A 57,671-nucleotide genomic window follows, 5' to 3' on the forward strand; every position below is an offset into this window, starting at 1 on the left:
CATTAACGCCCACCATGATCTGGCGGGCGTTTTTTTGCGCAGGAACGCTGAGCGAGGCTTAGACCACCACGGTCTGCGCTTCGCCTTGCTTGCTCTCGCGCACCACGCCGATCTTCCACACCTGCTCGCCCGCCGCGGCCAGGAGCGACGCGGCGGCGTCGGCCTGATCGGCCGCCACGACCACGGCCATGCCGATGCCGCAGTTGAACACGCGGTGCATTTCCGCGTCGGCCACGCCGCCGTGCTTCTGCAGCCACGTAAACAGCGGCGGCAGCGGCCATGCCTTGTGGTCCAGCTCGGCCGTCAGGCCTTCGCGCAGCACGCGCGGAATGTTTTCGACGAGCCCGCCGCCCGTGATGTGCGCCATGCCCTTCACCGTGATGGTTTCCATCAGCTTGAGCAGCGGCTTCACGTAGATGCGCGTGGGCGCCATCAGCGCGTCGGCGAGCGAGCGGCCGTCGAAGTCGGCGGCGAGGTCCGGCTGCGCGCGCTCGATGATCTTGCGCACGAGCGAGAAGCCGTTCGAGTGGATGCCGCTAGATGCGAGGCCCAGCACCACGTCGCCCGGGGCGATCGTGCTGCCGTCGATGATCTTGCTCTTCTCGACCGCGCCCACCGCGAAGCCCGCGAGGTCGTATTCGCCGTCGGGGTACATGCCCGGCATTTCGGCGGTCTCGCCGCCGATCAGCGCGCAGCCCGAGAGCTCGCAGCCGTGCGCGATGCCCTTCACGACCGTGGCCGCCGTGTCCACGTCAAGCTTGCCGCACGCGAAGTAGTCGAGGAAGAACAGCGGCTCGGCGCCCTGCACGAGGATGTCGTTCACGCTCATCGCGACGAGGTCCTGGCCGACCGTGTCGTGTTTGTTCAGATGAAACGCGAGACGCAGCTTGGTGCCCACGCCGTCGGTGCCCGAAACCAGCACGGGTTCCTTGTACTTTTTCGGCACTTCGAAAAGCGCGCCGAATCCGCCGATGCCGCCCATCACGCCGTCGCGCAGGGTCTTCTTCGCAAAGGGCTTGATGCGATCGACGAGCGCGTCACCCGCATCGATGTCCACGCCTGCGTCGCGGTATGAAAGGCCTTGGTCCTGCGATTGGTCCTGATTAGCGGGGCCGGATTTCGGTTGATTCATGGGGAAGCGCCAGAAGGTCGGTAAAATGCGATTTTAACCGATTGACGGCGCCCCGCCGCCGCTCCCGCAGCGAGATTTGGCACGTACGCCGCCCGTCCCCCCAACCGGAAACCGAGTTTTGCCGCAGAACACATCGCTCTTCCCGCCCTGCCCGCGCCGGCCCTCGACGCGGGCCTTTGCCTCGCCCGGGATCGCGCTCGCCCTCGGCAACGCGCGGCGGCGGCGGCCCAGTGATCTCCGCAGCGATTTCGAGAGCACGCTTTACCCGAACTGAATTCCGTCCAGACAGACCGTGCAGCGACAGTTAACGCTCGATCTCGGCACCCCGCCGCCATCGACCTTCGACAACTTCCATATCGGCGCCAATGCCGAGCTGGTCGCGCGCCTGCGCGGCCTGGACGCGGCGCTGATGGCAGGCCCGATCGCCGATCGCACGTTTTATGTCTGGGGCGAGCCGGGCAATGGGCGCAGCCACCTGCTGCAGGCGCTCGCTTACGAAGCCCCGCCGGGCCACGTGCGCTATCTCGGTCCGCAAAGCGCGCTGGCCGCGTTCACGTTCGATCCGCGCGTGACGATCTATGCGGTGGACGACTGCGATTCGCTCTCGGGCGCCCAGCAGATCGCGCTCTTCAACCTGTTCAACGAGGTGCGCTCCTGGCCGGGCTGCGCGCTCGTCGCCACGGGCAATGCGCCGCCGATGGGGCTCACCGTGCGCGAGGACTTGCGCACGCGCCTCGGCTGGGGCCTCGTCTTCCATCTCGCCCCGCTCTCCGACGAAGGCAAGGCCGCCATACTCAAGCTGGCGGCGCGCGAGCGCGGCATCGTCCTCGCCGACGACGTGCCCGCCTACCTCCTCACGCACTTCAGGCGCGACATGCCGAGCCTCATGGGCTTGCTCGACGCGCTCGACCGCTTCTCGCTGGAGCAGAAGCGCGCGGTGACGCTACCCTTGTTGCGCACGATGCTCGCGACGGGCGTCGACGAACTCGTGATCGCGGCGAGTGCAGCGCCGGCGGACGTGGCGAACGAAGCGCAGCGCGCCGAAGACCCGACGACAACGGCCGACGACGACAAATCCAGCGCGCCGGCCAGCGCGGAAAAAGACCGGAGAGGCAGCGACGCCGCGCAAGCTCAGCCCGGGGAAGAGGATGAAAGGCCATTCGCGTCGGTCCCAGCCGCCGGTTTGCCCGCAGCCCCCGCGGCCGAGCCAAACGCCACCCAGCCCTACGAGGCGCCGAAAGCGCCCGCCTTGCAGTCGCGCGCGCCGCTCCCCGTGCCGTTCAAGAAGCCGACCGATAACGTCGAAGGCGAACTGGGTGCCAAATACCGCCATGTGGTCCACAAGGAACTGGGCACCGAGCTCAAGGGCGAGGTCGAAGCCGACGTGAGCAACGAGATGACCGGCGAGTTGCGCGGCGATCTCGATCCGCCGGCCGGCACGACCGCCGGGCCTGGCGAGACGGCTGGCGAGACGCCCGCCAACGCGCCGGCAGCGACCGAGGCAGACGCGCCCCCCGCGGCTCAACCACCCGCCGCCGTTGCCCCGAGCGCGACAGCCACGGAAAACGACCCGCGCCCCGCGCCGGACACCGCGCCCCGTGCACCGAGCCCGAGCGCACCCGAATCCCCTGCGGACCCCGCCGCGCCGAAGCCGTCAGCGGGCGGCGGCAACGGCGAGCCGCGCTTCAAGTAAAATGAGCGCCCATGGCTAACCTTGCACTTTTCGATCTCGATCACACGTTGATCCCCACCGACAGCGACCACGAATGGGGCCGCTTCATGGTGAAGCTCGGCATCGTCGACGGCGAGCGCTTCGCGCAGCAGAACGACCGCTTCTACGCCGACTACAAGGCCGGCAAGCTCGACATCCAAGCGTACCTCGTCGCCATGCTCACGCCGCTCGCGAAGTATTCGCGCGCGCAGCTCAAGGCGTGGCACGACCAGTACATGCACGAAGTGATCAAGCCGACCATACTGCCGAGCGCGGTCGAGCTCGTGAAGAAGCACAAGGAAGCGGGCGACCTCTGCTGCGTGGTCACGGCCACCAACGAATTCATCACGGCGCCCATCGCCGAGGTATTCGGCGTGGACAAGCTGATCGCATGCGAAGTCGAAACCGTGGACGGCCATCCGGCATCGGCGTTCACCGGCCGCCCGACGGGCACGCCGAGCTACCGCGAAGGCAAGATCGTGCGCGTCGAGCAGTGGCTCGCCTCGCTCGGCAAGAACTGGTCGGACTTCGAGCGCAGCTACTTCTATAGCGACTCGCACAACGACATTCCGCTGCTCGAAAAAGTCTCCGATCCGATCGCCACCAACCCCGACGACACCCTGCGCGCTCACGCGCAACAAGCGGGCTGGCGCATTCTCGATTTGTTCCAAGCCCAGTGATCAAGAAATTCATCCGCAAGCTGTTCGGCCAGGACGACGCCGCAGCGGCGCAAGACACCGAAGCCCCCGCCGACGCACAACAGACGGCCGCGCGTGAAGGCGCCGGCGGCACCGGCACCGCGCGAGCGCGCCGCAAGCCGGCGAGCGCGCAAAAGACGTCCAAAGCGCGCGCCGATAAGGGCCCACGCGACCCGGCCACGCCCGTCATCCTCCCGGCCGACGTCCACGGCATCAACCCCGCACTCATCTCGCGCAACGCCGTGCGCGTGACCGAAGGCCTCCAGGAGGCGGGCTTCCGGGCGTTCATCGTGGGCGGCGCGGTGCGCGACCTGCTGCTCGGCGTCGCGCCCAAGGACTTCGACGTCGCGACCGACGCCACGCCCGACCAGGTGCAGAAGCTGTTCCGGCGCGCGCGCATCATCGGCCGGCGCTTCCAGATCGTGCACGTGCAGTTCGGCCAGGAAATCATCGAGGTCTCGACGTTCCGCGCGCTGATGGATGCACCGGCCGCCGAGGCCGTGCCCGCCGCAGCGCCCGCAAAGCGCATGCGCCGCGACGAACTCGACCGCAAGACGCACCACGTCGATGCGAGCGGCCGCGTGCTGCGCGACAACGTCTGGGGCGAGCAGCACGAAGACGCCACGCGCCGCGACTTCACGATCAACGCGATGTACTACGACCCGGCCACGCAGACGGTGCTCGACTACCACAACGGGATGGCCGACATGCGCGAGCGTCTGCTGCGCATGATCGGCGACCCGGCCACGCGTTACCGCGAAGACCCGGTGCGCATGATGCGCGTGGTGCGTTTCGCGGCGAAGCTCGGCTTCGAGATCGAGGAGCACACGCGCGAGCCGATCAGCAAGCTCGCGGACCTCATCAACAACGTGCCGGCCGCGCGTCTTTTCGACGAGATGCTCAAGCTGCTGCTCTCGGGCCACGCGCTCGATTGCCTGAAGTGGCTGCGCAAAGAAGGCCTGCACCACGGCCTGCTGCCGCTGCTCGACGTGATTCTCGAACAGCCGCAGGGCGAGCGTTTCATCACGCTTGCGCTCTCGAACACCGACGCGCGCGTGCGCGCGGGCAAGCCGGTCTCGCCGGGCTTCCTGTTCGCCACGCTGCTGTGGCACGACGTGCAGCAGCGCTGGCAGCAGTACACGGCCGAAGGCGAGATCCCGGTGCCGGCGCTGCACCGCGCGATGGACGACGTGATCGATGCGCAAACGGAGAAGCTCGCGATCCATCGCCGCTACTCGTCGGACATGCGCGAGATCTGGGGCATGCAGTTGCGCCTCGAAAAGCGGGGCCGCGGCGCGATCAAGCTGCTGGAACACCAAAGATTTAGAGCGGCGTATGATTTCCTCCTGCTGCGCTGCGAGTCGGGCGAGCTCGACGCCGCAATCGGCCAGTGGTGGACGGACTTCATCGATGGCGACAGCCCGGCCCGCGAGGCCCTGCTCTCGCAGGGCGGCAGCAAGGAACGCTCGCCGCGCAAGCGCCGCCGCCGCGGCGGCGCGCGGAGCCGCAAAACGGGCGAGGGTGCGTCGGACGGCGCGTCGGAAAGCGGCGAAGCCGGTGAAGTGCACGAAGCAAGCAGTGCAGACTATGACGGCCACGCCGGTCCGCACGAGGACTGACGACGTGGGGAGCCGCGGCAAGCCGCGGCGCGCACGTGTCGAACCGCAACACAAGTCGCAGGAAGTGAAGCCATGACGGTTGCCTGGCTGGGAATCGGCGCGAATCTGGGGGATGCGCGCCAGACCCTCAAAGACGCGGTGGTGTGCCTCGCACAGCAGCACACCCTCACCGTCGTCGCCAAATCGAGTCTCTACCGCACCGCGCCCATCGACGCGGGCGGCGACGACTATTACAACTGCGTCGTGAAGCTCGAGACCGGTCTCGACGTCCGCGCGCTGCTCGCGCTTTGCCAGCGCGTCGAGCATCACTTCGGCCGGGAGCGTCCCTTTCGCAACGCGCCCCGCACGCTCGACATCGACATCCTGCTGTATGGCGAGGCCATCATCGACGAACCCGATCTCGTCGTGCCGCATCCGCGCATGACGGGCCGCGCGTTCGCGCTCGTGCCGCTCGTCGAGATCGATCCCGAACTCGTGATTCCGGGCGTGGGCCCCGCCAGCGCGTTCCTGGCCGCCGTGGCCGGCCAGCGCATCGAGAAGGTCAAGCCGTTGTGCCAGTGCCTAGGCATCGCGCCCGCGCCCGACGCCCCGCCTTCCGGCGGCTGCCGATGAGCTCGACGCCCCTGCCCGTCGTCAGCGCGCGCGCCTCGCGGCCCGCCACGTTGCAATACATCGTGATCGAAGGGCCGATCGGCGCGGGCAAGACCGCGCTCGCCACGCGGCTCGCCGAGCGCTGGTCGATGCAAACGCTGTTCGAATCGAACGCGGACAATCCGTTTCTCGAACGCATGTATCGCGACTCCGCGCCCTCGTCGCACGCGCTCGCGGCGCAACTGCATATCGCATTGCAACGCGAGCAGCTCTCGCGCGAGGTGGCGGCGCGCCGCGCAGCGGGCGTGCCGCTCGTGACGAACTTCCTCGCGGAGCGCAACGACCTGTTCGCGCGCCTCACGCTCGCGGAGGACGAACTGCCGCTCTACCGCGCGTTCGCCGCGCGCCTGGAATGCGCGGCGCCCGCGCCCGACCTGGTCGTCTATCTGCAGGCGAGCCCCGAGGCGCTCTATGCACGCATCCAGAAGCGCGCCGTGCCGCGCGAGCTGCATATCTCGAGCGCGTTCCTGCGGGCGCTCTGCGACAGCTATAACGATTTTTTCTATCATTACGACCATGCGCCGGTGCTCACCGTTGGCGCCGAGCATCTGAATCTGCCCGACTCCGACGCGGACCTCGCGCTCGTCGCCGAACGTATCGAGACGATGCGCGGCCGCAAGGAATCCTTCGTCAAGGGCACGTCGCTGTAGTCGTCGCCCTCACGCGAAACGGCGGCCCAGCCCCTCTTCGTTTTCCCTTTCCCAACGGATTTCCCCATGACTTACCTGCAGGAAACGAGCCGCAGCGCGGTCACCGTGCCCAAACTCCAGGCCATGCGCGACGCAGGCGAGCGCATTGCGATGCTGACCTGCTATGACGCGAGCTTCTCCGCGCTGTGCGAGCGCGCGGGCGTGGATACGGTGCTGATCGGCGACTCGCTCGGCAACGTGCTCCAGGGCCACACGACGACGCTGCCCGTCACCATCGACGACATCGCCTATCACACCGCTTGCGTGGCGCGCGCGCAGACGAAGGCGCTGATCGTCGCCGACCTGCCGTTCGGCACCTTCGGCACGCCCGAGGACGCCTTCGCGAACTCGGTGAAGCTCATGCGCGCGGGGGCGCAGATGGTGAAGATCGAGGGCGGCGAATGGCTCGCGCCCACGGTGAAGATGCTCGTGGAGCGCGCGGTGCCCGTGTGCGCGCACATCGGCCTCACGCCGCAATCGGTGCACGCGTTCGGCGGCTTCAAGGTACAGGGCAAGAGCGACACGGCCGCCACCCAGCTGATTCGCGATGCGCTCGCGCTTCAGGAGGCGGGCGCGCAACTCGTGGTGATCGAGGCCGTGCCCGCTGCGCTAGGCGCGGAAGTCACGAGGCAATTGCGCATTCCGACCATCGGCATTGGCGCGGGTGTGGACTGCTCGGGCCAGGTGCTCGTGCTGCACGACATGCTCGGTATTTTCCCCGGCAAGCGCCCGCGTTTCGTGAAGGATTTCATGGCGGGCCAGCCCGATATCGAATCGGCCGTGCGCGCGTATGTGCAAGCCGTGAAGGAAGGCACGTTCCCCGGGCCCGAGCACGTGTTCTGAGGGCGCTGCACGGTCCCGGTCGCGCAATGAAAAGGCGCGCTCCTAGCGGTGCGCGCTTTTCTTGGTTCTTCGCGGCATTCCGGGGTAGGTCTCTGTTCGACCCTAAGGCGGCCCCGAGCGCGTCAAGGTAGTTGCCGCCTCATTCATGCAGCAAGAGGCTGTGTATTAACGGCAGTCGACGTCATCTGAACAACGGCGTCGCGCTCCGGGTTCAGCGTCACGGCGCCGACTGGGGTCCCGCTGCGCGTGTTGGCCGACCATCGAGCAGGATTGGATGCACACGCCTGCGCGATAGTGCGTGCACGCGCCGTCAAATGAGTACGCGCACCACCAGCACCACGAGAACGCCGAGCGCCGCGGCAAACAGGACTGCGCCGAGTGCTATCCACTGCCTTGGGCTCATAAAATAGCGAGAATTGAGGGAGCTTCGATGGTGCGGCGGTGCTGTGTCATCAAATACGGCTTTCCAGCCGGGCAATGTGTGCGGGCGCACGCTGCGAATCACTCTTCTTGCATTGGCGACGCCCCTCGCGGGCATGCCCTCAAACTGTGACTGCTCCCGTGGCATCGACCGGCTGATGTTGGCCGTCCACTGCCAATGCGGTCGGCGGCAGGAATCCACGCCGATGGCCGCCTGTGTGCTACCGAACGTAAGCGTCACGCAATTCGCGGTAATGTCGACGCCTTCCTACTGCTGGAATCCAGTCGTGCACACATCGCCTACGCAATACAAGAACAAAGTCATCGTCCGGTTCGCTTCATTGTCCAATCATGGATACGCTGCGCACGTATTCATTGCCGACCCAGCCGGGCAGCGACGAGGGTTCACATGCTTGGGCTACTTCGCGTCAGAGCGGGCTGCCTGTTGCTACGCCGTCTCCTACGCGAAGGCTCATATCGACGAGGGGCCTCCCCGAAAGCCGCCATTCACAAGCCAGATTTCCCAATAGTCGACTGGGTCGACCTATGCGGCCGTCAATCTCTGACTGAGTGGCCGCTTGGCGTTCGTCAGCCTCCGCCCGAACGGCACGCGATTCATTCCCTCGACTGACTCATGATGGCCGGCCCCGGCTGCTGCGTTTCCCGCGTACCCGATGAACGAAAAAACGCCCGCTTGCGCGGGCGGTATAAGGAGACTCGTTATGCACGGTGGGGCGACGTAGCTCAGCTGATACTGCGCGCGTCTCGCGTCAGTTGTAACTATCCCCGTTGAAAGGGGCCCCCACCGTCACTGCCAGCACGATGTACTTGATTGATGTCGCATTCCGAAGAATCAGTTACCCATAAGGAAATTTGTCCTCGATCTCGTCGAGCCCCACCTCTAGCACCCTCGTGTCACGAGAGACTGGACTGACGCGAAAGCCCTCTGATTCAGGGAATCGCGTGGCAAGCGCCTTGAACGCCTCGGCGAACCGGTCGAAATCGGACGTCCATTCGGTACAAAAAAAGTCCTTGCCGGATGCACGGCTCTGTTGCACGTCGCTCGCGACAATGGCGCGATACTCAAAGAATTCCATTCAGTGTCCCCTGTAGTTACGACGGCGAGGAGTTCGCCTCGTGCGCTGGTCAGAATTTAGTGCTGGTTTTTGGGTAGATCTGTGCGCTGTCGAACGACGGAAGGCGATTGGCTTTCGGAGATCGGGCAGATTCTTTGAGTGGAAGCTGGCCGACTACAGCCTGTCCACAATCGGTCACCCGGAAATCCGTTAAGAACCTTTTTCGCGGCTGTGCTTTCGCCACGACTATGGCTGCTTCATCGCATCAAGCGCGCCGGTACCGCGCCGCGCAGCGCATTGGTGAGCATCAAGGCTTCGGCTTCGAGCACGTCGTCGCGCGTGAGAACGCGCTCCCTCGCACCAAACGACGCGTCGTCGAGCAGCACGCCGCGCATGACGCCCGGCAGTACGCCCGACGCGAGCGGCGGCGTGTACCACTTGCCGTCGAGCTTCACGAACACGTTGGAGCGGCCGCCTTCGGTCAGCTCGCCACGCTCGTTGAAGAACAGCATGTCGAAGCCACCCAGCGCTTCGGCCTCGCGCCACGCCCGATCGAATTCGGCGCGGCGCGTGGTCTTGCGCAACAGGAGCGCATCGGCGGATTCGACCGGCGCGTAGCCGTGGTCCGGCGCGAGCAGCACGCCCACGGTGTCGTGCGCGAGCGCGGCGAGCGGCGCGCTGGTGAGCGTCGCCGCCCCGCTCTTGCCGAGCGCGAGCCGCATGCGATGCGGCGCATCGTCGTCCGCAAACGTGGCGCACGTTTCGTTCAAGCGTGCGCGCAACGCTTCGACGTCGCATGGAAAACCGAGCCACGCCGCGCTCGCCGCGAGCCGGGCGAGATGGCGCTCCGCGTGGCGCACGCCGCCAGCACGCGTCGCGTACATCGTTTCGAAGCATTCGAGGCCCGGGTCGGCATCGGTCAGGAAACGGGCTTTCAAGCGACACTCCTCGTATTCGTCGGCGGCCACGCTGTCGAGCACGATGCCCGCCCCCACGCCCATTTCGCCGTGCCGAATTGCTCCTCGGCCCTTTGCCGGCGCATCGAGCGTGAGCGTGCGGATCACGACCGAGAGGCAAAAATCGCCGCAAGTCTCGCCTTCCTTCGAGGCGTCGAGCCAGCCTATCGTGCCCGTGTACAGCCCGCGCGGCGCATGCTCCAGCGCTTCGATCAGCTCCATCGTCCGGTGCTTGGGCGCACCCGTGATCGAGCCGCAAGGAAAGAGCGCGCGCATCGCGTCGGCGAACGTCGTGCCTTCGCGCAGCGAAGCTTCCACCGTCGACGTCATCTGCCAGACGGACGCATACGGCTCCACGCTGAAGAGCGCGGGCACATGCACCGAGCCCGTGCGCGCGACGCGCGAGACGTCGTTGCGCAGCAGGTCCACGATCATCACGTTCTCGGCGCGGTTCTTCGGATCGTTCGCGAGAAAACGCGCGGCGGCCGCGTCTTCCTCGGCGTTTGCCGAGCGCGCGGCCGTGCCTTTCATTGGTTTCGCGCGCAACGTTTTACCGCGCTTCTCCACGAACAGCTCGGGCGAACACGAGAGCACCCAGCGATCGCCCGGCAGCGCGATCAGCGCGCCGTAACGCACGCGCTGCCGCTCGCGCAAGCGCCTGTAAAGCGCGAGCGGCGAACCGAACGCCTCGAAGCCGAGCCGGTACGTGTAGTTGATCTGATACGAGTCACCCGCGCGCAAGGCGTCCTGCACGCTGGCGATGTCCTGCTCGAAACGCTCGCGATCAACACCGATCGTCACGCCTGCGATGCCCGCGGGAGCCGGCGATTCACCGCCCTCTTGCGCCGCGAGCCACGCATCGGCTTCCTCGCGTGAACACTTTTCACAGCGTTCGAACAATAAAAAACGCAGCGCGGCGTCGCCGTGCTGCGTTTCGAGGGATGAGGCCGTGTCGCGCTTGGCGAATTCGAGCGCACGCGCGAACTCGTAGTCGCCGATCACCAGGGCATGAAGCCCCGCGCCCAGTTCGTTGTTCACCTGTGCGCACACGGCGTCGAGATCCGCCGCGCGCTCGCATGCAAGCTCACGCACGAAGCCCGTATACAGGCGGCTCGATCGGCTTTCTGCCGTCGAGTCGCCATCGTCGAGCAGCGCGAACACCGCGCCGCCAGGATTGACTGCCATTGCGCTCACTACCTGCTTCTTACCAGTTGCTGCATGGGTGCGCCCGAGACGCGCATCAGTCGAAGAAGCTCTTCACGCGGTCGAACCAGCTCTTGCTTTGCGGACTGTGGCGCGCCCCGCCTTCCACGAGCGACTTCTCGAACTGCTGAAGCAGTTCGCGCTGCTGATCGGTGAGTTTGACCGGCGTTTCGACCTGGACGTGCACATACAGATCGCCGGCAATGCTCGAACGCAGGCCTTTGATGCCCTTGCCGCGCAGGCGGAACGTCTTGCCCGACTGCGTGCCTTCGGGCACCGTGAAGCTCGCGCGGCCCGCAAGCGTCGGCACTTCGATCTCGCCGCCAAGCGCCGCCGTGGTGAACGGAATCGGCATCTGGCAGTGCAGGTCGTCGCCGTCGCGCTCGAACACCGCGTGCTGCTTGATGTGGATCTCGACATAGAGATCGCCCGACGGACCGCCGTTGATGCCGGGCTCGCCGTTGCCGGCCGAGCGGATGCGCATGCCGTCGTCGATACCCGCAGGAATCTTCACCTCGAGCGTCTTGGTTTCCTTCACCTTGCCCGCGCCGTGGCAGTTCGTGCACGGTTCGGGAATGTACGAGCCCGTGCCGTGGCACTTGGGGCAAGTCTGCTGGATGCTGAAAAAGCCCTGCGACATGCGCACCGAACCCGATCCATGGCAGGTCGGGCAGGTTTCGGGCTTGGTGCCGGGTTTCGCGCCCGAGCCGTGACAGACTTCGCAGCTGCTCCAGCCCGGCACGCGAATCTGCGTCTCGTGGCCGTGGGCCGCCTGCTCCAGCGAGATTTCCATGCTGTAGCGCAGGTCGGCGCCGCGGTACACCTGCGGGCCGCCGCGCGCACCGGCACGGCCACCCGCGGCCTGGCCGAAGATATCGCCGAAGATGTCGCCGAAAGCGTCCGCGAAACCGCCGAAGCCCTGTGCGCCGGCGCCGCCCATGTTGGGATCGACGCCCGCGTGGCCGTACTGGTCGTAAGCCGCGCGCTTTTGCGAGTCCGACAGCATCTCGTAGGCCTCTTTGACCTCCTTGAAATGCTCTTCCGCACCCTTGTTGTCCGGATTGCGGTCGGGGTGGTGCTTCATCGCGAGCTTGCGATACGCCTTCTTGATTTCGTCGTCGCTCGCGTTCTTCGCGACGCCCAGAACCTCGTAGTAATCCCGTTTCGCCATATCGGTTCAACGCCGATCGTGCGCTTCTCGGCGCACGCCGGCTCCTCTTGAATGCTGGATCTCGTGACCCGTTTGCCGTTCCTTCGAACATCCGCGCAGGCGCGTCTCACGCCGCGGCGGCCCCTGAAAGAGAACGGCCTCCATAAAACAAATGTGCCCGGAGAGCCAGTTGGCTCGCCAGGCGCTGCAATGCCGACACGCATCGTAACCGATGCGGCCGCTTTCGCAGAGGCACGACCGCCTGCTGATCAGGCAGAACGGTCGCGACCGCCGCTCACCCACTTAGTCCTTCTTGACTTCCTTGAACTCGGCGTCGACCACGTCGTCGGCGTTGTTCTGCGCAGCCTGCTCCGCACCGCCTGCACCACCTGCCGCACCCGCACCGGCTGCACCGGCCGCGCCAGCCTGCTGCGCCTGCATGTCGGCGTACATCTTTTCGCCGAGCTTCTGCGACGCGGCCGACAGCGTCTCGACCTTCGCCTCGATCGTCGCCTTGTCGGCCGACGAGCTCTTCAGCGTTTCCTCGAGATCCTTCAGCGCGGCTTCGATCTTTTCCTTGTCGGAAGCGTCGATCTTGTCGCCGTACTCGGCCACGGCCTTCTTCGTGCTGTGAACGAGGGCGTCGCCCTGGTTGCGCACGTCGGCCAGCTCACGCAGACGGTGATCTTCTTCCGCGTTCGCTTCGGCGTCCTTCACCATCTTCTCGATTTCGGCTTCCGAAAGACCCGAGTTCGCCTTGATGGTGATCTTGTTTTCCTTGCCGGTGGCCTTGTCCTTCGCGCCCACGTGCAGAATGCCGTTGGCGTCGATGTCGAAGGTCACTTCGATCTGCGGCACGCCGCGCGGTGCGGGCGGGATGCCTTCGAGGTTGAACTCGCCCAGCAGCTTGTTGCCCGCCGCCATTTCGCGTTCGCCCTGGAACACCTTGATCGTCACGGCGCCCTGGTTGTCGTCGGCCGTCGAGTACACCTGCGAGTGCTTCGTCGGGATCGTCGTGTTCTTGTTGATCATCTTCGTCATCACGCCGCCGAGCGTCTCGATACCGAGCGAGAGCGGGGTGACGTCGAGCAGCAGCACGTCCTTGCGGTCGCCCGACAGCACCTGGCCTTGAATCGCGGCGCCGACGGCCACGGCTTCGTCCGGGTTCACGTCACGGCGCGGGTCCTTGCCGAAGAACTCCTTGACCTTCTCCTGCACCTTCGGCATACGCGTCTGGCCGCCGACGAGGATCACGTCGTCGATGTCGCCGACCTTCACGCCCGCATCCTTGATCGCGACGCGGCACGGCTCGATGGTGCGCTCGATCAGGTCTTCGACCAGCGCTTCGAGCTTGGCGCGCGTGATCTTCAGGTTCAGGTGCTTCGGACCCGAGGCATCCGCCGTGATGTACGGCAGGTTGATTTCGGTTTGCTGGCCCGACGACAGTTCGATCTTGGCCTTTTCAGCGGCTTCCTTCAGGCGTTGCAGCGCGAGCACGTCCTTCGAGAGGTCGACGCCCTGCTCCTTCTTGAACTCGCCGATGATGTAATCGATGATGCGCTGGTCGAAGTCTTCGCCGCCGAGGAACGTGTCGCCGTTGGTCGAGAGCACTTCGAACTGCATTTCGCCGTCGACATCCGCGATTTCGATGATCGAGATGTCGAACGTGCCGCCGCCCAGGTCGAACACGGCGATCTTGCGGTCGCCCTTTTCGGCCTTGTCGAGGCCGAACGCGAGTGCCGCTGCCGTCGGCTCGTTGATGATGCGCTTGACTTCCAGACCCGCGATGCGGCCGGCGTCCTTGGTTGCCTGACGCTGGCTGTCGTTGAAGTACGCGGGAACCGTGATCACGGCTTCGGTGACCGGCTCGCCGAGGTAGTCTTCAGCGGTCTTCTTCATCTTGCGCAGCACTTCGGCCGAAACCTGCGAAGGCGCGAGCTTCGTGCCGTGCGCTTCGACCCACGCGTCGCCGTTGTCGTGCTTGACGATCTTGTAGGGCATCAGGCCGATGTCCTTTTGCACTTCCTTCTCTTCGAAGCGGCGGCCGATCAGGCGCTTGACTGCATACAGCGTGTTCTTCGGGTTGGTGACCGACTGGCGCTTGGCCGGTGCGCCGACCAGCACTTCGTTGTCGTCCATGTAGGCGATGATCGACGGCGTCGTACGGGCGCCTTCCGAGTTCTCGATCACCTTGACCTGATTGCCTTCCATCAGCGCCACGCACGAGTTGGTGGTGCCGAGGTCGATACCGATGATTTTGCCCATTTTTGTCAAATCTCCAGATTTTGATCGCTGTGCGGACGCCGCTTTCGCGCGGCGCAGGTAACTGCATGCTCGTGCCGCGTTTTCCCTTGTGCGCGGCTGGCGTCCACTTCAATTTGGAACTGCTGCCCAAATAAGTGCCCAGGACGGCGATTTCAAGAGCTTTGGGCTATGCGTTCCATCATTTTTTTCAATCGCGCGGCCCAATCGGTGGATCCGGGGCCGGCGACGCTTACTTTTTGCTTACTTCGGCGCCGAAACGGTCACGAGCGCCGGACGCAGCACGCGGTCGGCGATCACATAACCCTTTTGCAGCACGCTGACGACGGTGTTCGCTTCCTGCTCGGACGGCACCATCGAAATCGCCTGATGGCGGTGGGGATCGAACTTCTCGCCCACGGGATTGATGGCGACGACCTTGCCCTTCTCGAGCGCGCCGGTCAGTTGCTTGAGCGTGAGCTCGACGCCTTCGTTGACCTTGGCGAGGTCGTCGGAGTTGTGCGCGAGCGCGGCTTCGAGGCTGTCCACCACCGGCAGCAGATGCTCGGCGAAGTTTTCGATGGCGAACTTGTGCGCCTTGGCGACGTCTTCCTGAGCGCGGCGGCGGACGTTCTCGGTCTCGGCCTTGGCGCGGACGAAAGCGTCCTGCAATTCGGCGACCTTTGCTTGAGCCTCAGCCAGGGCAGCCTCGGCCAGCGCGGCGGCGTTCTGGTCCGCGCCGCCTTGCGTTGCCTGCTGGGCAGCGTCAGCCGCCTGCGGCTGGGGTGCCTGGGCTTGCGACGCCTCGTCCGCGGGCGTGGAGTTCTGGCTCGTCGGGTTCTCTTGCGTGTTTTCCATTTCGCTGAACGTCGTTGAATAGTGAAAAAGGGAACAAAGCCTGGGGCGCCTTAGGGCCGCCCTGTTCGCTGCGCCGCCGACCGTTGCCCCGGCGCTACGAATGCTCTGTAGATTGCGACAGCACATGGGTCCTGTGCCGCTTGTTTCAAGGGCTTCCCGCGGCTTTTTTATGCGGGGGGCCAAGCCGGGAAACCGCGCGTTACAACGATTACCGCAGCGCCGCAAACCTGGAATTGAGTAAGGGCCAACCCTGACCTAAACTCAGGAACGGATGCTGCTCACGGTGCGTTTACCCTGAGTCACGCATCGCACCGAAGGGGCCCGGTATCCGCACACCGATGACTAGCCGGGCCTTGAAAATGGCCGTTTTGCAGCGATCCCAAGGGGAGTACCGTGAAACTGACCTTTGCCATATCGGTGGTCGCACTGGTGCTCATCGCCGGGACAACGACCATCTGCATGTCGGGCGCCGTGAACGAAAACACGACGGAATACGGGGGCGTGCACGCCACGATGGAGGCGCTCTTCAATCCTCACGTGAGAACTTGTCGATAGTGCGGCGATCGCGTTTCGTGGGCCTGCCTTGCAGCACGGCGGCGGGCTCGCGAAAGAGTCGCCGCCGCTCCTGCTCTGCCGCGCGCCGTTCGCGCCCGGTCTGCGTTTCCGCATAGAGCGTCTGCGCGACGCTGGCTGGGCCGCGCACTTCGCAAATCCCAAGCACTTCCACTTCCCACACCACATGTTCGATCTCGATTTCGACGAGATCGCCCACGCGCACGTCCTTCGATGCCTTCACGGCATCGCCGCCAATGCGCACGCGGCCTTTGCCCACGGCATCCGAGGCGAGCGAGCGCGTCTTGAAAAAGCGCGCCGCCCATAGCCATTTGTCGATGCGCAGCCGCGCGCCGGGTTCAGTCGAAATCTTGTAGTTCATCAGAGGTTTCCCATGGGCCGCGCAGCCCGCTCAGCCGGCTCAGCCGGCTCCGGCAGCGCGCTCACGTCACTTCACGTCACCGGCAGTTCAGGTCACGTCATGGCGCCGGCGGGCGCCGGGGCCTGCACGGACCAGCCCTGGAGATGCTGCACGACGATTTCACCGAGCGCCGCAATCCAGGCGGGCGCGGCGTTCAGGCAGGGAATACGGTGAAACTCCTTGCCGCCGCCGTGCAGGAATTCGTCGCGCACTTCCATGCCGATTTCCTCGATGGTTTCAAGGCAGTCCGCCGTGAAGCCGGGGCAGAAGACGTCCGCCCGGCGCACGCCGCCCGCGCCCAGTTCCCGCAGCGTCGGCGCCGTGTACGGCTGGAGCCACTGCGCACGGCCGAAGCGCGACTGAAACGTGACCCGGCATTCGACCGGCGTGAGCTCCAGCGCATGCATGAGCAACGCGGCCGTTTGCTGGCACTGGTCGTGGTACGGGTCGCCGAGATCGAGCGTACGGCTCGGGACGCCGTGAAAGCTCAGCACGAGGCGGTCGCCGGCCGCGAAATCCGGCTTGCCGTGCGTTTGCCAGTAATGATGCACCTGGGCCGCGAGCGCCGCGATATACGCCGGATGGTCGTGATAGCCGCGCACCGTGCGGATTTCCGGCTGGTTGCGCATGCGGCGAAGCGCGGCGAATGCCGCGTCGAATGCCGTAGCCGTGGTCGACGCCGAATACTGCGGGTACATCGGCATCAGCAGGATCCGTTCCGCGCCCGCAAGCTTCAGCTGGTTCAATATCGCCGCGATGTCGGGCGTGCCGTAGCGCATCGCGTAATCGACAAGGACGGCGTAATCGTTGATCTGCAGCAGATGACGCAGGCCGTCGGTCTGCTTTTGCGTGTACACGCGCAGCGGCGAGCCCTCGGGCGTCCAGACCGCCGCATACTTCTTCGCCGACGAGCGGGCGCGAAACGGCAGGATCACGGCGCGCAGGATGATCTGCCAGATCGGCGCCGGGATCTCGACCACGCGCGGGTCGGAGAGGAACTGCGCCAGATAGCGACGCACGGCGCGCGGCGTTGGCGCGTCCGGCGTGCCCAGATTGATGAGCAGCACGGCGACGCGATGCGCCGCGGCGGACTGCGAAGGCCGCTCCAGGTCGAAACGCATAGGCGATCAGTGGCGCCGCGCGGAGAACGCGCAGCAACGGTTGCACGAAACAAGCATTATAGCGGGCGGCCCTGGCGGGCCAACCGTGGGAATCGGGGACCGCCCTCTCGCGCGGCTGCGGCTCACGCAGACAGGCGCGGTGTGTTGGTCCCGGTTGGGTCCACTTTGGCCATTCGGCCGATGGCGCTCGACGCCGCTTTCGGGGATGATCTTCTCAAAGGCGGGTGTGCCCGGCGGCGCGCAGTTTGGCGCCCGGTGGGGCGCTCAGTTCTGGCTCAGCGTGAGTGACAGCAGGCGCGCGGTGATATCGACAATCGGGATCACGCGGTTGTACGCCATGCGAGTCGGCCCGATCACGCCGAGCGTGCCGACGATCTTGCCGTTCACTTCATAGGGCGCGGTCACCACGCTCATTTCCTCGATCGGCACGAGGTTCGACTCGCCGCCGATGAAGATCTGCACGCCCTGCGCGTGGCTCGAGACGTCGAGCAACTGCAGGAGGCTGGTTTTCTGGTCGAACACGTCGAAAAGCTTGCGCAGGCGCGCCATGTCCGACGAAAGATCGGCGACTTCGAGCAGGTTGCGCTCGCCGGAAATCAGCACGGTGTCGCCGGTTTCGGGTTCTTCGGTGCTCGCGGTCACGGCCGCGTGCATGAGCGAGGTCATGTCGCCGCGCAGCGCGTCGATTTCCTCGCGCAGGCGGCGGCGCACTTCGTCGAACGACAGGCCCGCGAAATGCGCGTTGATGTAGTTCGAGGCCTCGATGAGTTCCGAGGGCGTGAAGTCGCGCTGCGTCGCCATGATGCGGTTCTGCACGTCGCCTTCTGGCGTCACGATGATGAGCAGGATGCGCTTGTCGGACAGGCGCATGAACTCGATTTGCTTGAACACGTGGCTGCGCCGCGGCGTGAGCACCACGCCCGCGAACTGCGAGAGGTTCGAGAGCACGCTGGCCGCCGCTGCCACGACCTTTTGCGGCTCGCCGGGGCGCAGCGTGGTCTTCACCGCGCGCGTGAGGGCGTCGTCTGAGCTGGGCTCGACGGTGAGCATGGTATCGACGAACAGGCGATAGCCGCGCGGCGTGGGCACCCGCCCCGCCGAGGTGTGCGGGCTGGACACGAGACCCAGTTCCTCGAGGTCCGACATGACGTTGCGGATCGTCGCCGGGCTCAGCTCCAGGCCGGAATAGCGCGACAGCGTGCGCGAGCCGACCGGCTGACCTTCGGCGATGTAACGCTCGATCAGCGTCTTGAGGAGGGTTTGTGCGCGGGGATCTAGCATGACTGAAAATTTTAGCCTAATGGCGGGTTGGCCGCGAGTGCGCAGCCAGCGCAGTCCCGGCGGCAAGCCCGTGGCGCGGGGGCCAGGCGTTCCGGCCTGCCGGCGGCCGTGCATTCAACCGAAGCGCGCAAGGCCCGGACCGTGCCGGGACGCGCGCCATCGCGCACGGCATTGCCCGTTGTCATCGCCGTGTCACCGGCTTCGGGCTGGAAGGCGCGGCGCACAAGGCCCGGCGGCCCGTTCGCGGCCCGCGCCAGGTTCTTTTCGCGACCTGACTATGGTGTAATGCCGGCATGCAGATCCAGAAGATCCAGAGCCAGTTCAAGACCGTTGCGCTCGTTGGGCGCAGCAACACGCCGGGCATCGCCGAGCCGCTGATGGCGCTCGCGCAGACCATTGCGAAGCGCGGCTTCGAGGTCGTGTTCGAAGCGCAGACCGCCGAGGAAGTCGGCGCGCAAGGCTATCCCGCGCTGCAGCCCGCCGAGATCGGCGCGCGCGCGGACGTGGCCGTCGTGCTCGGCGGCGACGGCACGATGCTCGGCATGGGCCGCCAGCTCGCGCCCTACCGCACGCCGCTCATCGGCATCAACCACGGGCGGCTCGGCTTCATCACCGACATCGCGTTCTCGGAGATGCAGGAGATCGTGCCGCAGCTGCTGGCCGGCTCGTTCGAGCGCGAGGAGCGCTCGCTGCTCGAATCGCGCATTACGCGCGACGGCGACCCGATCTACCACGCGCTCGCCTTCAACGACGTGGTTGTGAACCGCAGCGGCTTCTCAGGCATGGCCGAGCTGCGCGTGAACGTGGATGGCCGCTTCATGTACAACCAGCGCTCGGACGGTCTGATCGTCGCGACGCCCACGGGCTCCACCGCCTATGCGCTTTCGTCGCAGGGGCCGATCCTCCATCCGCAGCTGCAAGGCATCGTGCTCGTGCCGATCGCGCCGCACGCGCTTTCGAACCGCCCGATCGTGTTGCCCGACGACTGCAAAGTGAGCATCCAGATCGTGGCCGGGCGCGACGTCAACGTGAACTTCGACATGCAGTCATTCACGGCGCTGGAACTGGGCGACGTGATCGAGGTGCGCCGCTCGCGCCACACGGTGCCTTTCCTGCATCCGGTCGGCTACAGCTACTACCGCACGCTGCGCAAGAAGCTGCACTGGAATGAGCACCCCTCGCTGCAGGACGATCCGGAGGATTAAGGCAAGCCGAGACAGGAAGAGCGCGCCCGGTCCGCGCGGTGTGCACATGCGCGCCGCTCCATCGATGCCCACACTTCCGTTCCCATACAGCCAGCAGGCACCGGTAACCCACGCCAACCCAAAAAGCAGAACCAGACGCCATGCTTCGCCATCTCTCGATTCGCGACTTCGTGATCGTCGCGGCGCTCGACCTCGAATTCGATAGCGGCTTCACCGTGTTTTCCGGCGAGACGGGCGCGGGCAAGTCGATCCTGATCGACGCCCTCGCGCTCACGCTCGGGACGCGCGCCGACGCGAGCGTCGTGCGCACGGGCGAGAGCCGCGCCGACATCACCGCCGAGTTCGACGTGCCGCCGCACGCGGCGCTCTGGCTCGACGAACAGGCGCTCGCGAATGTCGATGCCGGCGACGGCGAGCACACGGTCATGATGCGGCGCGTGGTGGACAGCGGCGGACGCTCGCGCGCCTTCATCAACGGCACGCCGGCCACGCTCGCGCAGTTGCGCGAGCTGGGCGAGATGCTCGTGGACATCCACGGCCAGCACGCGCACCAGTTGCTCATGCGCCCCGACGCGCAGCGCGAGCTTTTCGACACGCACGCGGGCCTCACCGATCTCGCCGCCGCCGTCGCGCGCGCGTGGCGCGAGGCGCGCGACGCCCGTCTCGCGCTGCAAAGCGCCATGTCGCGCGACCGCGAGCTGCAGCTCGAACGCGAGCGCCTGGCATGGCAGCTCGCCGAGCTCGACAAGCTCGCGCCCCAGCCCGGCGAATGGGAAGAGGTAAACGCGGAGCACGTGCGGCTTTCGAACTCGGCGAACTTGATCGAAGGCGTGCAGGGCGCACTGGCGGCACTCTCCGAATCCGACGAGGCGATGCTCTCGCAGCTCAATTCGATTCTCTCGAAGCTGCGCGGCCTCGCCGAAATCGACGCCGAACTCAACGATGCGCTGGCCGCGCTGGAGCCCGCCGCGATCCAGATCCAGGAAGCGGCCTACTCGCTTTCGCATTACGCGCAGCGTCTCGATCTCGATCCGCAGCGGCTCGCACAGGTGGAACGGCGCCTCGACGCGCTCCATTCGACGGCGCGCAAGTTCCGCCTGCACGCCGAGACGCTGCCCGACGAACACGCGGCGCGCCGCCAGCAGCTCGCCGCGCTGGACGCCGCGTCCGATCTCGACGGCCTGCGCGCCGCCGCGCAGAAAGCGCAGGACGCCTACCTCGGGCAGGCGCGCGAGCTTTCGAAGGCGCGCGCCAAGGCCGCGCAAGCGCTCGGCGCGGCGGTCACGCAGGGCATGCAGGAGCTGTCGATGGCGGGCGGCAGCTTCGAAGTCGCGCTCGTGGCGCTCGGCAGCGGCTCGAACGGCGAGCCCATCGGCGGCGCGCATGGTCTGGAGCAGATCGAATTCCGCGTGGCGGGCCATGCCGGCGTGCCGCTGCGCCCGCTCGCGAAGATCGCCTCGGGCGGCGAACTCGCGCGCATCAGCCTCGCGCTCGCCGTCATTGCCAGCGCGGCGAGCCCGACGCCGACCCTGATCTTCGACGAAGTCGACACGGGCATCGGCGGCGGCGTGGCCGAAGTGGTGGGGCGATTGCTGCATCAGCTCGGACGCGCGCGTCAGGTGCTATGCGTCACCCACCTGCCGCAGGTCGCGGCGCGCGGCGATCACCACTTCCAGGTGTCGAAATCCGGCGACGGCAATGGCGGCACGGTCTCGGCCGTCATGCCGCTGGACAAGGGCGGCCGCGTGGAAGAAGTCGCGCGCATGCTCGGGGGCCTCGAGATCACCGCGACGACCCGGCGGCACGCGAAGGAGATGCTGGCGGCTTGAGGGCCACTACGGGGAGGAACAACTGCAATGGAATCGCTAAACGACGAAACGCAGAATAGCGCCAATGCACCGGGCGAAAACGCGCGCGGCAGCACGGAGCAAACGCTCGCGCTTCTGGCACTGCTGGAGCATGGGCGAAGGCAAATCGAAGCAGGAAACTTCACGCCTGCCCGTGAGGTATTCGCTGAACTCGAAGAAATGGATAGGCAGGCCGGGATCATCTGAAACCGGCCAGCGCGCGCTTGCCCTAACGCTCCCCGCGTCCCCCGAACACCCGCTTCCATAGCGCCAGCACCGCGTCGCGTTCGCGCGCCACGCGCGCGGGATCGACACGCGCCTTCTCCATGCCGTCGAGCCGCAACTGGTGCTGCAGCTTGCGATACAGCCGGTACGCCGAACCGATCGTCTCGGCCTCCTCCTCGCTCATCAGCCCGAAGCGCGACACCTCGCGCAGGAGCGCGATGTTGCCGGTATTGCGGATCAGCTCGGGATCCTGCGCGGCGTGCAGCAGCACCCAGTACTGCACCAGGAACTCGATGTCCACCATGCCGCCGCGGTCGTGCTTCAGATCGAATAGCTCGGTACGGTTCGGATGGCCGTCCTCCACGCGCTGGCGCATCGCCACGATTTCGGCGGCGAGCGGCGCGGCGTCGCGTGGCGTCGTCAGCACCTGCTCGCGAATCGCCTCGAAGGCGCTGCCGATCGCTGCGTCGCCGGCCGAGAAGCGCGCGCGCGTGAGCGCCTGATGCTCCCACACCCACGCCGTGTTGGCCGCATCGCCCTCGCGCAGCTGGTAGCGGCGAAACGCGTCGAGGTCAGTCACGAGCAGGCCCGATTCGCCATTGGGCCGCAAGCGCAGATCGATGTCGAACAGCGTGCCCGCGCCGGTGGCCGTGGTGAGCCACGTGATGAGGCGCCGCGCGAAGGCCGCGTAGACTTCCGACGCGCGCTCGTCGTCGTCCTCGTACAGAAAGATGATGTCGAGGTCGGATGCGTAGCCAAGCTCCTTGCCGCCCAGCTTGCCGTATGCGATCGCCGCGAAGCGCGGCACCTCGCGATGACGCCTCGCGAACTGCTTCCACACGGTCTCGATGGTCACGTCGAGCACGGCGTCCGCAAGCTCGGAAAGCAGGTCGCTCACGTGCTCCACCGAAAGCCGGCCCGCCAGGTCGTTGAGCAGGATGCGGAACACCTCGGCCTGGTGCGCGTGGCGCAGCAGGTCCATCTGCTGCTCGACGTCGGCGGCGGCGGCGAGGCGCGCGCGCAACAGGCGCGAGAACTCGGGCCAGTCGAAGGGCGTGGTCACCGCCTCGTCGTCGAGCAGTTCGTCGAGCAGCTGGGGATGCCGGATCAGATAGCCCGCCGCCCAGCGCGATCCGCCCAGCACGTTGAGCACGCGGTTGAGCGCGTCGGGGTACTCGGTGAGCAGCGCGAGATACGCGCCGCGCCGGATCACGCCTTCGAGCAGCTCGAACATGCGCGCGAGCGTGTCGCCGCGGCGCTCGCGGGGCTCCAGCGTGCGGGCCGCTTCGAGCGCGCGTTGCGCGACGCCGTCGAAACGCTCGCGGCTCTTCTCGGGCAGCCCCGCGTAGCGCGACGACTGCCACAGCCCGCGCAGGCGCGCGAGCAGCGGCGCGGGGTCGTCGATACCCAGTTGCGCGAGCCGTTCGACCAGTTCGTCGTCGGCGCCTTCTTCCACGAGCGCGCCGCTCCATACCCATGCCGCCGCGCCGTCCCCGGAAGCGCCGCCGCCGCCCTCGCCGCCCACCTTGTCGGAGAAGATCTGCACGAACTGACGCTCGACCTTCTCGCGGTGGCCGTCGAGCGTCGAGATCAGCGCCGCGTAGTCGGCAAAGCCCATCGATTTCGCGAGCGCGGCGCGCTCTTCGGCGTCGACGGGCATGGCGTGCGTCTGCGCGTCGTCGCGATATTGCAGGCGATGCTCCAGGTTGCGCAGGAAGTCGTAGGCGCGCGTGAGTTCGCCGCAGACCTCCAGCGAGATCAACCCGCGCGCGGCGGCGTAGCCGAGCACGGCGAGCGTCGGTCGCACGCGAAAGCCCGCATCCTGGCCGCCGCGAATGAGCTGGAACACCTGGGCGCTGAACTCGATCTCGCGAATGCCGCCGCGCCCGAGCTTGATGTCGTCGGCCTTGTCGGGGCGCATCATGGCGCGCCGCTGCGCCTCCTGGCGGATCTGCATGTGCAGCGAGCGGATCGCGCTGATCACGCCGAAGTCGAGATAGCGGCGGTAGACGAAGGGCTTGACGAGCGAGTCGAGCTGACGCGCGAGACGCAGCGCGCTTTCGCTCTCGACCTCGGAGGCGAGCCGCCCCTTGATCCACGCATAGCGCTCCCACTCGCGGCCCTGCACGTAGAAGTACTCTTCGAGCATGCCGAGGCCGCACACGAGCGGTCCCGAGTCGCCGTTCGGGCGCAGCCGCATGTCGACGCGAAAGACGAAGCCGTCCGCGGTCACGTCGCTCAATGCGCCGATCAGGCGTTTGCCCACGCGCGTGAAGAAGTCCTGCGTGGCGATCGGCGAGCGCTGGCCGCCCGAGGTCTCGCCGTCGTCCTCGTAGACGAAGATCAGGTCGATGTCCGACGAGACGTTGAGCTCGCGCCCGCCGAGCTTGCCCATCCCCACCACGCCTAGCGTAAGACGTTCGCCGTTGGGGCCGCGCGGCTCGCCGAAGAGGGCTTCGAGGTCGGCGCTCACGCAGGCAAGCGCGCGCTGGATCGCGACTTCGGCGAGATCGGTCATGCTGCCGGTGACTTCGGCGACGTCGGCGACACCGCCCAGGTCGCGCTCCATCACCGCGCAGATCACTTCCACGCGCAGCTGGCGCAGGATCTTCTTCAGCTGCTCGTCGGTGAGCGGCGCAGCGGGTGCGACGCTTGCTCCCGCGCTAGCCTGAGAAGCGCCTGCGCCGACCAGCTGACGGCTCAACGTATCGAAGCGCGCGACGATGCGCTCGCGCGTGAGCGGCGCGGCAGCGAGCGCCTCGACCTGCGCCGCCAGCTCGGGGCGCGCGGCATAGGCACGCGCTGCATAACGGGAATAGCGGGAACTCAGGAGAGGGAGGTCGTTCATGAAGGGGCGGCTTGCGGCTTGGCTCGCTGTTGTGTCGCGCCGGTGATCCACGGTCGGGTCGCGCGATTGGTTCAATGACTGTCTCTATGGCTCGAGCGGTACGCCGGCCTCGTGCGATGCACGCGCGAAAGCCGGATCCCCGCCGTTCTTCCATTGTTGCATCCCGCTTTGCCAATGCATCTGGCATAGCGCGCGCTGCAATGCGATCAATCGTGCGTATCACCGCGCTGCGTGGCCATCCCGGCTTGCCCGGATGGGCGTGCCGGCGGCCCTCTGTGATACATTTCGTCGTTAGAACGCAACGCTACCATACCCCACCCGCCGCAGCATGTCCGAGCGAAACGATCCCGCCGGCCCGCCTCGATCTGGACATGCCAGCCAGGCTACAGAGCCGGGGGGCCAGCACCATCATCATCCGGTTCTGCGCCACACGTTCCACGTGCTGGCGGTCATCGCGCTTGTCCTGTATTTCGTCGTCGGCGTGCTGCTGCTCGGATTGCGCTACGTCGTGCTGCCGCGCGTGGACAACATCCGTCCGCGCATCGAGCAACTCGTTTCCACGAAGATCCACGCCGACTTTCGCATCGGCAAGCTCGCGCCGCACTGGTCGGGCTTCGAGCCCGGCATCGACATCACCGATCTGACGATCCGCGACCGCCACGGCAAGATCGCGCTCAATGTGCCGCACGCCACGGCCTCCGTTTCGTGGCGCTCGGTCGTGCTGCTCGAGCCGCTGCTTTCGAGCATCGTGGTCGAACAGCCCGACGTGCAGCTCGCCCGCGAGGACGACGGCACACTGACCGTCGCGGGCGTGCCGGTGCCCACCGCGCACACGGGCAACGCCACCTTCACGACCTGGCTCATGCTCCAGGAAGCCATCGTGCTGCGCGGTGGCACGCTGCGCTGGCGCGACGCCACGCGCGACGCGCCCGATCTCGCGCTCTCGCATATCCGCCTCGCGATCCTCAACGACGGCTACGATCACCGCATCGCGCTCCAGGCGCCTGCCGAGGGCACCGTGCTGCACGGCCCGCTCGACTTTCGCGCGCACTTCACGCACGCGCATTCCACGCAGGCCGGCAAGCCGATCGGCTGGACCGGCGACACGTACCTCTCGACCGGCCCGGTCGATCTGCCCACGCTAGCGCGCTACATCGACTTCCCGATCGCCACGTACGCCGGGCGTATCGACAACGCGATCTGGGCGCACTTCGCGAACGGACACATCCTCACGGCGAGCGGCGCGCTCGAAGGGGCAAACGTTTCGCTGCGCGTGCGCCCCACGCAGCCGCTGCTCGACGTGCCGGTCGCGAGCTTCCACTGGAGCACGGGCATCGAGCCCGGCGATTACACGCTCGCGCTGCGCGACTTCCACGCCGAACTCGGCCAGCCGCCGCTCGACGACGGCACGCCGCTCATCCGCTCGCTCGCACTCGCGACGCTCGATGCACGTTTTCGCCAGCAATCGCTACAGCACGGTCAGTTGATCACCGTGCAGGGCGACCGCATCGATCTGGGTATCCTCGCGCAGTTCATGCGCGCGCTGCCCCTGCCGGGGCGCGTGCAGGGCGCGCTAGTGCGCTTCGACCCGCGCGGGCTGGTGGCGAACTACGAGCTGGGCCTCGAACGCGCGCAGCCCGAATCGGGCGAGGCCGCCGCCGAGCAGCGCGTCACGGGCGTCGAGCCGGTCATCCACTATCGCTTCAAGGGCGACCTGCAAGGCATCAGCGTGAACGCGCAGGAGCCGGGGCCTGGCCTCACGCCGCGCGGCCATCCGCGCGCGGGCCTGCCGGGCTTCGAGAACCTCTGGGGGCACATCGATTCCGACGAGTCGCACGGCACGATCGACCTCGACACGGCCAACGCGGCCATCACCGTCCCGGGCGTGTTCGACAACCCGCGTCTCACGTTCGACCGGCTCTACGGCGCGGCCAAATGGACCGTGGCCGCCGCGCGCGTGCCCGGCAACAGGATGAAGGCGATCACCGTCGACGTCTCCGGGCTCGGCGTGGAGAACGCCGACGCGCGCGCGAAAATGACCGCGCACTACACGAACCCCGGCAAGGGACGCGGCTCGCTCGACCTCGTCGCGCACTTCGACGAAGCCCAGGTCAAGGCCGTCCCCCGCTATCTGCCCACCAGCCTCTCCGAGAAGACGCGCATCTACCTCGGCCATGGCCTGCAAGCGGGCCTGTCGAAGGGCGCGACGATCGAGGTCCACGGCGACCTGACCAGGTTCCCGTACTCACGCGACCCCCAGGCGGGCCAGTTCCGCATCGTCGCGCCGTTCACGGGCGGCCGCTTCGACCCGTCGCCGTTCCCGCCGCGCAGGATGCGCAACGGCGCGCCAAACGTCTGGCCCGCGTTCGACGGCATCGACGGCGTGTTCAAGCTTCACGAGAACAAGCTGCGCTTCGACGTCGATCGCGGGCACTACCGCAACTTCGTGCTGCGCAACGTGAGCGGGCGCATCGAGGAGCTGGGCATCAAGGGCTCCGACATCGTGATCGAAGGCAGCGGGCGCGGGCCGCTCGCGGATCTGCTCGATTACGCAGACAACAGTTCGATCGGCTATATGTCGAAGCACGCCACCGCGAAAGTGCAGGCGCAGGGCCCGGCCACGCTCGCGCTCAAGCTCACGATTCCGCGCCATCCGATGCCGAAGGTGCTGGTGGCGGGCGCCGTCGGCTTCGAGAACAACACGCTGACCGCGAGGAACGTGCCGCCGGTGTCCAACCTCACCGGCCAGGTGCGCTTCACGAACCACAGCGCGAATGTCGATCGGCTCACGGCACGGTTCCTGGGCGGCGACCTGCGCGCGAGCGGCGGCCTGCGCGAGGACGGGCGCTATGCGGTGAACGTGGCGGGCAACGTGGCCGTCGACGCCGCGCGCGGGCTGAACCTCCATGGCATGGCGGCGGCCGCGCTCGGGCGCTTCTCGGGGGCGGCGCCCTACTCGCTTTCGGTGGCGGGCCAGCGCGGCCACCTGCCCGACGTGAAGGCCAACGCCGATCTCACCGGCCTCGCGCTCGACCTGCCGGCGCCGTTCGGCAAGGCGGCCGGCACGCCGATGCCGCTCAGTTTCGAACTGCAGCCGGGCACCGGCGACGCCGCAAAAAGTGGTGCAGATGCCGCCGCGTTCCAGCATGCCGAGCTCACGCTCGGGCCGCTCGCCGCGCATTATGTGATGCGCCGCCATCCGGGCCACGTGCCCGAGGTGCTGCGCGGCGCGATCGGCATGAACCGGCCGGCGGATCTGCCCTCGGAAGGCGTGGCGGCAGCCGTCGATCTCCCGGCCTTCGACGCCGACGCGTGGCGCGCCGTGGTCCAGCAGATGCGCGGGACCGCGGGCCAAACCGTGGCGCCGGCACGCGCGGCGGCGACAACCGGCACCCAGGCACGGGCAAGCGAGCCTCAATCCGCGGTGACGACCAACGCGGCCAGCGCGGCGGCCGCCGCCTCGTCGCCGCTGGCGCCCAACGGCGCGATTGGCCAGTTCCTGCCCTCGCGCTTCGCCGTCCACGTCGGCACGCTCACGCTCCTCAAGCGCCACTGGGAGAACGTTGTCCTCGGCGCGTCGCGCACGGGCGAGCGCGGCAACGAATGGCAGGCGAACATTGCCTCCAATCAGGTCTCGGGCCACGTCTCGTGGAAGCCGGGCGATGTGCCGGGCGCCCCTGGCACGCTCGAAGCACGGCTCGCGCGCCTCACCGTGCCCGCCGCCACCGAGAACGACCTGCTCGGCCAGGCGATGTCGCAGCCCTTGCAGAACATGCCGTCGATCGACCTCGTCGTGAACCAGCTCATCGTGCGCGATCACGACCTCGGCCGCCTCCAGGTGAACGCGCACAACGACGACGACAACGGCGTGCCGGTGTGGCGGCTCGACCAGCTCGACATCAGCAACCCGGACGCGCACCTCACGGCCACGGAAAGCTGGCGCGCGGTGGGCGACACCGGCGCGAGCGAGGACTCGGCCGCCGCCGGCATGCAGACGCCGCGCCGCACCGACCTCGACTTCCATCTCGACATCAAGGACGCCGGCGCGCTGCTCGAGCGCGCCGGCAGGCCGCACGTGCTCAAGAGCGGCTCGGGCACGCTCGCGGGCACCCTGGCGTGGCAAGGCGGCCCGACTCGCATCGACGTCCCGTCGCTGAACGGCAACCTCGCGCTCGACCTCCACCACGGCCAGATCCTCAAGGTCGATCCGGGCGTGGCGAGGCTGCTCGGCGTGCTCAGCCTGCAAAGCCTCGCGCGCTTCGCGACGACGGACTTCCGCGACATCATCGGCACGGGCCTGCCCTTCACCAGCGCGACGGCCACCGCGCAGATCCAGAGCGGCATCGGCAGCACGAGCGACTTCAAGCTCGTGACCGCACCCGGACGGGCAACGATGACGGGCAGCGTCGACCTCGCGCACGAGACCCAGGACCTGCGCGTGCGTGTGGTGCCCACGGTCAGCGCGGGCGCAGGCGTGATCGCGGCGGCGATCATCAATCCGTTCCTCGGCCTCGGCGCGCTGGTCGGCGACATCGTCCTTTCTCACACGCTCGAGCACGCCTTCGCGATGGACTTCGCGATCACGGGCCCCTGGTCCAAACCGCACGTCGAGCGGCTGCACGGCGATCAGGGTAAGATGAACGCGCAGGCGCCGGCCACCGCGCACTGAAAGGCGCAAGGTTTGCCGACGGCGTGCGCCCCCCGGTGCGGGCACGCACGTTGCGCCCCGCTCCCCGAACCCGTTCAAGATCTGCCGATGAGCACTGCCCCCCATGAGCCGTTTCGCGTCGCCGCGCTGCAGATGGTCAGCACCCCCGATCGCGAACGTAATCTCGCCGAAGCGGAAAAACTGATCGCCGAGGCCGCAGCCGGTGGCGCGCGCCTCGTGTTACTGCCCGAATATTTCTGCTTCATGGGTCACAAGGACAGCGACAAGCTCGCGATTTGCGAGCCGCATGGCGACGGGCCCATTCAACGCTTTCTGGCCGATGCGGCGAAACGCCATGGCGTGTGGGTGATCGGCGGCACATTGCCGCTGAATGCACCGGAAGCGACGCGCGTGCTCAACACCACGCTCGTGTTCGATCCGAGCGGCGAAGAACGCGCGCGCTACGACAAGATCCATCTCTTCAACTTCGAAAAAGGCGCCGAATCCTTCGACGAAGCGCGCACGATCCGGCCCGGCGCCGAGGTGCGCACCTTCGAAGCCCCGTTTGGCCGCGTGGGCCTGTCGGTCTGCTACGATCTGCGCTTTCCCGAGCTGTACCGGCGTATGGGCGACTGTGCGCTGATGGTCGTGCCTTCGGCGTTCACGTACACCACCGGCCGCGCGCACTGGCAGATCCTACTGCGCGCCCGCGCGATCGAGAACCAGTGCTATGTGCTCGCCGCGGCGCAAGGCGGCACGCACGAGAACGGCCGACGCACCTGGGGCCATACCATGCTGGTCGACCCGTGGGGCGAGATCGTCGCCGTTCGCGACGAAGGCGCGGGCGTGGTGGCGGGCGACATCGACCCCGAACGCATCGCCGCCGTGCGCGCGAGCCTGCCCGCGTGGCGGCACCGCGTGCTCGACTGCGCTTGAAAGCGCGCCCCGCAACGCCACTTCACCATGACGATTACGACGATTGGGGCGCTCGATTTCGCTGCACCGCGCCCGAATCCTGATTCACAGACTCATCGATTGATCCACTGATCCCACTGAGCGCATGAACATCATCGAACCCGGCATTCGCAACCTGGCGACCGCCAAGGACCTGCTCCTCACGCCCTACGGCCTCGACGAGGCAGTGCTCACGCGCACGCTCGGCGAGATCTTCACGCATCGCGTCGACTACGCCGACCTCTACTTCCAGACCACGCGCAGCGAGGCCTGGAGCCTCGAAGAGGGCATCGTCAAGTCGGGCAGCTTCAGCATCGACCAGGGTGTCGGCGTGCGCGCCGTCTCCGGCGAGCGCACTGCCTTCGCCTACTCCGACGACCTCTCGCCCGAAGCGATCCGCCAGGCGGCCATCGCCACGCGCTCGATCGCGAAAGCCGGCGGCGGCAAGCAGAAGATCCAGGTGGCGAAGTCGCTCACCGGCATTGCGGGCCGCGATCTGTACCTGCCCTCCGATCCGTTGAGCTCGCTCGACGCGACCGAAAAGGTGAAGCTGCTCGAGCGCGTCGAGCAGATGGCGCGCGCGCGCGACCCCCGCATCACGCAAGTCATGGCCGCGCTCGCAGGCGAGTACGACGTGGTGCTGGTCGCCCGCAGCGACGGCGCGCTCGCCGCCGACATCCGGCCGCTCGTGCGCGTTTCCGTCACGGTGATCGCCGAGCAGAACGGCCGCCGCGAAATCGGCAACGGCGGCGGCGGCGGCCGCTACGACTACGGCTATTTCACCGACGACATCCTCTCTAAGTACGTGGACGACGCCGTGCACGCCGCGCTCGTGAACCTCGAAGCGCGCCCCGCGCCGGCCGGCGCGATGACGGTCGTGCTCGGCCCGGGCTGGCCCGGCGTCCTGCTGCACGAGGCGATCGGCCACGGCCTCGAAGGCGACTTCAACCGCAAGGGTTCCTCGGCGTTCGCGGGGCGCATCGGCGAGCGGGTGGCCGCGAAGGGCGTGACCGTGGTGGACGACGGCACGCTGCCCAACCGCCGCGGCTCGCTCAACATCGACGACGAAGGCAACCCCACGCAGTGCACGACGCTGATCGAGGACGGCATCCTCAAGGGCTATATCCAGGACTCGCTCAACGCGCGCCTCATGAAGATGCCCGTGACGGGCAACGCGCGCCGCGAGTCGTATGCCGCCCTGCCCATGCCGCGCATGACCAACACGTACATGCTCAACGGCGACAAGGATCCGCAGGAGATCATCGGCTCGGTGAAGAACGGCCTCTACGCCGTGAACTTCGGCGGCGGCCAGGTGGACATCACGAACGGCAAGTTCGTGTTCTCGGCCTCCGAGGCCTACATGATCGAGGACGGCAAGATCAGCTACCCCGTGAAGGGCGCGACGCTCATCGGCAGCGGGCCGGAATCGCTCAAGTACGTGAGCATGATCGGCAACGACATGCGCCTCGACTCGGGCGTGGGCGTGTGCGGCAAGGAGGGTCAGAGCGTGCCGGTGGGCGTGGGCCAACCCACGTTGCGTATCGACCGCATGACGGTGGGCGGCACGGTCTGAACGGCAGGCGACTTCTCGCTGGATGCATGGGAGTGCGGAAAATCCGCATCCCCATGCGGGTTTTCTGCATGGAAGCGGTTGGTGCCGCGGTTATGCCGCTTTTTCGCCCTCTCCCGCTTGCCAGTCACGAGAAGCGCGGGTTATAAAGGCAATCACCCTTTTCGACGTAACGAAACGAACTCACGAACGTTCCGACCCAAACCGCCATGTTCGCCACGAAGTTTTATTTTTACTTCTTTTGGTATCTCAGACCGCTGGCGGATCGAGAGGGTTGATAGTACGCGCAGGACCCCGAATACACGAGAAACCGCCAGCCAAGCCTGGCGGTTTTTTTTTCGTCCCCGTTTCGTAAAGCCCAAGAGCCGCACCTTCATCTAACGGATTTTTGAAGCACCGTCCACGCGACGCACGCTACGCACAGGATCAGGAGAAAACGACCATGCCCCCGCACAATACCGACGATGTCCGCATTCGCGAACTCAAGGAACTCACGCCGCCCGCTCACCTGATCCGCGAATTCCCCTGCTCGGAAGACGTATCGACGCTGATCTTCGAATCGCGCCGCGCCATGCACCGCATCCTCCACGGCATGGATGACCGCCTGATCGTCGTCATCGGGCCGTGCTCGATTCACGACACCAAGGCCGCGATCGACTACGCGAAGAAGCTCGTCGAGCAACGCAATCGCTTCAAGAACGAACTCGAGATCGTGATGCGCGTGTACTTCGAGAAGCCGCGCACGACCGTGGGCTGGAAGGGCCTCATCAACGACCCGTTCCTCGACAACAGCTTCAAGATCAACGACGGCCTGCGCACCGCGCGCGAGCTGCTCGTCTCCATCAACGAACTGGGCCTGCCGGCCGGCACCGAATACCTCGACATGATCAGCCCGCAGTACATCGCCGACCTGATCTCGTGGGGGGCAATCGGTGCGCGCACAACGGAATCGCAGGTACATCGCGAGCTGGCTTCGGGACTGTCGTGCCCGGTCGGCTTCAAGAACGGCACGGACGGCAACGTGAAAATCGCCGTGGACGCCATCAAGGCCGCGTCGCAGCCGCATCATTTCCTCTCGGTCACGAAGGGCGGCCATTCCGCCATCGTCTCGACCGCGGGCAATGAGGACTGCCATGTGATTCTGCGCGGCGGCAAAACGCCGAACTACGACGCGGAAAGCGTGAACGCCGCGTGCACCGACATCGGCAAGGCCGGCCTCGCCGCGCGCCTCATGATCGACGCGAGCCACGCGAACAGCTCTAAAAAGCACGAGAACCAGATTCCCGTTTGCGCCGATATCGGCCGTCAGGTCGCCGCGGGCGACGAGCGCATCGTCGGTGTGATGGTCGAGTCGCACCTGGTGGCGGGCCGTCAGGACCTGAAGGAAGGCTGCGAGCTGACCTATGGCCAGAGCATCACCGACGCTTGCATCGGCTGGGACGAAAGCGTGGGCGTGCTCGAAGGGCTCGCCGAAGCCGTCAAGCAACGCCGCATTGCGCGTGGTTCGGGGAACTGAGCGTTTTCGTTCTGCGTGCGGCGCGATGATCCTGCGTCGGAAGGCGTGGCGCCGCGCGATGATTTAGAGTCGTGCTGCGCGCTCGGGCCGCACGGCGCCAATGCACAGGTCGGCAATGCCGATCACATTGCCGATCAGACGTCCGCGCCGGTCGAGATGCGCCTCCGGGCGCACCGACTTCACGCAGTTCATGCTCAGCGCGCGCAGGATGTTCCCGGCCGCCTCCTTACGCGACATCACGCCCTTGTTGCACAGGTACATGGCGTTCACCACCTGCGAATACCCAAAGCGCCGGCCTGAAACGCGCCCGCCGCGCAAGCCGAGGTGGACGCCCAGCAGATAGTCGCAGTACACGAGGCCGCCACGGCGTGCGAGGCGCCGCGAAAAGTCCTTGTCCTCCAGCCAGCCATACAGCACGAGGCGCTCGTCGAAGCGCAGATCGGCGATGGCCTGCGCGCGGCACGCCATGTTGCAGCCGTATAGCTCCACACACGGCCGCAGCGGCGGACGCCGCAACACCTCGCCTTGCGCGCCCTCCAGAAGCGCGACCGCTTCTTCCCACGACAGCGGCTGCGTATTCGCGCCGTCTCGCAGCGTGCGGCCCGAAAAGCCCACGAGCGACGGATCGCTCTCGAACAATTGCACGCAGAGTTCGATCCAGTGCCGCTCGGGCGCGAAGTCGTCGTCGAGGAAAATCACCACGTCCATATCGGGTGCGAGCGCATCCAGCGCGCGGTTTCGCTGCACGCTCGAACCCGCTATGCCGATGATTTCGTCCACGCGCAGACCGTTGCTGTCGTACGGGCCAATGTCGTCCGCGCAGGTCGCCGAGAGAACGACCTGATCCGGACGCGCCGTTTGCCGCGCGAGCAGACGGACGACCCATGCGGTCGCCTCTGGCCGCCCCTTCGTCGCGATCACCACCGCGACGCGCATGGGCGCCACCGCACTGCTACTTTCCGCCATGGAAGACGGGAGATCATCGGTTGCGCGCGTCGTCATGGGTTTCTCCGCACTCCGGTGGTCGCCTGGACTCGTTCCGAGGTTAGCACGGTGTCTGTGCGCTTCCCTCCGGTACACGTCAAGTTGTCCGAAAGGATCTATTCATCGGCTGATTTCAACCGTTTGCGAACCAGGGAAGCGGCTTGCGTGAATTATCGCGGAATCTGCCGCGCATTTTACGAGGCGGCTATTGCGCCTTTTTTACGTGAATTTCCCGGCCGCGTTCGCGCTGTTATCGTGCATTTACCGATTACGCATCACCTATAGAGCCTGGCGACCGGTCATATTTATTCCATAGTAATTTTCGGATTCCTGTTTTGCCGATGCTCGTCTACAACTTTTATAAATTACCGAAAATATGACCGCATAACCGACCAACCGGAAAATCCTCCTCGACATGAGTACGTCGACACGTCAGGGCCAGGCAGTGGACGAGGAAATCGCCACTTCATGCGCAACGGTTCGCGAAGCCGAAAGTGGCTTGCTGTCCAGGCGACCTGTCGTTTTCTACGTGCAGCCGTTGATCGCACGCTATCGCATTGAAGTCATCGAGTCGCTCAACCGCCTTTTTTCCGTGAAGGTGTTCGCGTGCTCCAAAGGCGTCGAGGCCAACGGCTTTTCGCGCGAGAAGCCCGATTGCGACGAGTTCGTCGAAACGCGCATCGCGGGCCTCCCCTCGCGGCGCATTCGCGTGCAAAGCCGCGTGCTCTCCCGCCTCGTCCTCGAGCGGCCCGATGCCGTCCTGATCTTCGCAGACGTCCGCTATCTCTCGCTCTGGCTCGCGCTTCTCGCCGGGCGTGTCATGCACGTGCCCGTGCTGATCCACGGCCAGGGGCTGTACCGCCACAAGTCCGCGGGACTCATGCGCACGATCTGCTACCGGCTCGCGGTCGCGCTCGCCGTGCGCTACGTCTGCTACACCGAGGCCTCGCGGCGCTCGCTCGTCGATATCGGTTGCCCGCAGGCGAAACTCCTCGTCGCGAACAATTCGCTCAAGGTCACCTCCAGCGTGGAGCCCGCTGCCAAGACCGGCGCCGAAAACGGCATCCTCTTCATCGGCAGGCTGCGCGAAGGATCGGAGATCGAACCGCTCGTCGACGTGGTCGGCCAGTTGCACGACGAAGGCAGCGACATCACGCTGCACGTGATCGGGGACGGCGAATATGGCGAGCGCCTCAAGCGCAAATACAGCGATCGGAGCTACGTGGTCTGGTACGGCGCCGTATTCGACGACGATGCCATCGCGACGATCAGCCTGCGCTGCCGCGTGGGCTGCTATCCGGGCTCGGCGGGCTTGAGCGTCGTGCACATGTTCGCGCTGAGCCTGCCGCCCATCGTGCACGACCGCCTGCCGCTGCACATGGGCCCGGAGCCCGGCTATGTCGAAGACGGCCGCACGGGCTTCTTCTTTGGCCGCGACGGCGGCCCTGCTGCGCTCGCCGCAACGCTGCGGCGTATCTGGGCGATGCCGCCCAACGACATGCGCGCGGCAGCGGCCGCCGCGCACGCGGTGTACTGCCAGCTCAACTCGCCGACGCTCGGGCACCAGCTCGCCGAAATCGTCGAAGCCACCTTGCGCGCCTGAGCCGTTCGAAGTGTCCGGTTCGATTCGCTCGAACGCACGGGCCTCCTACTTCTGCCGCGATACGCGATAGAGCATCCATGCCGCACACGAGGCCAGGCCAAAGGTCATCGACCAGGCAACGCCGGTCACGCTCCACAGGTGCAGCGCAGGCGGCACGCACAGCACCAGCGCAATGACCTGGAGCAGCGACGCGAGAGTGACGGCTCGCGCGTCGCCAACCGCGCGCAGATACGAAGCCAGCACCGAGTTCAGCGCGCTGATCGCCATATTGATCACGAAGATGCGAAAGAGCGGCACGGCCGGCAGCCACGCGGCGCCCAGCACGAACGAGAAGAGCGGCTCGGCGGCGAAACGCAACGCGATCACGACGCACGCGAGTCCCGCCGCGGCGACCAGGAGATAGAGCCGGAAAAGACGCGCGGCCGATTGCGGGCCCCCGCGGTGATGCGCGGCGAAGGTGGGGAACAGATACTGCGACATGGCGATCGCGGCGTCGGCCAGCAGCATTTGGGCGAGCTTCGAGGACATCTGCCAGGCGCCGAGCTGCGTCGGCCCGAGCAGCTTGCCGACCACCACCTTGTCGAACTGATTGGTGATGAGGATGATCACGCTGCTCGCCCAGATCCAGCGGCTGAAGCCCACGTAATGGCCGATGCCCGACCAGCGCAGCCGGATAGGCGGACGCGGCGAAAGCGCGACCCAGGTGACGATGCTCTTGAACGTCTCGCCGATCATCATGCCGAGCAGCAGTGAATAGGGCCCCGCACCCGCGAGCGCGAGCGCGACGCCGAGCCCGCAGTCGATGCAAGCAGAGGATATTTCAATGGCCGCAATATGCTGGAAATGGCGCTCGCGCTGCGAGATGAAGTACGCGGGCGATGCGAGCCCTCGCAACAGCGGCAGGAGCGCGGCCAGTTGCACGAGCCCGATGGCGCCGCCCAGATGGAACTGCGCGTCCATGAGCGGCGCGCTCGCGACGAGCAGCAAGGCGATCAGCAGGCCGCGCGAGGCGAGCGTGGTCCAGACGGCACCCGCTTCGGCGCGCGTGGGCGGCGCCTGGCCCTGGATCACCGCTTGCGCGAGCCCGGTATCCGAAAGCGCTTCGGCAATCGCGACCGCCAGTAGCGCGACGCTTGCCAGACCGATTGCGGAGGGTCCGAGAATGCGCCCGATCACGAGGAACTTGACGGCCACGAGGCCGCGGACGACGACCTGCTGCAGCAGCACCCAGGTCGCGGCACCCGGTCCGAAACCCGCCTTCACCGGCCATGCAGACAGCCGCATCACACGCAAAATGGATCTCCAGTATCGGTCCGGAATCGGGACGTCGCTACCCGCGCCCGAAGGGTCCGGACAACCGCGCGACCGGGTGCGGGGACCAGCATGTTTGAGAACGCGTTTTCGACACGCGTTCTGGACGTTACCCCGGCGCGGCGCGCACGGCGCGCCATCAGCCAGGCGGATTCGGACGGGGCGGCTAACCGCGCGGCGGGCATCCGTGGTGCGGCCATCCGTGCGGCGGCCATCCGTGGGACGGCCATCCGTGCCGCGGACCATCCCTGGCGCCTCCATCCGCGCGACACCCATCCCTCCATCGGGCCTCCCTTTTGCGCCAGCAATGGGCGAACCCGCACCCAATGCGCATCACCCAGGCATTTTCGGCCAGGTGCCCCTCCAAACTGGCGCATGCGGCTTGCGCAGCACTGCTATTTTGTTCACAACAAAGTTCATCGGGGCTCCAATATGGAAAACGTGTCGATCGCCAGATATCGCAATGCCGACCGTGACGCGACCGACGCGGCCAGTCCGTCCGTTATCGACGCCGACGCGCTCATGAGTTCCGAGCCCCACGTGGTCCACCCGTCGACGGGCGACGCGTGGATCGCGATCATCGAACCGAACTTCACCGGCCACCGCTGGCGTTACGTCGAGTGGATCGCACAGGCGTGCGTGGAAGCGGGGCATCGATGTGTCGTCGTCACCGATACGGAATACGCGAGCCATCCAGCCGCGCAGCGCATCGTGCGCGAAGCGCGGCCTGATGTGCGCCTCGTTCTGCTCGACCTGCACACCGTTGCGTTCGGCCCGCATTTCGTCGCGAACGTGTACATGCGCTTTCGCAACTTCTATGCGCGCGCGTTGCGGCAGCTCAATCAGCAAATGCACGTGCGGCTCGTGGTGGCGCCCTTCGCTGACTACTTCTTTTACACGCTCGCGGGGCTCGATTCGCCGTTCGGCGAGACACCCTGGATCGCCATTGTGATGGGCATGACGTTCCATCACGCGAGTATCGGCTTGCGCACGCCGCGCCGTCCCGTGATCGACGTGGCGAAGAGGCTGCTGTTTCGCCGCGCCATGCGCGCGCGCGGGCTGCGCGTGCTGCTCACGATCGACCCGACGCTGCCCGACTGGTTCGCCAGCACGCGCCCCGAGCGCGCCGCACCCCTGAACTATATTGCCGACCCGTTTCCCGAAATCGGGGGCATCGATCCGAACGTCGCGCGCGAGCGCCTGAAACTCGACGCGAATATGCGCTATCTGCTCGTCTACGGCCAGATCGGTGAACGCAAGGGCATTCGCGAACTGATGCTCGCGCTCGCGCACAGGCACGACATGCCGTGCCTCGTCATCGCCGGCCAGCAGGACGACGAGACACGCGCGTTCATCGACGCGCACGCACCGCAGCTCACGCCTGCGCCGGTGATCTTCAACGAGTTCATCTCCGAGGAGCGTGAGCGCGATCTTTTTTCCGCTTGCGACGCCGTGTGGATCGGCTACAAGCAGCACTACGGCATGAGCGGCGTGCTCGTGCAGGCGTACCGCTTCGGCAAGCCCGTGGTGGCGAGCGCAGACGGCCTGATCGGCTGGTATTGCCGTGACGGCGCACTCGGGCCGCTGCTCGACGACCTCGAGCCCGCCACGATCGTGCGCGCGCTCCATGCGCTCGCCGCGCGCTGGGCCGACGGCGAGTCAGCCGCGCGGCCCGGAAGCGATCACTTCCTTTCGCGCAACACGCTCGACCAGTTCAAGCGGACGCTGCAAGCCGCCATGACCTGAGCGCCGTCGATCCGCGCCCTGTTCCCCGCATGGAAACGGGCACGGAAAATTCAGCACGCCGAATGGAACTGCGCGAACCGTGCGACGGCAGACTCAGGCAATGCCTTCGACCTTGCCCTCCACCGCGGAAGTCTCGCTGCGCGCCGGAGCAATCGCCCCGCGCGTGTCGGGGAACATCGCGTCGCGCAAACGCAGGAACGGAAATTCGACGGCGCGCGTCGTGAGATAGCCGAGTGCCGAAGCAATGGCGAACTGCGCGACGATCACGACGGGCCAGGCGGCGAGCGGCGGCACGCCGAGGGCGCTCGCCTTGTGGATCAGATAGTCGCCGGGCGCGAGCGCCAGCGAATGCCACAGGTAGATGCCATACGAGTACACGCCGAGCCACGCCAGACCGCGATACACCCACGTCGAGCGCAGACTGCCGGAATGCTCGAGCACGAGCATGATGAGCGCGCCGAAACCGATGGCCTGGAGCGTGTAGCCAATGCTTTCGTCGAGCGCGATGTAGGGCGTCGCGAACACGAGCCAGGCGAGCAACAGCCCCACAGCGCCAATGAGCCAGCGCTTGCTCGCGACCAGCCTGCGCCAGACTTCGGGCTTCATCCAGTAAATGGTGGCGAGAATGACGCCGACGAGCAGGCTGTCCATGCGGTACTGCGTATAGTTGAACGCGCCTGCGAGATCCCCCTTCGAAACCGCGACGCAACGCGCGCCGAGCACGATCACGCAAAGGCCGGCCATCACCGCGATCAGCGCATTGGCGCGCAGCCGGAAGTGCGAGAGCAGGATCAGCAGCGCGGGCAGGAACAGATAGAAGTGCTCTTCGACGGCGAGGCTCCACGTTTGCGCAATGGAGGTGCCGAAGTAGTTCTGCATGTGCGTGAGGTTCTGCCAGAGGAACGTATCGCGCGGATGACGGCCCACCAGCGCGTGAAAGAAAATCAGCACGTAGTAGGCAGGCCAGATCTTGAAGATCCGCCGCACGATGAAGCGGCGCGCGCCGATGTGCCCCGATTGCGCGTACTGGCGCAACAGCAGCCCGCCAACAAGAAAGCCGCTCAGCGTGAAGAAGAGATTCACGCCCTCATGGCCGAAGCTTTTCAGCGGAAATTCGAGCATGCGGATCCAGGCATGGCCCGTGCTCACCGTATGGAAGTGATAACCCATCACGACAAAGATCGCGAGTCCGCGCACGAAGTCGAGTTCGACGGAACGCCCCGGTGTCGACGATACCGCTTCGCGTAGTCGCTTCATGGCGCTTTTCCTCGCTGGGTCCATGTCCGATTCTTCCGCAAGGCAGACAAATGAAAAAGTTACTGCTGCGGGCCCCATCATGCGCACAGCGCTCGTGCACCGTGCGCCAAGTTCCCGCCCTTCTCGGCCAGCGGTGTGGGGCACACCACACCCGGAATCAGAATATTTTTCCTGCCGCCACAACCCTGCCGCTTCCCGCCACCGCCATACGCAGGCCGCTTGCGGCGTTTTATATTGAATCGAGCCTTCGCATGCAGCGTGCTCTAGCGTTGCACATCGCATGCGACCCCAAGCAGCGCACCGGGAGGAATGCCGATGCGAAATAAACATGCTGTCCTGTGGATCTGGGTGTGCCTCGTGCCTCTCGCTTTCGACTACAAGGCGCCCAACTCCCAGTTCGGCCACAGTGCACAATGGCTGGTCGTCGTTCCGGCCCTGGCAGGCGCCGCCATCCTCGCGATGATCGGCCCGCGCTTCGCGCGCGCCTCGCGGCTGCGCACGTTCGTCACGCGCGCGCTCGTGCTGAGCCTGGTCGGCAGCGTGATCGCGCAGATGCTGCGGCACAATCCGCTTGGCAACTACCTGCGCGTGATGCTCCCCTTCCTGCTGTTCGCGCTCGGCTATGCGGCCATGTGCCGCCCGTGGCACCCGATCCGCATCATGCAGATGCAGCGCGCGCTCTACTACGCGAACGTGCTCTGCCTCGGGTTCACGTTCGTATTCGGCCTGCTCGCGGTGGGCGGACCGCTGTCCGATATCCGGTTTCGCATTGTCTCGCCAACGATGCTCGCGCTGCAGGCCATGGTGTTCAATGAATTCATCGTCGCGCGGCGCTTCAAGCCGACCATGGTGCTCGTGTTCCTCGCCACGCTCGTGGTCGAACTGCTGAGCGTCACGCGCAGCCTGCTGGTCGCCACCGTGCTGCTGGCCATGTTCGCCGCGTGGCTCGCTTCGCCCTCGATGAGCCATCTGATCAAGTCGTTCTTCCGGGCCGGCGTGGCGCTTTCTTTCGTCGTGGCGCTGGGCGTGGGCACGGCGTGGCTCTTCCCGTCCATCACCCAGCACTGGACCCAGCGCGTCACCGCCGCGCAGAACTCGGAATCCGACCGCGACCCGACAACGGTCACGCGTATCGCGGAGATGCGCGATCAGTACGATCAGGTCACCGGTTCGAAGACAACGCTGTTGTTCGGCATGGGCTATGGCCACGTCTACCGCTACTCGCCGATTTACTTTCAGTACGTGAACCAGACGTTCAGCAAGGACGATTACTTCAACACCAACGACTGGGTAGCCGGCCACAACTTCTGGGTGTACCAGCTGTACGCGGAAGGCCTCCTGTTCGGTGCGTGCCTGCCGCTCGCGGTGATCGTCGCGCTCATCGTCGCGGGCTGTGCGTTCAGACGATGGCGACGCATTGCGCCGCGCCATCCGCTGCTGATGCCGCTCAGCATGTCGATCCTCGTGCTCGCCGCGCTGCCGGGCGCGTCGATCGGCGGCAATCCGCTCGGAACGCGTTTTTCGGGCCTCGTCTATGGCCTTGCGCTCGGTGTCATCGTCGCGCTGCACTCACAGCTTCATTACCGGATCGACCTCGTGCGCAAACGCCAGCGCCTGCAGCCCTGGTACCGTCACGATCCCGCCTTCCAACCCACGGCGCCCGCGGCGGCGCCGGTGCCGCTCAATGCCTACGCGACCCCGGAGCCCCGATGAGAATCCTGCACCTCGTACCCACCGTAGACCCGCGTTCGGGCGGACCCATCGAGGGCGTGCGTCAGAGCGGCCTCGCGATGACGGCGCTCGGGCATCAGATCGAGGTGGCATCGCTCGACCCGATCGACGCACCGTACGTGCGCGAATTTCCGTTGGCGCTGCACGCGCTCGGCCCGGGTCGCGGGCACTATGCGTACTGCCCCGGCTACGTGCCGTGGCTGCGCGCGAATGCCGGACGCTTCGACGCCGCGATCGTGCACGGGCTCTGGCAATACCACGGCTTCGGCGCATGGCGCGCGCTGCGCCGCGCACAGATGCCGTACTACGTGTACACGCACGGCATGCTCGACCCGTGGTTCAAATCGACTTACCCGCTCAAGCATCTGAAGAAATGGGCGTACTGGCCGTGGGGCGACTATCGCGTGCTGCGCGACGCCGCGGCCGTCATCTTCACCACCGACGAAGAACGCCTGCTCGCGCGCGAATCGTTCTGGCTATATCGCGCCAACGAGCGAGTCGTGCCGTTCGGCACCAATGCGCCGCGCGAGGATCCGTACGCGTTGCGCGAAGCCTTCCTGCAAGCGTCGCCGCATCTGCAGAACAAGCGCATCGTGCTGTTCCTCGGGCGCCTGCACCCGAAAAAAGGCTGCGACATGCTGGTTCACGCGTTCGCCGAGCATGCGCGCGAGGTGCCGGACGCGCATCTCGTGATCGCGGGGCCGGACGCGAGCAACTGGCAGCCCGCGCTGCAGACGATCGCGCAATCGCACGGCATCGCGCATCGCATCAGCTGGCCGGGCATGCTGCAGGGCAACCTCAAGTGGGGCGCGTTTTACGCGAGCGATGTGTTCGTGCTGCCCTCGCATCAGGAGAACTTCGGCGTTTCGGTGGCCGAAGCGCTGGCGTGCGGGCTGCCGGTGCTGATCTCCGACAAGGTGGGTGTGTGGCGTGAGGTCGAGGCGGATCACGCAGGCTTCGTCGCGCCCGATACGATCGCGGGCACGCAACGGCTCTTCGCGGCCTGGCGCGCGCTGGACGAGCGCGCGCGCGGCGCCATGCGCTCGCAGGCGCGGCGCACATTCGACGCGCGCTTCGCGATGGACGGCATGATGCGCTCCCTGCTCGCCTTGTTGCAGGAAGCGCCGTCAGCGCAGGCCGCCGCGCGATTTCGCGCCGGGACTCCGATGAGCGCCATGGCGCACGGCGTGCCCGAGGAGCAGGCGGAACAGACAGCGCCGGCACAGAACTGAACGCTGCAGGCCGCGACGAAACGCGGCGGGCGGCGGGCGGCGGGCTCGGCAATTGAATGAGAGAGTGAAAACGGTAGGGATTGGCAGGGGTGACGAGGCAACGCAGCTTGAACGTAGATAACGAACCGGACGCGAACCGAACTCGAGTCGGCGCGAATCGAACAATCGAACAATGAGCCCGCGTTGCGCTTTCGTGGCGATGTGCGAATCCTGTGAGGAAGGGGGCAAGACTATGTTGCACAACACAGCTGTTTGTTCCGGCGGGGAGGCCGCCGACGCAACCGCGAAGCAGCGCGCGGACGATGGACTCTCAAGGGTGCGCGCGTGGCGCGAAGCATGCAGCAAGGCGCCCGGTTTGCGCCGCGCAGCGGCACGCCGTGCATGGGCCGCGTTCGCGGCGCTGGTGTCGGCCATGGCGCTTTCAGGCTGCGGCTTGTCGCCGGGCATGACGGCGCCTTCGAGCGTCACCGAGGCCAAGGCTGCCACAGATGCCGCGCGCACGGGCGGCAAGGGCGATCAACCACCGCCGGGCGCGCTCGTCGAGATCAATAACGAACTGGTCGCGAAGGAGGCTGCGGCGAGGCCGACAGCCATCCCGGCCGACGTCGAGACACTGTTCGGCACGCCCAAGCCCTACACGCTCGCGCCCGGAGACGTGCTGAGCATCGTCGTGTGGGACCATCCCGAGATGAATCTGCCGACGAACGGCAGCGGTGGAAGCAGTAGCTCGCAGGACCAGAGCGCCAGCCAGGTGCAGTCGGGCTACACCGTCGACTCGACGGGCGCGATCCAGGTGGCCTACGTAGGTCCGATCCACGTGGCGGGGCTCACCGAGATGCAAGCCCGCGACCTGGTGTCGAAGAAGCTCGCCTACTACCTGAACAAACCGCAGGTGACGCTGCGCATCGAGTCGTACCGGAGCCGGCGCGTGTATGTGGACGGCGAAGTACGCACGCCCGGGCTCATGGTGCTCAACGACATGACGATGTCGCTGCCCGAGGCGATCAATCGCGCGGGGGGCTTTACGGCGGCGGGCGACCGTTCGCGCGTTAGCGTGACGCGCGGCGACAAGACGATCATGGTGAACATTCCCGACATGATCAAGAAAGGCATGAACCCGGACAAGATCCTGCTGCAGAACGGCGACCTCGTGAGGGTGTATTCGGCGAACGAAAGCCGGGTGTTCGTGCTAGGCGAAGTCGGGCACCCGGGGCCGCTGCCGTTCGACAACGGGCACCTCTCGCTGAACGACGCACTCGGCAACGCGGGCGGCATCAGCCAGTCGTCCGGCGACGCTTCACAGGTCTACGTGGTCCGCGGGCAGAAGGAAGGACACCGAACGGTCTATCACCTCAACGCTTCGACGCCCGAGGCGATGGCCACGGCCGACGAGTTCGAACTGAAGCCGAACGATGTCGTGTTCGTCGATGCATCGGCGCTCGTGAAGTGGAGCCGCGTGGTCAGCCTGATACTGCCGAGCACGCAGGCAGCCGCAGCGGGCCGGATGGTCGGATACGGGTACTAACCGGTACTGATGCTCGTGGTTCGTGTGGGCAGGCCTTCTGGCCTGCTCACATCGCGATCGAGCCGGCCTGATCCACCTTCATGACTTGCCTGGCGCGCTCTCCTCGAAGCGCCAGCGCAGGAAGCGGCACGGATTGCCGCCATAGACGCCGCCCGCTTCGAGCGAGCGGTGCACGACCGAGAGCGGCGTAACCACGGCCGAGCGTCCGATCGTGACGCCCATCTGCACGACACATTTCGATGAGATCCAGACGCCGTCCTCGATCACGATCGGGGCCACGTGCAGATCCATGTTCGTGCGCAGGTCATGCGAGCCGGCGCTGAGAAACGCGCCCTGCGAAATACAGACGTTCGAGCCGATGCGGATGGGCGCCTGGTTGTAGATCCATACGTCCACGCCGATCCAGCAGTTGTCGCCCAGTTCGAGATTCCATGGCGCCTTCACGCGCATGGGGTGCACGAGCCGGCAGCCCTCGCCCACTTTCGCGCCGAAGAGGCGCAGCAGCCCCACGCGCAACGCCGAAAGCGGCAACAGACGGTTGTCGAGCACACAGGTCTCCAGCACGTACCACACGGCCTGCACGAGCTTGCCGCGGCGCCCCACGTAGTTGCCCTTGCCCGCCCGGCTCAAATCGATCACGCGGATGTCCGCGCCCGCGGGCCGAGCGGCCTGCGGTGGCTGGGTCGGCTCCGGTGGAGCGGCGCCTGCCGGCGGCGCCTCGCCGGCCTCGTTGCGCCGCCCGTTCGCGCCGAGGCGCCCGATACCTTCGAACGTTTGAGCCATGAACGCTCCTTGCCCGTCCGGGCCGGTTTCCGTTGACTGTTCTGCTTGTCCTGGTCGTCCTGCCTGTTATGCGATCGCGAGCCCGCACGCCGGGTCGCATCGACCGTTTCATTATCGGGCGGCCGCCCCGCCGCCTCGCGTGCGTGGCCGACGCGGCAGGGGTTTTGGCGCAGCGGCGCGACGCGGTGTCGGCAACATGAAGGCATGGCGCCGCACCGTTCGCGGCGCAGGATAGACACCATGCCCGGTTTTGATCGTCGCCAGTTCCCGCCCATCGCTCACGCGGCGCACGCGCGAAGCACGTTCAGGGGCGCCGCGCCCTACGTGCTCGCCGCCGCACTGCAAGCCGCGTGCGCCGCATGGCCGTGCGCGGCGCTTGCGCAGCGCGCCCCGGACACGGCCTCGTCCGCTTCGTCGAGCGATCGGGGAGACACACTGTCGTCCGCCGCGAGCCGGCAAAAATTCGACGAACAGCGCTTGCTCGGCGGCCCGCGTTCCTCCGGCAACCCCTACAGCGCGAACCCGTACGCCAGCGACGGCGCCTCGCCAGAAGACGCCGAAGACGCGCTCACGAACGAAAAGCACATGCATGTCGTCCCGCCAGGGGATAAACCGGCGAGCGATGCCAGCGGCTCGGGGGGCAGGGACGCCCGCTCGGACGCATCGTCGAGAAGCGCGGGCGGAGGTGTCCGGAGTCACAGCAGGATCGGCGCGAACGGCCAGTCGCGCGCCGGCAACGCGGTGGCGAGGAACGCCGCCGGCACCGGCGGGCGTCATGCGAGCGCCGGCTACGACTACGGCGCCAGCCAAACCTCGCCGACTGCGCAGGTCTATGGCAATCCGTACGGCAGTCCGTACGGATCGCCGGACGAGCCCAACGCCACACTCTATAAATCACCCTGGTAGCCAGTCGTGCGCGGCGACCGATGAGGCTCGCGACGCCGCCGCCCCGTCGCTGGGCAGACGGTGCCGTCGTCACGCTTTCGCGCGCTCACACGTCGTACTGCTCGATCTCCGGCAACGTCGACCCGCCTTTGCCAGCCGCATGCGCGGGCTCGCGCGCCGAAGCGGCGCCGCCGCTTGTTGCGGGCTGCGGCGCGCCGGCCGGCTCGAGCGCCTCGCCGGCGAGCGCGGATAGCCTCGCTTCGAGCGCGTCGAAGATGGATTGCGGCGACAGCATGCGCTTCGCGTAGCGGCGCGCGGTACGGCCGAGCGCCGCGCGCCGCTCGGGATCGTCGGCCAGCGCGGCGATCGCCGCAGCGAGTGCGTTGCCGTCCTCGGGCGGCACCACGACCCCGTGGTTCGACACCACGTCGAAGAGGCTCGTGCCGGGCCGTGCCATGGCGACCACCGCGCGGCCGCTCGCGAGCATGCCGGTCAGCTTCGACGGCATCACGAGGTCGGCGGCATCGTTGCGCTGCGGCAGCACGTGAATATCGGCGACGTTGAGCAACTCGTTGAGCATCGAAGCCGGCTGCAGCGGCAGCACGTGACAGTTGCGCAGCGGCTCGCAGCGCGCGATCAGCTCGCGCTTGGCCGCGCCGTCGCCGCAAAACACGAAGCTGATGTCGGACCGCCCGGCGAGCGCCGTCGCGACGTCGGCGAGGATCTCGATGCCCTGCTTCGCCCCCATGTTCCCCGAGTAGAGCACGACGGTGTTCTCCTGGGAGATGCCCAGACGCCGGCGGAACAGGCTCGGATACGGCAACGGGAAGATCGCATGGGTGTCGACCCAGTTGGGCAAACACACGGCGCGCGATGGGTCCACGCCCTTGTCGATCGCGCGCTCGACCATGCGCGACGAGATCGACGATACGACGTCGAAGCGGCGCAAGAGCGCACGCTCGCCCGCGCGCGCCGCCCGCCCGAGTCGCGAGGCGCCGCCCTGCAGCAGGCCCAGATCGAACGCCGCGTCCACTTCGAAGTCCTGAATATGGAGCCAGCTGCTCGCGCCGACCGCGCGCGCGAGCATGAGAGCGCCCGGCGCGCAGAAGAGCGTCGGCACGATCAGCATGACGGCCTGCGGCCGCCACGCCGAGAGCCGCGCGAGCAACGGCAGCGATGTGAGCGCGAAGCTCGCCAGGTGCACGATGCGCTTGAGGCCGCCCTGCCTCGAAGGCACCCACAGCGGCGCACGCCACACGCCCACGCCGCCAAGCGTTTCGCGTTTGTACCGCCACGCGCGATAGCCCTCGTGCACGCGCCACTGCGGGTAATAAGGCGGCGCGCACACCACGCGCACCTCGTGGCCGCGCGTGGCGAGCAGCTCCGCCATTTCGGCCGTATATTTGCCCACGCCTGTCACTTCCGGCGCGTAGTTCAGTCCGTAGATCAGGATTCTCATTGCGTCGCTTCCGTCCCTGAACTGCTTGTATGCCCCGCTTGTATTCCGCTTTATTTCGTCTCGCGCGCCGAGCGAAAAAAAGCGGGCGTCGAGCATCCGGTCCGCGCACGACGCCCACCGCCAATCAATCGGACGCTCGACCCATCCTGCAAGCCGGAGAGGCCTGTCAACCTGTCAAGCGCGCATGCCCGCCTCGTACGCCGGCGCGGCATGCGTGTGAAGAAAGTCGTCGTAGGTGCGGGCGAGCCCCTCCTCGAGGCCGATGTGTGCGTGCCAGCCCAGATCGCCCAGGCGCGACACGTCGAGCAGCTTGCGCGGCGTGCCGTCGGGCTTCGTCGAGTCGAACACCAGTTCGCCTTCGAAGCCGACCACGTCGCACACGCGCTGCGCGAGGTCGCGGATCGACAGATCCTCGCCGACGCCCACGTTGTATACGCCGTCGCCGGTCTCGTGCTCCAGCACGAAGATCGTCGCATCGGCGAGATCGTCCACGTGCAGGAACTCGCGGCGCGGCCTGCCGGAGCCCCAGACAGTCAGCGTGCGCTGGCCGTTCGTGCGCGCCTCGTGCGCCTTGCGGATCAGCGCGGGCAGCACATGGCTGCTGCCGAGGTCGTAGTTGTCGTTGGGGCCATAGAGGTTGGTCGGCATGAGCGATACGAAATGCGTGCCGTATTGGCGGTTGTACGCTTCGCAGAGCTTGAGGCCCGCGATCTTCGCAATCGCGTAGGCCTCGTTGGTCGGCTCCAGCGGCGACGTCAGCAGATAAGTCTCGCGAATCGGCTGCGGACACTCGCGCGGATAAATGCACGACGAGCCGAAAAACACCAGCCGCTCCACGCCCGCGTTGTACGACGCCCGGATCACGTTGGTCTCGATCGCCAGGTTGTCCCAGGCGAATTGGGCAGGCTGCGTGGAGTTCGCGAGGATGCCACCCACGCGCGCGGCGGCGAGCAGCACCGCGTCGATGTTCTCGCCATCGAAGAACGCGTCGACCGCGGCCTGGTTCGTGAGATCGAGTTCCGCGTGCGTTCGCGTAACGAGGTTCCAGTAGCCGTGCGCCTGCAACGCGCGCAAGAGCGCCGAGCCCACCATGCCCCGGTGGCCTGCCACGAAAATTCGGGAGTTCTTGTCCATGCGCGTTCACTCGTGATGTTCAAGCGCCCTGAAGCCGGCCAGCGTGACCAGGGCGTCGCGCCGGGCAGTCTGGTAGTCGGCCCGTACCATTTCCTTGACGAGCGAATGGAACGACGTTTCCGGTTTCCACCCGAGCTTCTCCCGTGCCTTCGACGCGTCGCCGAGGAGAGTCTCGACCTCGGTCGGGCGGAAATAGCGCGGATCCACGCGCACGATGATGTCGCCCGGTTCGAGACGAATATCGCGTGCATCCACCTGATCGACGATGCCAACTTCATCCACCCCGCTGCCCTCGAAGCGCACGGTGATGCCAAGTTCCGCCGCAGCCGCCCGCACGAAGTCACGCACGCTGTACTGCACGCCCGTGGCGATCACGAAGTCTTCGGGCTGCTCCTGCTGGAGCATGCGCCACTGCATGTCGACGTAATCACGTGCGTGGCCCCAGTCGCGCAATGCCGAGAGGTTGCCGAGGTACAGCATCTTCTGCAAGCCGACTGCGATGCGCGCGATGGCGCGCGTGATCTTGCGCGTGACGAAGGTCTCGCCGCGTTGCGGCGACTCGTGATTGAAAAGGATGCCGTTGCACGCGTAAATGCCATGTGCCTCGCGGTAATTGACCGTGGTCCAGTACGCAAACAGCTTCGCGACGGCATACGGACTGCGCGGATAGAACGGCGTGGTCTCGCGCTGCGGCACCTCCTGAACGAGCCCATAGAGCTCGGAGGTCGACGCCTGGTAAAAGCGGGTTTTATTCGTGAGGCCGAGTATGCGGATAGCCTCCAGAATGCGCAGGGTGCCGAGGCCATCCGCATTTGCGGTGTACTCGGGCTCCTCGAACGACACCGCTACATGGCTTTGCGCAGCGAGGTTGTAGATTTCATCGGGTGCGACGCGCTGAATCACGCGCAAAAGCGCCGTGGAGTCGGTCAGCTCGCCATGATGAAGCTGGATGCCGGGTTCCGGGTCGTGCACGTCGCGATACAGGTGATCGATGCGGTCCGTATTGAAGAGCGACGAGCGCCGCTTGATGCCATGCACCTCGTAGCCTTTGTTCAATAGCAGTTCTGCCAGATACGAACCGTCCTGCCCGGTGATACCGGTAATCAACGCAACCTTGCGAGCCATCGCCATCGTTCTCTCCTCGCGTGAGCGAAATGGGATTCGGTGGTTCCACCATTGGCGAGCGGCCCCAAAACGGCCCGCCAATCTGCCGCTACCTACCCTGCAATGCTTTCATAGCCGTAATAACCGCCGCGATAGCCGCCGCCGATGAACGCGCCCGTCTTCGGCACGTCGGTGAGCAGCACGCCGCGCAGGTTCACGCCGCCGATGCGCAGGCGCTTGACCGTCTCCTCGAGCTCCGAAATCGGATGGCGGCCGTGGCGGATCGCCAGGAGCGTCGTGCCCGCGTAGCGTCCGATCACGGTCGAGTCGGTCACCGCGAGCACCGGCGGCGTATCGACGATCACGAGGTCGTATTTCGATTTGAGCTCGTCGAGCAGCGACTCGAAGCGCGGGCTCATGAGCAGCTCCGACGGGTGCGAGTGCAGCGAGCCCTTCGCGAGCACGTCGAGGCCCGGTAGCACGTCGCGCTGGATCGCGCGGTTCAGGTCCGCGCCGAGTAGCACGTCCGAGAGCCCCGGCTGATGCGCAATGCCGAAGTGCGAGTGCACATCGCCGCGCCGCATGTCGCCGTCGACGATCAGCACACGCTTGTTCACCGACGCGACGAGCGCCGCGAGATTGACCGAGAGGAACGACTTGCCGATGTCGGGCCGCGAGCCCGTGAGCATCACGATGTTGTTGCGCGCGTCGTTGAGCGTGAGCTGCAGCGAGGTGCGCAGGCTGCGCACGCCCTCCACCGCCACGTCCTGCGGGTTCTGCTGCGCGAGCACGTGCAGGCCGCGCCGGCGCGACGTGACGTGATGCTGGAGCCGCAGTTGCTTCGGGCTGCGCGGGACCACGGCGAACACGGGCACGCCGAGCGCGGCTTCGAGTTCGTCCGGCCGCTCGACGCCGCCATACAGCGACTTGCGCACGAACGCGACCAGCACGCCGAGCACGAGCCCAGCACCGATCGCGATCGCGATCACGATCAGCTTCTTCGGGCGCACCGGGTCATCGGGCGCTTCGGCGAAATCGACCACGCGCACGTCGCCGACCTGCCCCGCCCGCGCGACGCGCAGTTGCTGCGCGCTGTTCAGGAGGCTCGTGTAAAGCTCGGTGCTCACATGCACGTCGCGCAGAAGTCGCACCGCGGTCTGCTCGGTGTCGGGCAGTTGCGCCACATTGCGCGTGAGCTGCGACTGCGCGCTTTGCAGCGTCCCGATCTGCGCGTCGAGCGACTGCACGGCCGGGTGATGCTCGGTGAAGCGCTGCGCGAGTTCGGCGCGCTGCTGACGCAGGTCTTCGAGCCGGATCTTGTTGTCGCTCACCTGCTGGAGCAGCAGCCGGCTTTCTTCGCCGAGGTCCACCGTGCCGTGCTCGTTACGGAACTTGTTGTACTTCTGCTCGGCGGCGTCCACCTGTGCGCGAAGTTGCGGCAACTGGTCGTCGAGGAAGGCGAGCATGTGCTCGGCTTCCGCCGAGCGGCTCGCGATGTCCTGCTTGATGAACTCCTGCGCCACGTTGTTGAGGATCGCGGCGGTCCGCTTGCTGTCGTGGCCTTCGAGGCTCGCGCGAATCACGCCTGACTGCAGCCCGACCTCCTGGATGTCGAGCGCACGCTCCAGCCGGTCGACCGTGGTGAGCGTCGATGCGCGCGTGAGCAGGAAAGGCGTGCCCGGGGGCCCGCTCAGACTGTCCACGTGCAGCGCGATCGGCCCGACCGAGGTGTTGGCCTGCACGTCCTCGCCAACGCGGCCTTGCAGCAGCGGGATGCCGTCGGGGTCGCGCAGCGTGAACGTGCCCGGCTCGTCGCCGGCGACGAGCGTGAAGTCGTTATCGTAGAGGGCTTCGGGCGTATCGAAACGCGACACCGTGATGTCGCCGCCGGCCCACGCGTAACCGGACGGGCGCAGGAAGCCGGGCAGCTTTTGCGCCCAGGGCGCGCCCAGGATGCCGGAGAGCATGTTGCCGACCACAGGCATGACGCGCGGCCGCGCCGAAATGTCCAGATGCAGCTTGCGCACCGTCTCCTCGGTCACGTTGCGCGACTTCAGCATCTCGATCACGCCGTTGGGCGACGACTTCTCCTCGAACATGCCCGTGAGCGGCGGCAGGCTGGTGTCACGCTTGCTGCCGTCGCCCTTGTCGACGAGATGAAACAGCACGTCGGCGCGATAGGTCGGCGTGGCCAGGAATGCGTAGGCTGCGCCCAGCAACGTGACGGCGACCGTCACGATTGCGATCGCGCGCCAGTTGGCAACCATCGTCTGAAGGTAGTCGCCCAGATATCGCTCGTCGGCGCCTGCTGCGCCGTAGTAAGCGCCGTCATAATTCATCGCCATCTTCTTCTCCCGAAACCTGGTGTTGCTCGCTTGTGTTGCCTTCTTGTGCTACTCGCTCTTGTTGCCTGCTCTCACGCGTCTTGACGAACCGTCGAATGAGCGCGCCGCGGCGCTCAGTACGCGTTGCGGCCAACCAGCCCGTGAACGATCGTGGCCGCGATGATTCGCATGTCGAGCCAGAACGACCAATGGCCGAGGTAATACAAATCGTGCGCGACGCGCATCTCCATCTTTTCGAGGCGGTCGGTCTCGCCGCGAAAGCCGTTGACCTGCGCCCAGCCGGTAATGCCGGGCTTGATGCGATAGCGGTGGATGTAGCCCTTCACCACGCTCTGATAGAGATCGTCGTGCTCCAGCGCATGCGGCCGCGGACCGACCACCGACATGTCCCCGCGCAGCACGTTGTAGAACTGCGGCAGCTCATCGAGGCTCGTGCGGCGCAGGAACGCGCCGATGCGCGTCACGCGCGGGTCGTGGCGCGTCGCCTGGCTAACCGTGCCGGGCGCCTCCTTGTGCACGCGCATCGTGCGGAACTTGTAGATCGTGAAGACGCGGCCATCGGCGCCTTTGCGCCGCTGCTTGAAGAGCACCGGCCCCGGCGAACTCACTTTGACCGCAATCGCTATGCCTACGAGCAGCGGCATGAGGCTAACGAGCGCCAGCAACGCGAATACACGATCGAACATCGCCTTCTTGAACTGCGCGCTCGCGGGCAGCGGCGAGGCGACGAGATTGATCGCAGGCACGCCCAGCAGTTCGATCACGCTGCTGGTATCGAAGAGCGCCAGCGACCGCACGTCCGGAATGAAGCGGATATTCACGAGGTCGTTGCGAAACTCGTTGACGAGCCTCACCACCGTGCGCTCCTCCGCGAGCGAAAGGGCGAGCCATAACTCGTGCACGTCGTGCTCGCGGATGTACTGCGCGAACGACTCGATCGTCTCGCACACCGGGGCCGTTTTCGCGCTCGCGGGCGTGGCCGCTTGCGGCATCGTGTTGTAGAGCGCGCCTGGGCGAAAGCCCGAGCCGGGCTCCGCATCGATGCGCCGCACGATCTCGTCGCATTGCGAAGCGGAGCCCGCGATGGCGACCTGGTGCAGATTCAGACCGGCGCGGCGCACGTGCGCAAGCACGCCGTGTGCCGCGACGCGCCACGTAATGAGCAGGCCGCCGGCCACTGCGGTCCAGTACGCGAACCACAGGCGCGAAACGGCGTCGACGTGGTGCATCGTCGTATACATGGAAATCAGCGCGCAGCCCTGCACCACGAGCCACGCGAGCGATACCTGGCCCGCGAGCAACGCCTTGGAGCGGCCGCGCCATGATTGATATAGCTCGAACGCCGGAAAGATCACGAGCGCGAACGCGGCCGCGAGCAGCACGAAAGCTTCGTTCACGCCGCGCGGCACGACATCGTTGAAGCGAATCTCGGATGCCACGCTCGCGCCGATCATCACGGCGGCCACGTCGAGCACTCTTGCCATCAAATTTTGTAGCTCGCGCATGCTCTCTCCCTTTTTTCCTATCCCGCCTGGCGGCTCGTGCCGCCCTGCTCAACCACAGCGGCCGTAGGTGTCGTCGATGCGGACGATATCGTCCTCACCGAGGTACGCTCCCGACTGCACCTCGATGATTTCGAGCGGCACCTTGCCCGGGTTTTCCAGCCGATGGCGCACACCGAGTGGAATGTAGGTCGATTCGTTCTCCGTCAACAGAAAGGATTCCTCACCACGTGTGACGAGTGCGGTGCCGCGCACCACGGTCCAGTGCTCTGCGCGATGGTGATGCAGTTGCAGCGAGAGCCGCGCGCCCGGCGTGACGACGATGCGCTTGACCTGGAAGCGCTCGCCGCGATCGATCGAATCGTAGAAGCCCCACGGGCGCCGGACCTTGCGGTGCGAATCCGCCTCGGGCGCATGGGCAGCCTTGATGCGCGCGACGAGCGCCTTCACGTCCTGCACCTTCGAGCGGTCGGCGACGAGCACCGCGTCAGGGGTCTCGACCACGACGAGGTTGGAGGTGCCCACGCACGCCACGAGCCGTCCGTCCGAGTGCGCGTAGGTCGCCAGCGCCCCTTCGAACACCACGCGGCCGCGCCCTACGTTGCCGGCCTCGTCCTTCTCCATCGCGGCCCACACGGCGTCCCACGAACCGAGGTCGGTCCAGCCGGCGTCGAGCGCCACGACCACACCCTCGGCCGTCCAGCCGTTGCTGCCCGACAGGCGCTCCATCACCGCGTAATCGATCGAGTCGGCCGGCGTGCTCTTGAAGGCCTCCAGCGCCGGCCGGAACACCGGGCCGTCATGCTCGCCGTCGACAAAGGCGGCAAAGCACGCCGCGTGCATGTCGGGCTGCAACGCGCGCAACGCGTCTAGCCACACGCTCGCACGCATCACGAAGATGCCGCTGTTCCACCAGTAGCCGCCCTGTGCGACGTACTGCGCCGCGATTTCGGGCGCCGGTTTCTCGACGAAGCCGTCGATGCGATGCGCGCCGTCCGCAAGCGCCTCGCCGACGCGGATGTAGCCAAACCCGGTCTCGGGTGAACGCGGCGGCACCCCTAGCGTAACGATTGCACCGCGCTGCGCGTGGCGCGCGGCGCATTCGAGCGCGCGCTGCAGGGCGCCCACGTCGGCGATCGCGTGATCGGAGGGCATCACGATGAGGATCGCGTCGTCGCCGTTGGCGCACGCAAGCGCCGCGCCAAGCGTGAGCGCCGGCGCCGTGTCGCGCCGCGCGGGCTCGACCACGAGTCGCGCTTCCACGCCGCATGCACTCAACTGCTCGGCGATCACGAAGCGATGGTCTTCACCACATACGACGATCGGCGCGCTCGCGACCTGCCACTCGGGCGAAAAGCCGTCGAGCCGGTGCACGGTCGCCTGCAGCAGCGTATCGCTACCCACCACACCAATTAGCTGCTTAGGGAAATGCTCGCGCGACATCGGCCACAGGCGCGTGCCCGAGCCCCCCGCCAACACCACGGGCACGATGCGCGTGCACGCCGCATCCTGTTCGCGCGCTGTGCCCGGCTCGCCTTCGGCATGAGCCTTAGCGTGTCCCTCATGAATCGACGACCTTTCATTCATATTCGGACTCCTTCATATCGGGCAAGATCAACCCGGCTTTGCGACGAGCGACCTCTTTGTAACGAAGTGCGACCGTTGTTACCGCGGCGTTACGAGATGAGCCTCTATACGCCGGCTTCGCGGCGGCTTTGCTCGCGGTACTCGGTAGGCGAAATCATCATGCGCTTGCGAAAGATCTTGGCGAGGCGGTCACCATTGCCCATGCCGGTGCGGCGCGCGATCTTGTCGACCGGCAATTCCGAATCGGTAAGCAGGCTGCAGGTGATCGCAAGACGCGCATGCAAGAGGTAGTCCGATGGCGTGATGCCCATCTCCAGCTTGAAACGGCGCAGAAAGTTGCGCTCGCTCATCGCCGCGACCTGGGCTGCGTCGGCGATTGAAATCGCGCGCTGACAGTTTTCCTGCAGCCAGCGCGCCGCCGCTCGCACTTTGTCGGCAGGTGCGCTGCCAAGCGCATCGCCGAGGAACGGCAGGAGGTTGCCGCCCGAATCGGGCATGAGGCGCTCCGTTACGGCGCGCGCAACATCGACACCCAGATCGCGTTTGACGAGCGTGAGCGCGCTCTTCATCGATTCGAGCCGGTCGCTGGCGTCGCCGCCCGCTTCGTCGCGGCCGGTCTGCATCGCAAAGGAGCCGAACTCGTGTTGCGAGCGCTGGCTGCACAGACTCGCCGCTTCGAGCAATGAACGACCTTCACCGATCGGACGAATGGTGCCGGTGTTCGCATGCACGCGACGCAGCCATGCGATCAGGCGCTCGTCATTGGCCGCCGCGTAGGCGCCTTTGCCGCCCGCCACGAAGAGCGCGTCGAAGCCGACGTAGTGACGCGCATCGAGTCCGTCCGTCCAGACACGCACCGATGACGAACAGGTTACGTTGCCGCCATCGGCTGAAAGGATGCTTACATCGTAGGGCGAGCTGCGAGTGGTGTCGGTAGAGAGTTCGTTGGCGACATGAAATACTTCGGCCACGATCCCTGCACCGAGCAACGAGCAACCATCGAACAACAGGATTGCAACGTGACGCACCTCCCGGCTGATACCCGCGGTAACCAGATGCGGGCGACTGAACGACGGCAAATCCAGACTTGCGTACGCCATGCTTTTCCCCTAAACAATCCCCCGTACCAAGCGAAAAGTCGCGGTAATAGCATTTCGATAGCATTCCGTGTGCAGTGCATCATATGCAGATAAAAATCGCTGCAACGATGACTGACCGAAACTGGCGAGACATTGGCGCATTCAGTCCGGTCGCGGACCGATTTGAAGCCTGCGCCCCCTGCCTCGTTACAGGAAGCAAAACCATCTGAATAATAATTTGTTCGATTACATCGACCAGGCAAAAATGCCGGCAAACCTTGCAGCACGGTATTTTCGCCTTTACTACGACGAATCCTTCGGCGTCTTCCGATCGATGCAAACGCAAGGGATGGAAGCCAGGCGGGCAATAAAAGACTGCGCGCCTATTCGTCTGATTAAAAGACCTTTAAGAAGCCTCGAGCACCGATTTCCAGCACGCGAAGCGCATTTTAAACCCATTAAATCCTGTTTGCGCTGCACAATAAAAAAATTCACAGAGAGCCGTTTTATATGAACGCGCACTGCGAGCGGTGCACAACTCGCAAGCACATCTTTTAGAAAACTTTGCGCAAATTGCCTGGACGCTGGCGGCGAATGACGTCTGCGAGGAACTAGGCTTAGCCTTTCCATTGCGAGGAACCCGCCAATGAGACCGCTCCTGGCCGTTGCATCCATACTTCCGTACTCGCCTTCAGCGCGTCCCTTATGCGCAATAGTGGTGCCTGCCTCCCTGCTTGCACTCGTGGCCTTGCTCGCGGCGCAACCTTGCCGCGCCGCAGAGGGGCCCGTGTGCCGTAGCGTCGCCAGCAGCGCGGCGACCGACGACGGCAATGACCTCATCTCGGCCGATACGCCCGGTAGCGACGGCACGCGTCTCTTTCCTCGCGGCAAGGGGGTGCGTATCGTCGTGACCACGCGTGCTGTGGGTGACGACAAGGTGCAATGGCAGCTCGCCGATGCGTGGAGCCG

40 protein-coding genes and 2 pseudogenes (1 of these 42 running past the window's edge) are annotated in these 57,671 nt (G+C 66.2%); 20 read left to right on the plus strand and 22 right to left on the minus strand.

Features of this window, described 5'->3' with window-relative positions:
* Nucleotides 1-58: 58 nt before the first annotated feature.
* Nucleotides 59-1,132, minus strand: a complete 1,074-nt coding sequence (gene purM, locus BMI01S_RS02100) for a phosphoribosylformylglycinamidine cyclo-ligase (RefSeq protein ID WP_028230140.1) — start codon at nucleotides 1,130-1,132, stop codon at nucleotides 59-61.
* A gap of 292 nt (nucleotides 1,133-1,424) precedes the next feature.
* On the opposite strand from purM, the pseudogene hda reads away from it, so the two are divergent.
* The 6 genes and pseudogenes from hda to panB all read left to right on the plus strand — a co-directional run.
* Nucleotides 1,425-2,102 (plus strand): annotated as a pseudogene (gene hda / locus BMI01S_RS02105) (DnaA regulatory inactivator Hda); the annotation flags it as partial.
* A gap of 734 nt (nucleotides 2,103-2,836) precedes the next feature.
* Nucleotides 2,837-3,523 (plus strand): histidinol-phosphatase, encoded by a 687-nt coding sequence (locus BMI01S_RS02110; protein WP_028230139.1) that lies wholly within the window; start codon nucleotides 2,837-2,839, stop codon nucleotides 3,521-3,523.
* The gene (gene pcnB / locus BMI01S_RS02115) at nucleotides 3,520-5,160 is read left to right on the plus strand and encodes a polynucleotide adenylyltransferase PcnB (protein WP_028230138.1); all 1,641 of its coding nucleotides are present in this window, start codon (nucleotides 3,520-3,522) and stop codon (nucleotides 5,158-5,160) included. The genes BMI01S_RS02110 and pcnB overlap by 4 nt, the downstream gene beginning before the upstream one ends.
* Before the next feature lie 72 nt (nucleotides 5,161-5,232).
* The gene (gene folK / locus BMI01S_RS02120; protein ID WP_028230137.1) at nucleotides 5,233-5,772 is read left to right on the plus strand and encodes a 2-amino-4-hydroxy-6-hydroxymethyldihydropteridine diphosphokinase; all 540 of its coding nucleotides are present in this window, start codon (nucleotides 5,233-5,235) and stop codon (nucleotides 5,770-5,772) included.
* A complete protein-coding gene (locus BMI01S_RS02125) occupies nucleotides 5,769-6,461 on the plus strand; it encodes a deoxynucleoside kinase (RefSeq protein WP_028230136.1) in 693 nt (230 codons plus the stop codon). The genes folK and BMI01S_RS02125 overlap by 4 nt, the downstream gene beginning before the upstream one ends.
* 66 nt (nucleotides 6,462-6,527) lie before the next feature.
* Nucleotides 6,528-7,343, plus strand: a complete 816-nt coding sequence (panB, locus tag BMI01S_RS02130) for a 3-methyl-2-oxobutanoate hydroxymethyltransferase (protein WP_028230135.1) — start codon at nucleotides 6,528-6,530, stop codon at nucleotides 7,341-7,343.
* Between the two features lie 143 nt (nucleotides 7,344-7,486).
* Here the strand turns inward: panB and BMI01S_RS43995 are convergent.
* The 9 genes and pseudogenes from BMI01S_RS43995 to hrcA all read right to left on the minus strand — a co-directional run.
* A pseudogene (locus BMI01S_RS43995) lies at nucleotides 7,487-7,666 on the minus strand (hypothetical protein); the annotation flags it as partial.
* A gap of 954 nt (nucleotides 7,667-8,620) precedes the next feature.
* Nucleotides 8,621-8,860, minus strand: a complete 240-nt coding sequence (locus BMI01S_RS02135; RefSeq protein WP_028230134.1) for a hypothetical protein — start codon at nucleotides 8,858-8,860, stop codon at nucleotides 8,621-8,623.
* Between the two features lie 236 nt (nucleotides 8,861-9,096).
* A complete protein-coding gene (gene pabB, locus BMI01S_RS02140; RefSeq protein WP_028230133.1) occupies nucleotides 9,097-10,980 on the minus strand; it encodes an aminodeoxychorismate synthase component I in 1,884 nt (627 codons plus the stop codon).
* 55 nt (nucleotides 10,981-11,035) lie between these two features.
* Entirely contained in the window at nucleotides 11,036-12,169 is a 1,134-nt protein-coding gene (gene dnaJ / locus BMI01S_RS02145) for a molecular chaperone DnaJ (protein ID WP_028209504.1), read from the minus strand.
* Between the two features lie 282 nt (nucleotides 12,170-12,451).
* Entirely contained in the window at nucleotides 12,452-14,413 is a 1,962-nt protein-coding gene (gene dnaK, locus BMI01S_RS02150) for a molecular chaperone DnaK (protein ID WP_028209503.1), read from the minus strand.
* A gap of 240 nt (nucleotides 14,414-14,653) precedes the next feature.
* Nucleotides 14,654-15,247, minus strand: a complete 594-nt coding sequence (grpE, locus tag BMI01S_RS02155; protein WP_028230132.1) for a nucleotide exchange factor GrpE — start codon at nucleotides 15,245-15,247, stop codon at nucleotides 14,654-14,656.
* A gap of 526 nt (nucleotides 15,248-15,773) precedes the next feature.
* On the minus strand, nucleotides 15,774-16,181 hold the full coding sequence (locus tag BMI01S_RS02160; RefSeq protein ID WP_028209501.1) for an RNA-binding S4 domain-containing protein: 408 nt from the start codon (nucleotides 16,179-16,181) through the stop codon (nucleotides 15,774-15,776).
* A gap of 92 nt (nucleotides 16,182-16,273) precedes the next feature.
* A complete protein-coding gene (gene hemH / locus BMI01S_RS02165; protein ID WP_028230131.1) occupies nucleotides 16,274-17,341 on the minus strand; it encodes a ferrochelatase in 1,068 nt (355 codons plus the stop codon).
* A gap of 264 nt (nucleotides 17,342-17,605) precedes the next feature.
* A complete protein-coding gene (gene hrcA, locus BMI01S_RS02170) occupies nucleotides 17,606-18,622 on the minus strand; it encodes a heat-inducible transcriptional repressor HrcA (protein WP_028209499.1) in 1,017 nt (338 codons plus the stop codon).
* Between the two features lie 293 nt (nucleotides 18,623-18,915).
* Between hrcA and BMI01S_RS02175 the strand changes: the two genes are divergently transcribed.
* The 3 genes from BMI01S_RS02175 to BMI01S_RS02185 all read left to right on the plus strand — a co-directional run bounded on the left by BMI01S_RS02175 (nucleotide 18,916) and on the right by BMI01S_RS02185 (nucleotide 21,881).
* Complete coding sequence (locus BMI01S_RS02175; protein ID WP_028230130.1) at nucleotides 18,916-19,827, plus strand: NAD kinase; 912 nt, start codon at nucleotides 18,916-18,918, stop codon at nucleotides 19,825-19,827.
* A 140-nt stretch (nucleotides 19,828-19,967) separates the two neighbouring features.
* A complete protein-coding gene (recN, locus tag BMI01S_RS02180) occupies nucleotides 19,968-21,656 on the plus strand; it encodes a DNA repair protein RecN (protein WP_028230129.1) in 1,689 nt (562 codons plus the stop codon).
* 27 nt (nucleotides 21,657-21,683) lie between these two features.
* Nucleotides 21,684-21,881 (plus strand): hypothetical protein, encoded by a 198-nt coding sequence (locus tag BMI01S_RS02185; RefSeq protein WP_036044234.1) that lies wholly within the window; start codon nucleotides 21,684-21,686, stop codon nucleotides 21,879-21,881.
* A gap of 22 nt (nucleotides 21,882-21,903) precedes the next feature.
* Here the strand turns inward: BMI01S_RS02185 and glnE are convergent, their stop codons facing one another.
* Complete coding sequence (glnE, locus tag BMI01S_RS02190) at nucleotides 21,904-24,747, minus strand: bifunctional [glutamate--ammonia ligase]-adenylyl-L-tyrosine phosphorylase/[glutamate--ammonia-ligase] adenylyltransferase (RefSeq protein WP_028230128.1); 2,844 nt, start codon at nucleotides 24,745-24,747, stop codon at nucleotides 21,904-21,906.
* Nucleotides 24,748-25,075: 328 nt separating this feature from the next.
* Here glnE and BMI01S_RS02195 point away from each other — a divergent pair, with 328 nt between their 5' ends.
* The 4 genes from BMI01S_RS02195 to aroG all read left to right on the plus strand — a co-directional run bounded on the left by BMI01S_RS02195 (nucleotide 25,076) and on the right by aroG (nucleotide 33,435).
* On the plus strand, nucleotides 25,076-29,416 hold the full coding sequence (locus tag BMI01S_RS02195) for a YhdP family phospholipid transporter (protein ID WP_028230127.1): 4,341 nt from the start codon (nucleotides 25,076-25,078) through the stop codon (nucleotides 29,414-29,416).
* Between the two features lie 87 nt (nucleotides 29,417-29,503).
* Complete coding sequence (locus BMI01S_RS02200) at nucleotides 29,504-30,331, plus strand: carbon-nitrogen hydrolase family protein (RefSeq protein ID WP_028230126.1); 828 nt, start codon at nucleotides 29,504-29,506, stop codon at nucleotides 30,329-30,331.
* Between the two features lie 124 nt (nucleotides 30,332-30,455).
* On the plus strand, nucleotides 30,456-31,922 hold the full coding sequence (gene tldD / locus BMI01S_RS02205; RefSeq protein WP_028209493.1) for a metalloprotease TldD: 1,467 nt from the start codon (nucleotides 30,456-30,458) through the stop codon (nucleotides 31,920-31,922).
* Between the two features lie 439 nt (nucleotides 31,923-32,361).
* Complete coding sequence (gene aroG / locus BMI01S_RS02210; protein ID WP_028209492.1) at nucleotides 32,362-33,435, plus strand: 3-deoxy-7-phosphoheptulonate synthase AroG; 1,074 nt, start codon at nucleotides 32,362-32,364, stop codon at nucleotides 33,433-33,435.
* Nucleotides 33,436-33,498: 63 nt separating this feature from the next.
* Here the strand turns inward: aroG and BMI01S_RS02215 are convergent, their stop codons facing one another.
* A complete protein-coding gene (locus BMI01S_RS02215) occupies nucleotides 33,499-34,437 on the minus strand; it encodes a glycosyltransferase family 2 protein (protein WP_244145286.1) in 939 nt (312 codons plus the stop codon).
* Nucleotides 34,438-34,834: 397 nt separating this feature from the next.
* On the opposite strand from BMI01S_RS02215, the gene BMI01S_RS02220 reads away from it, so the two are divergent.
* The gene (locus BMI01S_RS02220; protein WP_154671140.1) at nucleotides 34,835-36,022 is read left to right on the plus strand and encodes a glycosyltransferase family 4 protein; all 1,188 of its coding nucleotides are present in this window, start codon (nucleotides 34,835-34,837) and stop codon (nucleotides 36,020-36,022) included.
* Between the two features lie 45 nt (nucleotides 36,023-36,067).
* Here BMI01S_RS02220 and BMI01S_RS02225 read toward each other — a convergent pair whose 3' ends face one another.
* The gene (locus BMI01S_RS02225) at nucleotides 36,068-37,315 is read right to left on the minus strand and encodes an oligosaccharide flippase family protein (RefSeq protein WP_028230123.1); all 1,248 of its coding nucleotides are present in this window, start codon (nucleotides 37,313-37,315) and stop codon (nucleotides 36,068-36,070) included.
* Between the two features lie 459 nt (nucleotides 37,316-37,774).
* Between BMI01S_RS02225 and BMI01S_RS02230 the strand changes: the two genes are divergently transcribed.
* On the plus strand, nucleotides 37,775-39,079 hold the full coding sequence (locus tag BMI01S_RS02230) for a glycosyltransferase (protein ID WP_244145285.1): 1,305 nt from the start codon (nucleotides 37,775-37,777) through the stop codon (nucleotides 39,077-39,079).
* Nucleotides 39,080-39,172: 93 nt separating this feature from the next.
* Here the strand turns inward: BMI01S_RS02230 and BMI01S_RS02235 are convergent, their stop codons facing one another.
* A complete protein-coding gene (locus tag BMI01S_RS02235; RefSeq protein ID WP_036044232.1) occupies nucleotides 39,173-40,336 on the minus strand; it encodes an acyltransferase family protein in 1,164 nt (387 codons plus the stop codon).
* Nucleotides 40,337-40,651: 315 nt separating this feature from the next.
* On the opposite strand from BMI01S_RS02235, the gene BMI01S_RS02240 reads away from it, so the two are divergent.
* The 3 genes from BMI01S_RS02240 to BMI01S_RS02250 all read left to right on the plus strand — a co-directional run bounded on the left by BMI01S_RS02240 (nucleotide 40,652) and on the right by BMI01S_RS02250 (nucleotide 44,824).
* Nucleotides 40,652-42,049, plus strand: a complete 1,398-nt coding sequence (locus BMI01S_RS02240; RefSeq protein WP_051381297.1) for a hypothetical protein — start codon at nucleotides 40,652-40,654, stop codon at nucleotides 42,047-42,049.
* Complete coding sequence (locus BMI01S_RS02245; RefSeq protein ID WP_174480058.1) at nucleotides 42,046-43,299, plus strand: glycosyltransferase; 1,254 nt, start codon at nucleotides 42,046-42,048, stop codon at nucleotides 43,297-43,299. Before BMI01S_RS02240 ends, BMI01S_RS02245 begins: the two co-directional genes overlap by 4 nt.
* A 232-nt stretch (nucleotides 43,300-43,531) precedes the next feature.
* Nucleotides 43,532-44,824 (plus strand): polysaccharide biosynthesis/export family protein, encoded by a 1,293-nt coding sequence (locus BMI01S_RS02250; RefSeq protein WP_081715785.1) that lies wholly within the window; start codon nucleotides 43,532-43,534, stop codon nucleotides 44,822-44,824.
* A 78-nt stretch (nucleotides 44,825-44,902) separates the two neighbouring features.
* On the opposite strand, the gene BMI01S_RS02255 is transcribed toward BMI01S_RS02250, so the two are convergent.
* Nucleotides 44,903-45,607, minus strand: coding sequence for a DapH/DapD/GlmU-related protein (locus BMI01S_RS02255; RefSeq protein WP_154671139.1), 705 nt, complete (start codon nucleotides 45,605-45,607; stop codon nucleotides 44,903-44,905).
* A 240-nt stretch (nucleotides 45,608-45,847) separates the two neighbouring features.
* Here BMI01S_RS02255 and BMI01S_RS37995 point away from each other — a divergent pair, with 240 nt between their 5' ends.
* Nucleotides 45,848-46,513 (plus strand): hypothetical protein, encoded by a 666-nt coding sequence (locus BMI01S_RS37995; protein WP_028230121.1) that lies wholly within the window; start codon nucleotides 45,848-45,850, stop codon nucleotides 46,511-46,513.
* A gap of 85 nt (nucleotides 46,514-46,598) precedes the next feature.
* On the opposite strand, the gene BMI01S_RS02260 is transcribed toward BMI01S_RS37995, so the two are convergent.
* The 7 genes from BMI01S_RS02260 to BMI01S_RS02290 form a co-directional block, all read right to left on the minus strand.
* A complete protein-coding gene (locus BMI01S_RS02260) occupies nucleotides 46,599-47,951 on the minus strand; it encodes a glycosyltransferase WbuB (protein ID WP_042288281.1) in 1,353 nt (450 codons plus the stop codon).
* A 174-nt stretch (nucleotides 47,952-48,125) separates the two neighbouring features.
* A complete protein-coding gene (locus BMI01S_RS02265; RefSeq protein WP_028230120.1) occupies nucleotides 48,126-49,085 on the minus strand; it encodes a GDP-L-fucose synthase family protein in 960 nt (319 codons plus the stop codon).
* Between the two features lie 6 nt (nucleotides 49,086-49,091).
* Entirely contained in the window at nucleotides 49,092-50,210 is a 1,119-nt protein-coding gene (gmd, locus tag BMI01S_RS02270) for a GDP-mannose 4,6-dehydratase (protein WP_028230119.1), read from the minus strand.
* 92 nt (nucleotides 50,211-50,302) lie between these two features.
* On the minus strand, nucleotides 50,303-52,534 hold the full coding sequence (locus BMI01S_RS02275; protein ID WP_028230118.1) for a polysaccharide biosynthesis tyrosine autokinase: 2,232 nt from the start codon (nucleotides 52,532-52,534) through the stop codon (nucleotides 50,303-50,305).
* Nucleotides 52,535-52,647: 113 nt separating this feature from the next.
* Entirely contained in the window at nucleotides 52,648-54,039 is a 1,392-nt protein-coding gene (locus BMI01S_RS02280; RefSeq protein ID WP_028230117.1) for an undecaprenyl-phosphate glucose phosphotransferase, read from the minus strand.
* Between the two features lie 48 nt (nucleotides 54,040-54,087).
* Nucleotides 54,088-55,623 (minus strand): mannose-1-phosphate guanylyltransferase/mannose-6-phosphate isomerase, encoded by a 1,536-nt coding sequence (locus BMI01S_RS02285; protein WP_028230116.1) that lies wholly within the window; start codon nucleotides 55,621-55,623, stop codon nucleotides 54,088-54,090.
* 104 nt (nucleotides 55,624-55,727) lie between these two features.
* The gene (locus BMI01S_RS02290) at nucleotides 55,728-56,723 is read right to left on the minus strand and encodes a GlxA family transcriptional regulator (protein ID WP_028230115.1); all 996 of its coding nucleotides are present in this window, start codon (nucleotides 56,721-56,723) and stop codon (nucleotides 55,728-55,730) included.
* Between the two features lie 766 nt (nucleotides 56,724-57,489).
* Between BMI01S_RS02290 and BMI01S_RS02295 the strand changes: the two genes are divergently transcribed.
* Nucleotides 57,490-57,671, plus strand: partial view of a hypothetical protein gene (locus tag BMI01S_RS02295; RefSeq protein ID WP_244145284.1) — the 5' portion only. Its footprint extends 1,636 nt past the window's final position; the window shows 182 of its 1,818 coding nt (coding positions 1-182); it begins with the start codon at nucleotides 57,490-57,492; its stop codon lies beyond the right edge, outside the window.

Origin of the sequence: Paraburkholderia mimosarum LMG 23256 = NBRC 106338, from assembly GCF_000739815.1 — a bacterium.
GTDB classification, from domain to species: Bacteria; Pseudomonadota; Gammaproteobacteria; order Burkholderiales; family Burkholderiaceae; genus Paraburkholderia; species Paraburkholderia mimosarum.

What these genes read in the sequence shown, in the direction of transcription:
- purM (WP_028230140.1), bottom strand. Translation starts at nt 1,132, where the DNA reads ATGAATCAACCGAAATCCGGCCCCGCTAATCAGGACCAATCGCAGGAC.
- BMI01S_RS02110 (WP_028230139.1), top strand. Translation starts at nt 2,837, where the DNA reads ATGGCTAACCTTGCACTTTTCGATCTCGATCACACGTTGATCCCCACC.
- folK (WP_028230137.1), top strand. Translation starts at nt 5,233, where the DNA reads ATGACGGTTGCCTGGCTGGGAATCGGCGCGAATCTGGGGGATGCGCGC.
- BMI01S_RS02125 (WP_028230136.1), top strand. Translation starts at nt 5,769, where the DNA reads ATGAGCTCGACGCCCCTGCCCGTCGTCAGCGCGCGCGCCTCGCGGCCC.
- panB (WP_028230135.1), top strand. Translation starts at nt 6,528, where the DNA reads ATGACTTACCTGCAGGAAACGAGCCGCAGCGCGGTCACCGTGCCCAAA.
- BMI01S_RS02135 (WP_028230134.1), bottom strand. Translation starts at nt 8,860, where the DNA reads ATGGAATTCTTTGAGTATCGCGCCATTGTCGCGAGCGACGTGCAACAG.
- pabB (WP_028230133.1), bottom strand. Translation starts at nt 10,980, where the DNA reads ATGGCAGTCAATCCTGGCGGCGCGGTGTTCGCGCTGCTCGACGATGGC.
- dnaJ (WP_028209504.1), bottom strand. Translation starts at nt 12,169, where the DNA reads ATGGCGAAACGGGATTACTACGAGGTTCTGGGCGTCGCGAAGAACGCG.
- dnaK (WP_028209503.1), bottom strand. Translation starts at nt 14,413, where the DNA reads ATGGGCAAAATCATCGGTATCGACCTCGGCACCACCAACTCGTGCGTG.
- grpE (WP_028230132.1), bottom strand. Translation starts at nt 15,247, where the DNA reads ATGGAAAACACGCAAGAGAACCCGACGAGCCAGAACTCCACGCCCGCG.
- BMI01S_RS02160 (WP_028209501.1), bottom strand. Translation starts at nt 16,181, where the DNA reads ATGAACTACAAGATTTCGACTGAACCCGGCGCGCGGCTGCGCATCGAC.
- hemH (WP_028230131.1), bottom strand. Translation starts at nt 17,341, where the DNA reads ATGCGTTTCGACCTGGAGCGGCCTTCGCAGTCCGCCGCGGCGCATCGC.
- hrcA (WP_028209499.1), bottom strand. Translation starts at nt 18,622, where the DNA reads ATGCTAGATCCCCGCGCACAAACCCTCCTCAAGACGCTGATCGAGCGT.
- BMI01S_RS02175 (WP_028230130.1), top strand. Translation starts at nt 18,916, where the DNA reads ATGCAGATCCAGAAGATCCAGAGCCAGTTCAAGACCGTTGCGCTCGTT.
- recN (WP_028230129.1), top strand. Translation starts at nt 19,968, where the DNA reads ATGCTTCGCCATCTCTCGATTCGCGACTTCGTGATCGTCGCGGCGCTC.
- BMI01S_RS02185 (WP_036044234.1), top strand. Translation starts at nt 21,684, where the DNA reads ATGGAATCGCTAAACGACGAAACGCAGAATAGCGCCAATGCACCGGGC.
- glnE (WP_028230128.1), bottom strand. Translation starts at nt 24,747, where the DNA reads ATGAACGACCTCCCTCTCCTGAGTTCCCGCTATTCCCGTTATGCAGCG.
- BMI01S_RS02195 (WP_028230127.1), top strand. Translation starts at nt 25,076, where the DNA reads ATGTCCGAGCGAAACGATCCCGCCGGCCCGCCTCGATCTGGACATGCC.
- BMI01S_RS02200 (WP_028230126.1), top strand. Translation starts at nt 29,504, where the DNA reads ATGAGCACTGCCCCCCATGAGCCGTTTCGCGTCGCCGCGCTGCAGATG.
- tldD (WP_028209493.1), top strand. Translation starts at nt 30,456, where the DNA reads ATGAACATCATCGAACCCGGCATTCGCAACCTGGCGACCGCCAAGGAC.
- aroG (WP_028209492.1), top strand. Translation starts at nt 32,362, where the DNA reads ATGCCCCCGCACAATACCGACGATGTCCGCATTCGCGAACTCAAGGAA.
- BMI01S_RS02215 (WP_244145286.1), bottom strand. Translation starts at nt 34,437, where the DNA reads ATGACGACGCGCGCAACCGATGATCTCCCGTCTTCCATGGCGGAAAGT.
- BMI01S_RS02220 (WP_154671140.1), top strand. Translation starts at nt 34,835, where the DNA reads ATGAGTACGTCGACACGTCAGGGCCAGGCAGTGGACGAGGAAATCGCC.
- BMI01S_RS02235 (WP_036044232.1), bottom strand. Translation starts at nt 40,336, where the DNA reads ATGAAGCGACTACGCGAAGCGGTATCGTCGACACCGGGGCGTTCCGTC.
- BMI01S_RS02240 (WP_051381297.1), top strand. Translation starts at nt 40,652, where the DNA reads ATGCGAAATAAACATGCTGTCCTGTGGATCTGGGTGTGCCTCGTGCCT.
- BMI01S_RS02245 (WP_174480058.1), top strand. Translation starts at nt 42,046, where the DNA reads ATGAGAATCCTGCACCTCGTACCCACCGTAGACCCGCGTTCGGGCGGA.
- BMI01S_RS02250 (WP_081715785.1), top strand. Translation starts at nt 43,532, where the DNA reads ATGTTGCACAACACAGCTGTTTGTTCCGGCGGGGAGGCCGCCGACGCA.
- BMI01S_RS02255 (WP_154671139.1), bottom strand. Translation starts at nt 45,607, where the DNA reads ATGGCTCAAACGTTCGAAGGTATCGGGCGCCTCGGCGCGAACGGGCGG.
- BMI01S_RS37995 (WP_028230121.1), top strand. Translation starts at nt 45,848, where the DNA reads ATGCCCGGTTTTGATCGTCGCCAGTTCCCGCCCATCGCTCACGCGGCG.
- BMI01S_RS02260 (WP_042288281.1), bottom strand. Translation starts at nt 47,951, where the DNA reads ATGAGAATCCTGATCTACGGACTGAACTACGCGCCGGAAGTGACAGGC.
- BMI01S_RS02265 (WP_028230120.1), bottom strand. Translation starts at nt 49,085, where the DNA reads ATGGACAAGAACTCCCGAATTTTCGTGGCAGGCCACCGGGGCATGGTG.
- gmd (WP_028230119.1), bottom strand. Translation starts at nt 50,210, where the DNA reads ATGGCTCGCAAGGTTGCGTTGATTACCGGTATCACCGGGCAGGACGGT.
- BMI01S_RS02275 (WP_028230118.1), bottom strand. Translation starts at nt 52,534, where the DNA reads ATGGCGATGAATTATGACGGCGCTTACTACGGCGCAGCAGGCGCCGAC.
- BMI01S_RS02280 (WP_028230117.1), bottom strand. Translation starts at nt 54,039, where the DNA reads ATGCGCGAGCTACAAAATTTGATGGCAAGAGTGCTCGACGTGGCCGCC.
- BMI01S_RS02285 (WP_028230116.1), bottom strand. Translation starts at nt 55,623, where the DNA reads ATGAATGAAAGGTCGTCGATTCATGAGGGACACGCTAAGGCTCATGCC.
- BMI01S_RS02290 (WP_028230115.1), bottom strand. Translation starts at nt 56,723, where the DNA reads ATGGCGTACGCAAGTCTGGATTTGCCGTCGTTCAGTCGCCCGCATCTG.